The organism is Stutzerimonas tarimensis (genome assembly GCF_042648805.1).
Lineage (GTDB): Bacteria > Pseudomonadota > Gammaproteobacteria > Pseudomonadales > Pseudomonadaceae > Azomonas > Azomonas tarimensis.
Genome location: NZ_JBHRXZ010000003.1, coordinates 1 through 53696, shown reverse-complemented (window position 1 = coordinate 53696; position 53696 = coordinate 1). Strand labels below are relative to the sequence as shown.

The 53696-nt window shown below is 63.9% G+C and carries 56 protein-coding genes, 2 pseudogenes and 1 riboswitch; of the genes and pseudogenes, 22 read left to right on the top strand and 36 right to left on the bottom strand.

The window, feature by feature from the left end:
* Positions 1-119: 119 nt before the first annotated feature.
* The 3 genes from ACFOMF_RS02185 to secA form a co-directional block, all read right to left on the bottom strand.
* Complete coding sequence (locus ACFOMF_RS02185) at positions 120-1082, bottom strand: Nudix family hydrolase (RefSeq protein ID WP_386360774.1); 963 nt, start codon at positions 1080-1082, stop codon at positions 120-122.
* Positions 1063-2280 carry a bifunctional glutamate N-acetyltransferase/amino-acid acetyltransferase ArgJ gene (gene argJ / locus ACFOMF_RS02180; RefSeq protein WP_386360772.1) on the bottom strand — a complete coding sequence of 406 codons (1218 nt, stop codon included), beginning with the start codon at positions 2278-2280 and terminating at the stop codon, positions 1063-1065. Before argJ ends, ACFOMF_RS02185 begins: the two co-directional genes overlap by 20 nt.
* A 180-nt stretch (positions 2281-2460) precedes the next feature.
* Entirely contained in the window at positions 2461-5211 is a 2751-nt protein-coding gene (gene secA / locus ACFOMF_RS02175; RefSeq protein WP_386360770.1) for a preprotein translocase subunit SecA, read from the bottom strand.
* 225 nt (positions 5212-5436) lie between these two features.
* Between secA and ACFOMF_RS02170 the strand changes: the two genes are divergently transcribed.
* The 3 genes from ACFOMF_RS02170 to ACFOMF_RS02160 all read left to right on the top strand — a co-directional run bounded on the left by ACFOMF_RS02170 (position 5437) and on the right by ACFOMF_RS02160 (position 6766).
* The gene (locus tag ACFOMF_RS02170; RefSeq protein ID WP_386360768.1) at positions 5437-5901 is read left to right on the top strand and encodes a DUF721 domain-containing protein; all 465 of its coding nucleotides are present in this window, start codon (positions 5437-5439) and stop codon (positions 5899-5901) included.
* A 35-nt stretch (positions 5902-5936) separates the two neighbouring features.
* Positions 5937-6401, top strand: coding sequence for a multidrug transporter (locus ACFOMF_RS02165; RefSeq protein ID WP_386360766.1), 465 nt, complete (start codon positions 5937-5939; stop codon positions 6399-6401).
* 89 nt (positions 6402-6490) lie between these two features.
* Positions 6491-6766, top strand: a complete 276-nt coding sequence (locus tag ACFOMF_RS02160; protein WP_386360764.1) for a DUF3509 domain-containing protein — start codon at positions 6491-6493, stop codon at positions 6764-6766.
* Between the two features lie 12 nt (positions 6767-6778).
* Here the strand turns inward: ACFOMF_RS02160 and ACFOMF_RS02155 are convergent, their stop codons facing one another.
* Both ACFOMF_RS02155 and ribA read right to left on the bottom strand, forming a co-directional pair.
* On the bottom strand, positions 6779-8416 hold the full coding sequence (locus tag ACFOMF_RS02155) for a DUF1302 domain-containing protein (RefSeq protein WP_386360762.1): 1638 nt from the start codon (positions 8414-8416) through the stop codon (positions 6779-6781).
* A gap of 58 nt (positions 8417-8474) precedes the next feature.
* Entirely contained in the window at positions 8475-9092 is a 618-nt protein-coding gene (gene ribA / locus ACFOMF_RS02150; protein ID WP_386360760.1) for a GTP cyclohydrolase II, read from the bottom strand.
* Positions 9093-9313: 221 nt separating this feature from the next.
* Between ribA and ACFOMF_RS02145 the strand changes: the two genes are divergently transcribed.
* The 5 genes from ACFOMF_RS02145 to ACFOMF_RS02125 are packed head-to-tail and all read left to right on the top strand — an operon-like array spanning position 9314 to position 13395.
* On the top strand, positions 9314-9724 hold the full coding sequence (locus ACFOMF_RS02145) for a type IV pilin protein (RefSeq protein WP_386360759.1): 411 nt from the start codon (positions 9314-9316) through the stop codon (positions 9722-9724).
* Positions 9718-10149 (top strand): pilus assembly FimT family protein, encoded by a 432-nt coding sequence (locus ACFOMF_RS02140; RefSeq protein ID WP_386360757.1) that lies wholly within the window; start codon positions 9718-9720, stop codon positions 10147-10149. Before ACFOMF_RS02145 ends, ACFOMF_RS02140 begins: the two co-directional genes overlap by 7 nt.
* Entirely contained in the window at positions 10133-10534 is a 402-nt protein-coding gene (locus ACFOMF_RS02135) for a type IV pilus modification PilV family protein (protein ID WP_386360756.1), read from the top strand. Before ACFOMF_RS02140 ends, ACFOMF_RS02135 begins: the two co-directional genes overlap by 17 nt.
* Positions 10531-11232 carry a PilW family protein gene (locus ACFOMF_RS02130; protein ID WP_386360755.1) on the top strand — a complete coding sequence of 234 codons (702 nt, stop codon included), beginning with the start codon at positions 10531-10533 and terminating at the stop codon, positions 11230-11232. The genes ACFOMF_RS02135 and ACFOMF_RS02130 overlap by 4 nt, the downstream gene beginning before the upstream one ends.
* 30 nt (positions 11233-11262) lie before the next feature.
* On the top strand, positions 11263-13395 hold the full coding sequence (locus ACFOMF_RS02125) for a hypothetical protein (protein WP_386360753.1): 2133 nt from the start codon (positions 11263-11265) through the stop codon (positions 13393-13395).
* A 53-nt stretch (positions 13396-13448) separates the two neighbouring features.
* On the opposite strand, the pseudogene ACFOMF_RS02120 reads toward ACFOMF_RS02125, so the two are convergent.
* Positions 13449-13579: pseudogene (locus tag ACFOMF_RS02120) on the bottom strand (IS30 family transposase); the annotation flags it as partial.
* A gap of 56 nt (positions 13580-13635) precedes the next feature.
* Between ACFOMF_RS02120 and ACFOMF_RS02115 the strand changes: the two are divergent.
* Together ACFOMF_RS02115 and ACFOMF_RS02110 are read left to right on the top strand one after the other, a co-directional pair.
* A pseudogene (locus ACFOMF_RS02115) lies at positions 13636-13866 on the top strand (hypothetical protein); the annotation flags it as partial.
* Between the two features lie 458 nt (positions 13867-14324).
* On the top strand, positions 14325-16259 hold the full coding sequence (locus ACFOMF_RS02110; protein ID WP_386360751.1) for a methyl-accepting chemotaxis protein: 1935 nt from the start codon (positions 14325-14327) through the stop codon (positions 16257-16259).
* Positions 16260-16281: 22 nt separating this feature from the next.
* Here ACFOMF_RS02110 and thiL read toward each other — a convergent pair whose 3' ends face one another.
* From thiL to nrdR, 7 genes are all read right to left on the bottom strand, one after another.
* Positions 16282-17280: a thiamine-phosphate kinase gene (gene thiL / locus ACFOMF_RS02105; protein ID WP_386360749.1), complete on the bottom strand. Its 999-nt coding sequence runs from the start codon at positions 17278-17280 to the stop codon at positions 16282-16284.
* A gap of 11 nt (positions 17281-17291) precedes the next feature.
* Complete coding sequence (gene nusB / locus ACFOMF_RS02100; RefSeq protein ID WP_386360748.1) at positions 17292-17768, bottom strand: transcription antitermination factor NusB; 477 nt, start codon at positions 17766-17768, stop codon at positions 17292-17294.
* Positions 17765-18241 carry a 6,7-dimethyl-8-ribityllumazine synthase gene (gene ribH / locus ACFOMF_RS02095; RefSeq protein ID WP_386360746.1) on the bottom strand — a complete coding sequence of 159 codons (477 nt, stop codon included), beginning with the start codon at positions 18239-18241 and terminating at the stop codon, positions 17765-17767. The genes nusB and ribH overlap by 4 nt, the downstream gene beginning before the upstream one ends.
* Before the next feature lie 55 nt (positions 18242-18296).
* Positions 18297-19388: a bifunctional 3,4-dihydroxy-2-butanone-4-phosphate synthase/GTP cyclohydrolase II gene (gene ribBA, locus ACFOMF_RS02090; RefSeq protein ID WP_386360744.1), complete on the bottom strand. Its 1092-nt coding sequence runs from the start codon at positions 19386-19388 to the stop codon at positions 18297-18299.
* 11 nt (positions 19389-19399) lie between these two features.
* A complete protein-coding gene (locus tag ACFOMF_RS02085; protein WP_386360742.1) occupies positions 19400-20062 on the bottom strand; it encodes a riboflavin synthase in 663 nt (220 codons plus the stop codon).
* 118 nt (positions 20063-20180) lie between these two features.
* Positions 20181-20321: riboswitch (FMN riboswitch) on the bottom strand.
* Between the two features lie 69 nt (positions 20322-20390).
* Positions 20391-21494 carry a bifunctional diaminohydroxyphosphoribosylaminopyrimidine deaminase/5-amino-6-(5-phosphoribosylamino)uracil reductase RibD gene (ribD, locus tag ACFOMF_RS02080; RefSeq protein WP_386360740.1) on the bottom strand — a complete coding sequence of 368 codons (1104 nt, stop codon included), beginning with the start codon at positions 21492-21494 and terminating at the stop codon, positions 20391-20393.
* On the bottom strand, positions 21494-21958 hold the full coding sequence (gene nrdR, locus ACFOMF_RS02075; protein ID WP_386360737.1) for a transcriptional regulator NrdR: 465 nt from the start codon (positions 21956-21958) through the stop codon (positions 21494-21496). The genes ribD and nrdR overlap by 1 nt, the downstream gene beginning before the upstream one ends.
* A gap of 142 nt (positions 21959-22100) precedes the next feature.
* Between nrdR and ACFOMF_RS02070 the strand changes: the two genes are divergently transcribed.
* The 3 genes from ACFOMF_RS02070 to trxA all read left to right on the top strand — a co-directional run bounded on the left by ACFOMF_RS02070 (position 22101) and on the right by trxA (position 24036).
* Positions 22101-22535: a YbaY family lipoprotein gene (locus ACFOMF_RS02070; protein WP_386360735.1), complete on the top strand. Its 435-nt coding sequence runs from the start codon at positions 22101-22103 to the stop codon at positions 22533-22535.
* A gap of 40 nt (positions 22536-22575) precedes the next feature.
* Positions 22576-23088 (top strand): RNA 2',3'-cyclic phosphodiesterase, encoded by a 513-nt coding sequence (thpR, locus tag ACFOMF_RS02065; RefSeq protein ID WP_386360733.1) that lies wholly within the window; start codon positions 22576-22578, stop codon positions 23086-23088.
* Between the two features lie 78 nt (positions 23089-23166).
* Positions 23167-24036, top strand: a complete 870-nt coding sequence (gene trxA / locus ACFOMF_RS02060) for a thioredoxin (protein WP_386360731.1) — start codon at positions 23167-23169, stop codon at positions 24034-24036.
* Between the two features lie 32 nt (positions 24037-24068).
* Here trxA and ACFOMF_RS02055 read toward each other — a convergent pair whose 3' ends face one another.
* Genes ACFOMF_RS02055 through ACFOMF_RS02025 form a run of 7 tightly spaced genes read right to left on the bottom strand, consistent with a single transcriptional unit; the run spans position 24069 to position 29366 of the window.
* Positions 24069-24422, bottom strand: a complete 354-nt coding sequence (locus ACFOMF_RS02055; protein ID WP_386360729.1) for a hypothetical protein — start codon at positions 24420-24422, stop codon at positions 24069-24071.
* A gap of 7 nt (positions 24423-24429) precedes the next feature.
* Positions 24430-25521 carry a hypothetical protein gene (locus ACFOMF_RS02050; protein ID WP_386360727.1) on the bottom strand — a complete coding sequence of 364 codons (1092 nt, stop codon included), beginning with the start codon at positions 25519-25521 and terminating at the stop codon, positions 24430-24432.
* Between the two features lie 11 nt (positions 25522-25532).
* A complete protein-coding gene (locus tag ACFOMF_RS02045; protein WP_386360725.1) occupies positions 25533-26273 on the bottom strand; it encodes an energy transducer TonB in 741 nt (246 codons plus the stop codon).
* The gene (locus tag ACFOMF_RS02040) at positions 26273-26686 is read right to left on the bottom strand and encodes an ExbD/TolR family protein (RefSeq protein ID WP_386360723.1); all 414 of its coding nucleotides are present in this window, start codon (positions 26684-26686) and stop codon (positions 26273-26275) included. The genes ACFOMF_RS02045 and ACFOMF_RS02040 overlap by 1 nt, the downstream gene beginning before the upstream one ends.
* Positions 26687-26696: 10 nt before the next feature.
* A complete protein-coding gene (locus ACFOMF_RS02035) occupies positions 26697-27242 on the bottom strand; it encodes a MotA/TolQ/ExbB proton channel family protein (protein WP_386360721.1) in 546 nt (181 codons plus the stop codon).
* Positions 27235-28581 (bottom strand): MotA/TolQ/ExbB proton channel family protein, encoded by a 1347-nt coding sequence (locus tag ACFOMF_RS02030; protein WP_386360719.1) that lies wholly within the window; start codon positions 28579-28581, stop codon positions 27235-27237. Before ACFOMF_RS02030 ends, ACFOMF_RS02035 begins: the two co-directional genes overlap by 8 nt.
* On the bottom strand, positions 28578-29366 hold the full coding sequence (locus ACFOMF_RS02025) for a DUF3450 domain-containing protein (protein WP_386360717.1): 789 nt from the start codon (positions 29364-29366) through the stop codon (positions 28578-28580). The genes ACFOMF_RS02030 and ACFOMF_RS02025 overlap by 4 nt, the downstream gene beginning before the upstream one ends.
* 261 nt (positions 29367-29627) lie before the next feature.
* On the opposite strand from ACFOMF_RS02025, the gene ACFOMF_RS02020 reads away from it, so the two are divergent.
* On the top strand, positions 29628-30320 hold the full coding sequence (locus tag ACFOMF_RS02020) for an OmpW/AlkL family protein (RefSeq protein WP_386360715.1): 693 nt from the start codon (positions 29628-29630) through the stop codon (positions 30318-30320).
* Between the two features lie 78 nt (positions 30321-30398).
* Here the strand turns inward: ACFOMF_RS02020 and ACFOMF_RS02015 are convergent, their stop codons facing one another.
* Both ACFOMF_RS02015 and ACFOMF_RS02010 read right to left on the bottom strand, forming a co-directional pair.
* Complete coding sequence (locus ACFOMF_RS02015) at positions 30399-31334, bottom strand: NAD-dependent epimerase/dehydratase family protein (RefSeq protein ID WP_386360713.1); 936 nt, start codon at positions 31332-31334, stop codon at positions 30399-30401.
* The gene (locus ACFOMF_RS02010) at positions 31327-32211 is read right to left on the bottom strand and encodes a sugar nucleotide-binding protein (RefSeq protein ID WP_386360711.1); all 885 of its coding nucleotides are present in this window, start codon (positions 32209-32211) and stop codon (positions 31327-31329) included. Before ACFOMF_RS02010 ends, ACFOMF_RS02015 begins: the two co-directional genes overlap by 8 nt.
* Before the next feature lie 329 nt (positions 32212-32540).
* On the opposite strand from ACFOMF_RS02010, the gene wrbA reads away from it, so the two are divergent.
* From wrbA to ACFOMF_RS01995, 3 genes are all read left to right on the top strand, one after another.
* Complete coding sequence (gene wrbA, locus ACFOMF_RS02005) at positions 32541-33137, top strand: NAD(P)H:quinone oxidoreductase (RefSeq protein ID WP_386360709.1); 597 nt, start codon at positions 32541-32543, stop codon at positions 33135-33137.
* 97 nt (positions 33138-33234) lie between these two features.
* Positions 33235-34146 carry an aldo/keto reductase gene (locus tag ACFOMF_RS02000; protein ID WP_386360707.1) on the top strand — a complete coding sequence of 304 codons (912 nt, stop codon included), beginning with the start codon at positions 33235-33237 and terminating at the stop codon, positions 34144-34146.
* On the top strand, positions 34143-35468 hold the full coding sequence (locus ACFOMF_RS01995) for an NTP/NDP exchange transporter (protein ID WP_386360705.1): 1326 nt from the start codon (positions 34143-34145) through the stop codon (positions 35466-35468). Before ACFOMF_RS02000 ends, ACFOMF_RS01995 begins: the two co-directional genes overlap by 4 nt.
* 21 nt (positions 35469-35489) lie before the next feature.
* On the opposite strand, the gene ACFOMF_RS01990 is transcribed toward ACFOMF_RS01995, so the two are convergent.
* The 3 genes from ACFOMF_RS01990 to ACFOMF_RS01980 form a co-directional block, all read right to left on the bottom strand.
* Positions 35490-36287 carry an undecaprenyl-diphosphate phosphatase gene (locus ACFOMF_RS01990; protein WP_386360703.1) on the bottom strand — a complete coding sequence of 266 codons (798 nt, stop codon included), beginning with the start codon at positions 36285-36287 and terminating at the stop codon, positions 35490-35492.
* A gap of 127 nt (positions 36288-36414) precedes the next feature.
* A complete protein-coding gene (locus tag ACFOMF_RS01985; protein WP_386361010.1) occupies positions 36415-36591 on the bottom strand; it encodes a magnesium transporter in 177 nt (58 codons plus the stop codon).
* A gap of 2 nt (positions 36592-36593) precedes the next feature.
* On the bottom strand, positions 36594-36731 hold the full coding sequence (locus ACFOMF_RS01980; RefSeq protein WP_386360701.1) for a helix-turn-helix domain-containing protein: 138 nt from the start codon (positions 36729-36731) through the stop codon (positions 36594-36596).
* A 23-nt stretch (positions 36732-36754) separates the two neighbouring features.
* On the opposite strand from ACFOMF_RS01980, the gene tnpA reads away from it, so the two are divergent.
* Positions 36755-37171 carry an IS200/IS605 family transposase gene (tnpA, locus tag ACFOMF_RS01975; protein ID WP_386360699.1) on the top strand — a complete coding sequence of 139 codons (417 nt, stop codon included), beginning with the start codon at positions 36755-36757 and terminating at the stop codon, positions 37169-37171.
* A gap of 18 nt (positions 37172-37189) precedes the next feature.
* On the opposite strand, the gene ACFOMF_RS01970 is transcribed toward tnpA, so the two are convergent.
* The 5 genes from ACFOMF_RS01970 to otsB form a co-directional block, all read right to left on the bottom strand.
* Entirely contained in the window at positions 37190-37399 is a 210-nt protein-coding gene (locus tag ACFOMF_RS01970) for a hypothetical protein (RefSeq protein WP_386360697.1), read from the bottom strand.
* A 171-nt stretch (positions 37400-37570) separates the two neighbouring features.
* On the bottom strand, positions 37571-38059 hold the full coding sequence (gene ssb, locus ACFOMF_RS01965; RefSeq protein ID WP_386360696.1) for a single-stranded DNA-binding protein: 489 nt from the start codon (positions 38057-38059) through the stop codon (positions 37571-37573).
* A gap of 86 nt (positions 38060-38145) precedes the next feature.
* A complete protein-coding gene (locus ACFOMF_RS01960; RefSeq protein WP_386360694.1) occupies positions 38146-39084 on the bottom strand; it encodes a DMT family transporter in 939 nt (312 codons plus the stop codon).
* 84 nt (positions 39085-39168) lie between these two features.
* Positions 39169-40581 (bottom strand): alpha,alpha-trehalose-phosphate synthase (UDP-forming), encoded by a 1413-nt coding sequence (otsA, locus tag ACFOMF_RS01955; RefSeq protein ID WP_386360692.1) that lies wholly within the window; start codon positions 40579-40581, stop codon positions 39169-39171.
* Positions 40578-41372 (bottom strand): trehalose-phosphatase, encoded by a 795-nt coding sequence (otsB, locus tag ACFOMF_RS01950; RefSeq protein ID WP_386360691.1) that lies wholly within the window; start codon positions 41370-41372, stop codon positions 40578-40580. Before otsB ends, otsA begins: the two co-directional genes overlap by 4 nt.
* A 143-nt stretch (positions 41373-41515) precedes the next feature.
* Between otsB and ACFOMF_RS01945 the strand changes: the two genes are divergently transcribed.
* Positions 41516-42037, top strand: coding sequence for a hypothetical protein (locus ACFOMF_RS01945; RefSeq protein ID WP_386360689.1), 522 nt, complete (start codon positions 41516-41518; stop codon positions 42035-42037).
* A 6-nt stretch (positions 42038-42043) separates the two neighbouring features.
* Here the strand turns inward: ACFOMF_RS01945 and rimI are convergent, their stop codons facing one another.
* The 3 genes from rimI to ACFOMF_RS01930 are packed head-to-tail and all read right to left on the bottom strand — an operon-like array spanning position 42044 to position 44798.
* Positions 42044-42496, bottom strand: coding sequence for a ribosomal protein S18-alanine N-acetyltransferase (gene rimI, locus ACFOMF_RS01940; RefSeq protein WP_386361008.1), 453 nt, complete (start codon positions 42494-42496; stop codon positions 42044-42046).
* Entirely contained in the window at positions 42496-43257 is a 762-nt protein-coding gene (locus ACFOMF_RS01935; RefSeq protein WP_386360687.1) for an energy transducer TonB, read from the bottom strand. The genes rimI and ACFOMF_RS01935 overlap by 1 nt, the downstream gene beginning before the upstream one ends.
* Positions 43254-44798 carry a 2-isopropylmalate synthase gene (locus tag ACFOMF_RS01930; protein ID WP_386360685.1) on the bottom strand — a complete coding sequence of 515 codons (1545 nt, stop codon included), beginning with the start codon at positions 44796-44798 and terminating at the stop codon, positions 43254-43256. Before ACFOMF_RS01930 ends, ACFOMF_RS01935 begins: the two co-directional genes overlap by 4 nt.
* 151 nt (positions 44799-44949) lie before the next feature.
* Between ACFOMF_RS01930 and mksB the strand changes: the two genes are divergently transcribed.
* From mksB to mksF, 3 genes are all read left to right on the top strand, one after another.
* Positions 44950-46188 carry an Mks condensin complex protein MksB gene (gene mksB, locus ACFOMF_RS01925; protein ID WP_386360683.1) on the top strand — a complete coding sequence of 413 codons (1239 nt, stop codon included), beginning with the start codon at positions 44950-44952 and terminating at the stop codon, positions 46186-46188.
* A gap of 124 nt (positions 46189-46312) precedes the next feature.
* Positions 46313-46987, top strand: a complete 675-nt coding sequence (gene mksE, locus ACFOMF_RS01920) for an Mks condensin complex protein MksE (RefSeq protein ID WP_386360681.1) — start codon at positions 46313-46315, stop codon at positions 46985-46987.
* A complete protein-coding gene (mksF, locus tag ACFOMF_RS01915; RefSeq protein WP_386360679.1) occupies positions 46984-49842 on the top strand; it encodes an Mks condensin complex protein MksF in 2859 nt (952 codons plus the stop codon). Before mksE ends, mksF begins: the two co-directional genes overlap by 4 nt.
* 26 nt (positions 49843-49868) lie before the next feature.
* Here mksF and ACFOMF_RS01910 read toward each other — a convergent pair whose 3' ends face one another.
* Genes ACFOMF_RS01910 through ACFOMF_RS01900 form a run of 3 tightly spaced genes read right to left on the bottom strand, consistent with a single transcriptional unit; the run spans position 49869 to position 53435 of the window.
* The gene (locus ACFOMF_RS01910; RefSeq protein WP_386360678.1) at positions 49869-52169 is read right to left on the bottom strand and encodes a PqiB family protein; all 2301 of its coding nucleotides are present in this window, start codon (positions 52167-52169) and stop codon (positions 49869-49871) included.
* Positions 52166-52774 carry a paraquat-inducible protein A gene (locus tag ACFOMF_RS01905; protein ID WP_386360676.1) on the bottom strand — a complete coding sequence of 203 codons (609 nt, stop codon included), beginning with the start codon at positions 52772-52774 and terminating at the stop codon, positions 52166-52168. Before ACFOMF_RS01905 ends, ACFOMF_RS01910 begins: the two co-directional genes overlap by 4 nt.
* Positions 52761-53435 (bottom strand): paraquat-inducible protein A, encoded by a 675-nt coding sequence (locus ACFOMF_RS01900; RefSeq protein ID WP_386360674.1) that lies wholly within the window; start codon positions 53433-53435, stop codon positions 52761-52763. The genes ACFOMF_RS01905 and ACFOMF_RS01900 overlap by 14 nt, the downstream gene beginning before the upstream one ends.
* Positions 53436-53696 lie beyond the last annotated feature (261 nt).

The following is a 53696-nucleotide window of genomic DNA, read 5'->3' as shown; positions in this document are numbered from 1 at the left end:
TGACTGCGGGGAGCCGATTGAATGCTGAAATCGTTCCTATTGATTTCAGCTATCAAGAGCTAGTTCCAGCGCGCCAGGATGGCATAACTGAGCCACAGACCGAAAGCCGGAGATCAGGTTCATGCCGGCCAGAATGAGCGGATACCGGCTACGCCCTGGGCACCGGCGGCAAGGGCTCTGGAAAGCATTTGCGGGCCTAGCCCGCCAAGGAGATAGGCCGGCAGGCGGCAGCCCTGCAGCAGCGCACTGGCCTGCTCCCAGCCCAGCGCCGGGGAGCCCGGATGACTCGCCGTCGACTGCACAGGCGAAAGGGTGACGAAGTCGACCCCCGCCTCGGCCGCCAGCCTCAGCTCTTCCTCACTGTGGCAGGAGGCGGCCAGCCAGCCGCCAGGGCGCCGCTGCAGCGGCTCACGCAGTTGCCGAGCCGTCAGGTGCCAGCCCGCCTCTGGAAACTCATCCTGCCAATGGAGCGGTCCCTTCAGCATCAGCCAGGCGCGACCCTGGCAGAGCACCAGTGCTTGCCTGGCCAGCTCCCTGTAGCTCGCTTCGTCGAGCCCGGGCGCCCGCAGTTGAACGAGCCGCACACCTTGCGCCAGCGCCCGCGCCAGCCCTTCGAGCAATGCCTGCGGCGTCAAACCCTCGGGCGTGATCAGATAACGGTCCGGCAAGCGTGCGGCATTGATGATCGGCAGATTGGCCTCGGGAAAGCGATAGCCGGGCAACGCTTCGGGCATCACCCAGGCCACCGGCTGACCCTCGACTCCGTGCGCGTGCCCGGCGAAGCGGGTCACCTCCCAGACATCGAGCAACACGGACTTGTCCGGATAGTCGTGGCGGATCTTGATCAACGGCCGGGCCGCCTCCACAGTGATGCCGAGCTCTTCCAGCAGCTCGCGGGCAAGCGCCGACTCCACCGACTCGCCGGGCTCCACCTTGCCACCAGGAAATTCCCAGAGACCGCCCTGATGCTTGCCCACCGGTCGACGGGCGATCAGGATCCGCTGCTGCTCACCGCGAATCACCGCCGCCGCGACATGCACCACCAGGGTCATGCCCGCCGCCTCAGGTGCGGTACTCGGCATTGATCTTTACATACTCATGCGACAGGTCGGTGGTCCAGATCGTCTCGCTGAACTGGCCGCGTCCCAGTTCGATGCGAATGCGGATTTCCGCCTCGGCCATGACCGCCGCGCCTTGTTCTTCGGTATAGCCACTAAAGCGCCCGCCCCGGCTGGCGATGCAGACATCGCCAAGGAAGACGTCGATCTTGCTCACGTCGAGATCAGCCACGCCGGCCCGGCCGACTGCAGCGAGAATCCTTCCCCAGTTGGGATCCGACGCGAACAGGGCAGTCTTGATCAAGGGCGAATGCGCCACCGCATAGCCGACATCGAGGCATTCCTGTGCGGCAGCGCCGCCGTTGACCTCGACCGTGACGAACTTGGTCGCCCCCTCGCCGTCACGCACGATGGCCTGCGCCAGTTCCATGAACACCTCCAGAACCGCAGCCTTCAGGGCGCCGAACAACGCGCCCTCGGCCCTCTCGATTTCCGGCAGCGCGGCTTGCCCGGTGGCGATCAGCATGCAGCAATCGTTGGTCGAGGTGTCGCCGTCGATGGTGATGCGGTTGAACGACTTGTTCGCGGCGTCGCGCACCAGGTCCTGCAGGACGTTGGGTGCCACCTTCGCATCGGTGGCGATATAGCCAAGCATGGTGGCCATGTTGGGACGGATCATCCCAGCGCCCTTGCTGATACCGGTGACGGTGACCGTGACCCCGTCATGCTGGAACTGCCGGCTGGCGCCCTTGGGCAGGGTATCGGTGGTCATGATGCCGCTGGCGGCGGCCGCCCAGTTATCGGGGCTGAGATCGGCCAGCGCCGCCGGCAGCGCGGCTTCGATCTTCTCCACGGGCAACGGCTCGCCGATCACCCCGGTGGAGAAGGGCAGCACCTGCGCCTCGGCGACGCCGGCCAGTTCCGCCAGCCGCGCCGTGGTCCGGTGCGCCGCGACCAGCCCAGGCTCACCGGTGCCGGCGTTGGCGTTACCGGTATTGGTCAGCAGGTAGCGCACTGCGCCCTGCATGCGCTCGCGGGTGACGATGACCGGCGCGGCACAGAAGGCGTTGGTGGTCGTTACCCCCGCCACGTGCGAGCCTTCGGCACAGCGCATGACCACCACATCGCGTCGGCCCGGACGCTTGATGCCGGCCGAGGCAATGCCTAGTTCGAAGCCGGGTACCGGATGCAGGGTAGGAAGAGGGCCAAGACCGACTGCCATGGAGACGCTCCTGAAATAAGAAGGATGAGGTGGCTGAAAATGCCGCTAGACCTGGTGGCGCTTGGGCGGTGACGGCGACCTGCACCGCCTTGCCCGGCAAAGGACAGCCAGGAATCAGCCGCCGTAGCCAGGTTAAAGGTGAGCTCGAGCCCACCTTCCGGACCGCGAGTCAAGCGACCCTTAGCTGATCTGACCGTGGCAGTGCTTGTATTTCTTGCCCGAGCCGCACGGACAGGGCTCGTTCCGGCCGATCTTCGGCTCGGTGCGCACCGGAACGGTCGGATCGGGCACAGCGGGCGCGGCTTCATCGGCATCGGCAGACGCCAGGGCGGAAATCTCGGCGTGCTTGAACTCCATGCGCTTGGCCAGCTCCTCGGCTTCGCGGCGCAGGCGCGCCTCTTCCTCGGCTGGATCCTCGCGGCGGACCTGCACGTGCGAGAGCACCCGGATGCTGTCGCGCTTGATGTTTTCCAGCAACTCCTGGAACAGCGTGAAGGACTCGCGCTTGTATTCCTGCTTGGGGTTTTTCTGCGCATAGCCACGCAGGTGAATGCCGTGACGCAGGTGGTCCATGGTCGAGAGGTGTTCCTTCCAGAGGTCATCGAGCACCCGCAGCACGATCTGCTTCTCGAAGGTGCGCAGTGCCTCGGCACCCGCCAGCGACTCTTTCTCCGCGTAGGCGGCGTTGACCGCCTCGACGATGCGCTGGCGCAGGCCTTCCTCGTGCAGCTTGTCGTCCTCGTCGAGCCACTGCTGGAGCGGGAGGGTAACGCCGAAGTCGCTGTAGAGCACCGTTTCCAGCCCCGGGACGTCCCATTGCTCGGCCAGCGACATCGGCGGGATATGGGTGCTGATCGCGGCGCCCAAGGCCTGCTCGCGGAAGTCCACCACCGTTTCGCCGATGTCATCGGAGCCAAGGATACTGTTGCGCATGTGATAGATCACCTTGCGCTGCTCGTTGGCTACATCATCGTATTCGAGCAATTGCTTGCGGATATCGAAGTTGCGGCCCTCGACCTTGCGCTGGGCCTTCTCAATGGCATTGGTGACCATGCGGTGCTCGATCGCCTCGCCCTGCTCCATGCCCAGCGCCTTCATGAAGTTCTTTACCCGGTCGGAGGCGAAGATGCGCATCAGGCTGTCTTCCAGCGACAGGTAGAAGCGGCTCGAACCCGGATCACCCTGGCGCCCTGCCCGGCCCCGCAACTGATTGTCGATTCGCCGCGACTCGTGACGCTCGGAAGCGATCACGTGCAGGCCGCCGGCCTCGATGACCTGTTGATGACGGTTCTGCCAGTCGGTCTTGATCGCGGCGATCTGCTCCTCGCTCGGCGCCTGCCCTGCGTCGGCTTCCAGCGCCGCGACCTCGGATTCCCAGTTGCCGCCCAGAAGGATGTCGGTGCCGCGGCCGGCCATGTTGGTGGCGATGGTCACCGCACCGGGTCGACCGGCCTGGGCGATGATCTCCGCTTCCTTGTCGTGGTACTTGGCATTGAGCACCTTGTGCTCCATGCCAGCGGCCACCAGCAGGCGCGACAACTGCTCGGAACTCTCGATGGTCGCGGTGCCCACCAGTACCGGGCGGCCGTGGGCCTGGCAGTCCTTGATGTCCTCGATGATGGCGGCGAACTTCTCGTCCTGGGTCATGTAGACCAGATCGTTGAAGTCCTTGCGCGCCAGCGGCTTGTTGGTCGGGATCACGAGCACGTCGAGGTTGTAGATCTGGCGGAACTCGAAGGCTTCGGTGTCGGCGGTACCGGTCATCCCCGACAGCTTCTTGTACAGGCGGAAGTAGTTCTGGAAGGTCGTCGAGGCGAGGGTCTGGCTTTCCGGCTGGATCGGCAGGCTTTCCTTGGCCTCGATGGCCTGGTGCAGGCCTTCGGACAGTCGACGCCCGGGCATGGTCCGCCCGGTGTGTTCGTCGATCAGCAGAATCTGGTTGTTCTGCACGATGTATTCCACGTTGCGATGGAACAGCACGTGGGCGCGCAAGGCCGCATAGACATGGGTCAGCAGACCCAGGTTATGCGCCGAATACAGGCTTTCGCCTTCGGCCAGCAATCCGGCGGCCGTGAGCATCTCCTCGACGAACTGATGTCCCTGCTCGTTGAGCTCGACCTGGCGGGTCTTCTCGTCGACGCTGTAGTGCCCCTCCTGGGTAACCACACCCTGCTCTTCTTCTATATGCCGCTGGAGACGCGGGATCAGGGTGTTGATCTGGGTATACAGGCGCGAGCTGTCCTCAGCCTGCCCGGAGATGATCAGCGGGGTACGCGCCTCGTCGATGAGAATCGAGTCCACCTCGTCGATCACCGCGAAGTTGAGTTCGCGCTGGAACTTGTCCTGCAGGCTGAACGCCATGTTGTCGCGCAGGTAATCGAAGCCGAGCTCGTTATTGGTCCCATAGGTGATGTCCGAGTGATAAGCAGCACGCTTCTCCTCCGGCGCCTGGAACGGCGACACCACGCCGACGCTCATGCCGAGGAACTCGTACAGCGGGCGCATCCAGTTGGCATCGCGGCGGGCCAGGTAATCGTTGACCGTGACCACATGCACGCCCTTGCCACCCAGCGCATTGAGATACACCGCCAGGGTCGCCACCAGGGTCTTGCCCTCACCGGTACGCATCTCGGCGATCTTGCCTTCGTGCAATGTCATGCCACCGATCAGCTGCACGTCGAAGTGACGCATCCCCATCACCCGCTTGCCGGCCTCACGGCATACGGCGAAGGCTTCGGGAAGCAACTGGTCAAGGGTTTCGCCCTTTGCGACGCGCGCCCGGAACTCATCGGTCTTGCCACGCAGCTGCTCGTCGGAGAGCGCCACCATCTGCTCTTCGAGCGCATTGACGGCCTTGACCGCCTTGAGCATGCGCTTCACTTCACGCTCGTTCTTGCTTCCAAAGAGTTTTTTCAACAAAGGGGCGAACATAAGGGCAACGACTTCCATTCTGAGGATGAATGGCACGGCCGTGAGACAGGCCACGACTGCATGCGAAAGTCGTCCATTCTACTCGGAAACGTCGCGGAAAAAAGCCGAGTGTCTTCAGCTACCGGGCATAGGCAGGCGACCTATCGCACGGGCGGCGGCGCAGGGCAAGCCCAAACCGAAGCGCGTCTTTGCTACCATCAATGCAAACCCAGACAGGCCGTACCCATGACCCTTCGCCCGCCTCCGGCGCGCACTCCCTCGGCTTTGCTGCGTGAAGCCCGGCCACTGAAGGCTCTGTTCAGCGAGGCGCAGCGCCTTTCGCGCCTGCAACAGTTGCTCGAAAGCCAGCTGCCACCCGCCGCTCGCACGCATTGCCGGGTCGCCTCCTGGCGAGCTGGCACCCTGCTGCTGATCGTTACCGATGGCAACTGGGCTACCCGTCTGCGCTACGGACAGAGGCGCCTGCAGCAGGGTCTGCAGAGCCTCCCTGAATTCGCCGGCCTGGCCCGGATCGTCTTCAAGGTACGCCCGTCCGGAAAGGCCGCGGCGCCGAGCCGCCCCAGGCCGGAGCTCTCGCCTCGCGCCGCGTACAGCCTGCAGGCCACCGCCGCGGGCATTGCCGACCCGCAATTGCGGGCGGCGCTGGAGCGTCTGGCCAGCCACGCCGCCGACCAACCCCCTCGACGCTAAGGAGGCGATCAGATGACCTGCGCTGGAGTGTCCACATGCTGATTGGTGTGTTGCTGGGCGTGACCTGGCTGATCCTGTTGATCCGCTATCCCGGCCGCGCGCTGCCGATCAGCGCCGGCGCCCTGATCGCGCTTGGCCTGGTTGTGGCCTGGGTCCTCTGGCAGGACCATCGAGAGAACCAGCGCCTGTCGCGGCTGGAATTGCGCATCGAATATGCGCCCCAGCAGTGCACGGGTGACCGACCGCTGCGGGTCTTGCTGACCAACCATAGCGACCGGCCGCTGCAGAGCCTGCGCTGGCGCATCGCCGCCCACTCACCCGGCGACCGCCTTGATCTGACCCAGCGCAGTTTCAGCGAGCCACGCTACCAGGGCCCGGGCGATCTTCAGCCAGGCGAAAGCTGGAGTGCCTGCATGCCGGTACCGCCGCTGCGGCCCGGATACCGCGCCAGCACGCTCAACTTCCGCGCCGAGGGGCTCGAAGGCGACTTCGCCCGCTGAGTCCGCGGCCGATGGTGGTCACCGGTAGCGAAACTTCTAGCCCTCTGGAGAGGTCAACAGCGCAGCCCATAGTCCAGGAGGAGCGCGGCATGAGTATCAGTCCGTTCAAGATGATCAGCGATGTATTCCAGCCGCGCTACAACGTCAATTTCTGCATCGAAAAGCCTGACGGCAGCATCCTCCTGACTCTGACCGACGCCCAGGGCGTAGCGGTCAAGCGCTATATCCTCGCCGAGCAGTGGCGCGACCGCAGCAAACTGGAGCGACTGATTCAAAGCCTGTGCTTCAGCCTCGCCATCGAGCGCGGCGAAATCAACGTACTGAAGGCCGGACGGCCGGACAACACGCAGGCCTCCGCACGCTGAAGGCAACAGACCCTAGAATGCCAGCCCCAGGCTGACGCCGAGATAATCCCGATCGACCAGGATGTTATAGCGGCCGCCGAAGAAATTCACGTACTCGACGGCCAGGCTGTAGGTATCCAGGTAGCGCGCCTGCGCTCCCAGCGAGACGGCCTTGGCGCCTTCGCTGAATACTCCGTCAGGGGCGAAGCCTCGGACATCATGGCTGAACCCCAGCGACGGCAGCAGATCGATGCGCGGCCAGAGATTGCGTATCACCGAGGACGCCTGGAGCCGATAGCCCCAGGCCGAACGGGTGACCAGCCCCCCGCCTCCACCCAGGCCGAACAGCGGATCACGTCCGTAACCCTGCTCGTCCAGCCCGCCCACTCGCACGTAGCCGAACTCGGCCAACAGCTCGAGTCCATCGAAACCGCCAACCCGGTCCAGCACCTGACTGAACGAACTGACCAGTTGCGTTACCTCTTTGCGCGCGTAGCCCGGACTGGCCAGCCCCGCGTAAGCTGGATCGCCCAGCCGCCGCACCAGCTCGGCCCGGTTGATCTGCAGCGGCGCGTTGGGCCTGTAACTCAGCTCGCTCGACCAACGAATGCCGGCCGGCAGCCAGGTAGCCACGCTTACTCCGTAGAGGCGGATGTCTTCGGCGAATTCCCGCCAGTACTCGCCTCGCTCGGCCGCCTCGGCCCGCGCCTGGGGCGAGGCTTCGGCGAAAGCCGCCGAGGCGTCGGTTCGACTGGAGAACAGCCCGGAACGGCTGTGGTAGTTGAGCAGATAGAGGCCGTAGTCGGCACGGTCTCCAACGCCGTGCAGCGCCAGGCCGAACTGGCCATCATCGCGGGCCTCGCGGTCGGCGCCGCGCCTCAGCCGAACACCCTCGCCTGACGATGATTCCAGGCCCTGGCCGGGGGCGCCCATCAGGTTCGCCATCACATCCTGATCGACACAGCCCCGCGCCAGCCCGTCGGCCTGGGAGAAGAAGGTGCCGCAATTGGCCAGCACATCCGGGCGCCACGCCAGTTGATAGAAAAGATCGAGCACGAGACGGCGGTTGATCGACTGCGAGACATAGGCCAGCTCGACAGGCCGGGCCGTTTCACGCAAGGGGTGCGAAGGATTGAGCGGCCTACTGTGATCGCGCGGGTTGATGGCATCGATTCCACCGGCAATGAACTGACTCTCCCCCCAATGCACCGTCTGGCGCCCCACCCTCAGGGCGCCCGGCTGCTCGCCCAGCGCATGATGGTGGAAGTAGAAGGCTTCGAGAAACTCGGCGCCTGAAGCCTGCGCTGCCACTTGACGGCCACTGTCATCGATGGGCTTGTGACGCCGGTCGCCGTCCTTCTCGGCAAAGTCGTACCAGTAGCGTCCCGACAGCGCAACGCCATGGTCGCGGTAACGCAGTTCGAGTTCATGCAACCCTTGAAAACGTGACGAGAAGCGATCACCGCGCCGATGGTTCAACCGCCCGTCATCACCAGCCTGGGACCAGCCACGCCCACCATTGAGATTCCCTACCAGGCGGGCGTCCGGAGACGCCGTCGACCAGAGGCTATGCATGCTGAACTGGCTGTCGAACTGACCTTCGACCTCGCCGGCGTTGAACGGCAGCGCGCCCACGGCGGCACTGAATGCCAGCCCCGGCAACAGCGCCATCGCCCAGCGCCTCAGTTGAATAGATCCGGCAAGGTAGACAGATGGACGGGCATGATAGTCAGGACTGCTCCGCCTCACCCTGGTGGATCTCGCCAAGCAGATGGCCAAGCTTGCCAGCCTTGGTTTCCAGGTACTTGCGATTGTGCGGATTGAGCCCGATCTGTAGCGCCTTGCGCTTGGCGACACGAATGCCGAACCCTTCCAGCGCCTTGACCTTGCGCGGGTTGTTGGTCATCAGCTCGACCTCGGCAATACCCAGGTGGGCGAGCATGGGCTTGCAGATCGCGTAATCACGCATGTCCGGGGCGAAACCAAGACGCTCGTTGGCCTCCACGGTGTCGGCACCCTCATCCTGAAGGGCGTAGGCACGGATCTTGTTCAGCAGGCCGATACCGCGGCCTTCCTGGCGCAGGTAGAGCAGCACGCCACGGCCCTCGGCGGCGATCGCCTGCAGCGCCGCCTCCAGCTGGTAGCCACAGTCGCAGCGCATGCTGAACAGCGCGTCACCGGTGAGACACTCGGAATGCAGCCGACCCAGCACCGGCGCATCATCGTCCACCGTCCCCATGGTGAGGGCGACGTGCTCCTTGCCGGTTTGCTCATCAAGAAAACCATGCATGGTGAACACGCCGAAGGGCGTCGGCAGCAGGGAGGAGGCAACGAAGACGACGGACACCGTAGTGCTCCAATAACGAAAAGCGGGATTGTATCAGCTACCAGGCCCGATGGAGGGGTCGCGGCACGATCATCGGCGGACCGGCAGAGCACTAGAGCCGCTTGCCTGCCGCATTGACGCCGGTCATTGCGATCGGGTGCCGGCAGGATTAATCTTACTTCAACAGGCATTAACGCCAGCAACGTCATGCAGTCAAGACGAGCTTTAGGCAGGAAGTACCCATGCGCCGGAATCGAGGCTTTACCCTGATCGAAATGCTGATCGCCATTGTGATCGTCGGCATCCTCGCCGGTATTGCCCTGCCGGCATACCAGAACTACGTCAAACGAGGTCATGCCAGCGCCGCGGCTGCTGACCTCTCGGCGCTTTCGACAGCGGTGGAGAATCACTTCCAGCGCACGCTGAGTTATCCGGCCACTCAAGCCAATACGAGTGCAGTCCAGGCGGCCTTTCCTACCTGGCGTGCCGGCTCCGGAGAGTTTGGCTTCCAGTACACCAGAAACAGTGACACGACCTACACGCTCGAAGCCACTGGAACTGGCACAATGACTGGCTGCAATCTAAGCCTTACCAGCACCAACAGTCGCAGCCCCAGCAGTAGCGACAGCGCCTGCGGAGGCTTCTCATGGTAAGCCTCCAACCTTTACTCTCACGGGGCTTTAGCTTGATCGAGCTGATGATAGCCATAGCCCTGATTGGCATTCTGGCCGTGGCAGCCTCTCCTTTCACCGTGGAGTGGTCGAACAGCGCACAACGGCAAACCGCCAAGAACGACCTGGTCCTGGCCTACGGCCAGGCCAAGGCTGCCGCCATTCGCAATAGCTGCAGTACCTCCATCGAGCTGGAGTTCGGCACCAGCATCGCCGTCAAATGCGGTCACAACACGCTCTGGCAAGCCACGCCCCCATCGAGCGTGACCATCGAGCTATTCGATGCAGCATCTGACAAGATTACCTCGCCACTGACCTTCGACAACCGCGGCCTGCCCAGTTCACGCATTACATACGCGGTCAGCACGGGCGGAGCGCAAGGAGTCAAGGATGAAGGCATTCTGTAATAACCAGCGCGGCATATCCCTGATCGAGGCCATGGTCAGCATGCTTCTGGTCGTCGTCATGGGCCTGGGCCTGGCCTACGCCAGCAGCAGGGCATTGCTCGTCCAGCGCTATACCACCACACAGAATCTGGCGGTCATTCAGATGCGGGAAGTGCTGCAACGCCCACCGATCGATAGCACCGTCCCCCTTGATCTAGGCGGCGGTTCCCTCACGGCAAACTATGGTTCCGGTACGACACAAAGCATCACCGTTAGCATCACCCCAGTAAATGGTCTCCCAATCAGCACTACCGTAGAGAGCGAGGCCGTCGGGCGTTATGTCAAAACCGATAGCGACAACTGGCTCGGCGGCACGGTGGAAATCAACACAGGAACAGGCCAATGACGCCGCGTTACCATCAGCACGGTGTCTCGCTGACTTCCCTGCTGGTTGGGCTGGTCGTTTCCATGATCGTCATTCTCAGCAGCATGGCGCTGTTCAACAACACCCTGCAGAGCAACACTCGCTCCAGCCAGGATGCCCGCCTCACCGGCGAGCGCGCCACCGGCCTGCTGGTAGCCCATATGGAGCTGCAAGGTGCCGGCTTCGGAATCGACAACGCCCAGCCCGGTACCCATTTGCGCCTGATCTCTGGAGCGACCCTCACGGGAGCGCCCCCCACCAACGGCGCCCTCTCTGGCACCCCACAAAACATCGGTAGCGGCCAGCGCACGGGCAACGCCCTGATCTGGAGCCAGGCCCCCAATCTCAGTACAGGCCAAGTCACCTGTACTGGACTGTATGCGCCTGCTACAGGCGACCTTGGGCTTTACCTGCTGCGCTCGCAACCCTGCAGCGACGCGACAGAAGACCTCACCTGGGATGCCCAGCCGCTAATAACGGATGGCGAGAATCAACCCTTTCGCAAGGTCCAGGAATTTACCTTCACTGTCCGCCATCAGGATTGTCAAGGCCTGGGCGTCGCCGGACAGGGCCACCTGGAAGTCACCCTGAACACAAAGCACAGCACGGGCGCTACCAAGGCTGACAGCGATGCCATCGACCTGAGCAGCACCACCTGCCTGCTGAATTTTCCGCAGTAATCGCCTGCACGGCTCTTATGGAGAAGCGCCATGACTCCCCACACGCTCCCCCCCAGCCAACGTGGCGTGGCCACACTCCTGATCGTAGTACTGGTCGGGTTGTCACTGACTGCAGCGGTCGGTGGCGGTATTTATTACAACAGAGCTCATCAGGAACAGGCGATAACACTGCACGCACAGACTCAGGCGCAGGCTAGGGCGTGGGCAGCAGCAGAAATCATTCGAGAATTCTGGCAGGAGGCTGCCAAAAGCAAAGAGAACATTGAAAGCCTCGTAGGTGCAGAGGCACCCATAATATTTGATCAAAGTATTATGCCAGGCACCAACGCATCTCTAGTGGAAATGAAAAACATATCTGCCGATGTCTACCACGCCAAAGTAAAGATAGTCGCAACTGCAGCCAGCAACACACGTGCCGAAAGCAATTCAACCCTAGAAGCAATCTATCAGATAACCCCCTCTGGACAGTCAGTAAATCCGGAGCCCGACCTGCGAGTCATTCACTTTCAAGATGGCTTGGACATCAGCGGCGACCTCAAGGTGCATGTATCGCCAGGTCAAACCTACGAGATCGTTGTCGACGGAGACGTCAGGCTGGGCGGTTTATCCACTGGTGGTATTGATGTAATTCGCTCGACCGGGTCAATCAGGTTTGTTGGCGGCTCAGCCACCAACTTCCAGGAAATGCACGCCAACTGCGACATACTATTAAGCAACGGTAACTTTACCGTAAACAACGTCAAGGCCACTCGTAATGCCTGCCTGGCCAATACCATCAACAGCCAGTCGATCACTGCCAATGGATCGGTGGAGGTGACCGGAGGTAAGCACGGAGATATCCGTGCCTTGTCCAACAAGCCGGCAGGTACTGCGCAATGTGCAACTGGAGCGGCACAGCTGTGCACTATAAGCCCGACCTCCGGAGTGAAGACTAACCCTACACCCACCATCGACAACATCTACTCTAAGGGAAATGTTGAAATCAATAGCAGCGTAAACGCTGGTCATATTCAAGCAGAAGGTGATCTGAGGATCGTTGGTTGTGCGCCTAATTGGTCCTCAGCTGTCTATGGGGGAAGCTTTTTCGACAACCCTAACTGTAGCCGAAGCGCAACGCGCTCCAGCCAGCCAGTGGTACTGGTCCCCGTACCGCCTGTAGAAGTGGAAGCCGAGGTATTCGATGCCAACACCCTCCGAGATCTAGCCAACTACATCTACTCCTATAAGAACGGCGCAGTGAGAGTAAAAATTCAAGGCGTGGATGGAGTTCGCAACTCTGCTAATGAAGAAAATCCACAGGAGGTGCGTGATAATGGCTACTACTACCGCAGGGCCAATATCATCGACCCAACCAATACAGGCTGGACCAATAGGACTGTCGACGGTTACGCATGCATCAATAACAACACCCCATCGCGAAAGGATGAGACTGACGGCCATTGTTTAGTACAACTGGGCATCGCGAATAACATTACCACTCCTTTGCCGGCGTACGTCAACAAATGGGATTTTACAGGCTGGGAGTTCAATGGAAAAAACCATGCCCCTGGAGTTATTCTTGCGGACGGTGATATCAGCATCGAGAACGGAGTCTACACCAACACTTTTATCTCCACTGGCAATCTTCGTGTAACCAGTGCCGGCGGGGCGGTATTTTCGTTGAACTATGCCGGCCCTGACGGCATTACTGCCGGCGGACATACTGCCCTAGGCGTCTGCAACAACAGTATTTACTCGTTGCGACCGACTGAGTTTTGCAAGAACGGCTACACTCCCAAAGCACATGGCGGCATAGGCAACTATGCACTGCTTGCTGGCAGCTGTCCGCCTGGCAGCGCCAATGGATGTAGCAAAAGTGAATATCTCGGAGGAGATATTAAGGTAGACAAATCGGTATTCGGCGCGATCAAGGCTGGCAACCTATTTACCGGTTCGAGTTCAGTTTCGGTACACGGCTATATATCAGCCTTAGCGCAGCGCAGTAACGGAACTACTGTCAACAAAATCACTGGTGGAGCCACTATTGATCTTCGTGTGCCGGCAGAGGCGCAAGATCGTTACAACCCTGCCGGCAGTTCGACAACTTCTGACAGCGGCAGTGGCGGGCCAGGCGATGGATCTAGTGGTGCTGCTGTCAACATACTCTGGAGCCGCTATATCTAATCGCCAAGATCAATGGTCTCTGAGGGTGCGGTAGAGACGATGGTTACCCACCCAGGGCTGTGCGGATCGCAGAAGTAGATCGCCATACCGGTCTTCTGGGTGACTTTGGCGCGCCGCGCCATCTCCATTCCTGGCCGTACGTCATGCTCTTGCGCATCGCCAGCGGCGTCATCCGAAGCTGAGCGTCCGATTCCCTTCTGGAGCTCCCCGGCATGATGACAAGGTCGAAAAGTCTACCTCTACCCCAAGCCTGTCGACTTCCGAAAATCCATCGACGGCCTGACCGCCTTGGTCGAGCTGAATATCAAGGTCGCGGTGTTCGACCCGGTGCCATTCGTCTTCGAAACGGGCAGGCGCCCACTCGATTGCCGGCATGAGTGTAGCCGAGACGAGGCATCGCCAGCGCCTGGCCGTGCGCAGCCAAGATCACGAAGCGCCCCGCCATGGCCAAGCAGTTACCTGCTCCCCTGATCGCAGATGGCTTTCCCAAACCCGGGTGCCCATCGACTCTCGATTTCCTCGGGACGATGACGAATGCCCTTCCCGGCTGGATAGCGGTCATACGCCGAACATGATCAAGCTCGAAGCCACTTGCCAGATGAAGTCGAGGCCTACGCTTCGCAAGCACCTCACCTGGCAGAAACCCCACGTAGACGTGAGGTGCATCGACTGCACCTGCAGTTATCCATAACTGATCGACAACGCAGCATCACGCACCCCATTGATGCATTCAGGCAAATCCAGGCACGTAACTAGCGACCATTTGCACCGATCTGGTGCCCAAAATACAGCTTGTCACTTTTGGCTTGAAGGTCAGGATTTTGCCCTCCAGAATCGCCACCCGGTTGGCTCCAAGGCTCTATCACAGGCCTCGTAGCTGGAATCTTGCGTGCTGCCCGGCAGACGCGCGGCAGAAAGGTGAGGTCGGTATGACGTCTTGGCGAAGCAGTATCCAAACGAAGTTGATCGTGAGCATGGGAACCGCGTTGCTGCTCAGTGTGCTTACCGTGATCGGCCTGTATGCGCTGGCGATGAACAGGCAGACCGAGGACAACCTGGTGGGCCAGGTACTTCCCGAGCGAGTGAACGCCATTCGCAACGACCTGGAGCGCACCCTGGCAGGGCCGGTGGTGGCCATCGGCAGCATCGCGAACAACCCGCTGGCGCAGAACTGGCTGGCCGACGGCGAGGCCCCGCAGCGGATCGACGAATTCGTGGACTACCTGGAGGCCGTCAGGCTCGACCAGCAGGCGTTGACCACCTCGATCGTTTCGCTGGAAAGCGGGCGCTATTACTCGGACAAGGGGCTCACCCGGACGGTGAACCGCAGCAATCCACAGGAGGGCTGGTTCTACAGCCTGGTCGACAGCGCGGAGAACCTGCGCTTCGAAATCGATATCGACAAGGCGACCGGCAGGATCACCCTCTTCATCAACCAACGCATCAGCCGCGGCGGCGAGACGCTCGGGGTCGCGGGCCTGGGCTTCAGCCTGGACAGCATGTCGCAGCGGATCGCCGACGCCCGCTTCGGGAAACGCGGAGAAATCTATCTGGTGCGCCCATCCGACCAGAAGGTGAAGATCCACCCGGACGCCTCGTTCAACGACACCAAGCTGCTCGCCGAGCTCGTCGGGCAGGAAGCCTCGGCCCGCCTGCTGGAGAACCCGAGCGGCGCTACCCGCTTCGAGCGCGACGGCGAGACCTTCCTGTCGGTCGCCCAGCCGCTCGACACCCTGGGCTGGGTGCTGATCGCGGAAATCCCCGAGGACGAGATCTTCGCCGAGGCGCGCCAGGCGATGTGGACCACCAGCGCCGTCGGCCTGGCCATCGCGCTCGGCTTCCTCATCTTCGTCGCCCTGCTCGCGCGCGGGCTGGTGCGTCCAATCCGGACGGTCACCACGGCCCTGACCGAGATCGGCAGCGGTGGCGGCGACCTGACCCGCCGCCTGGACGATACCCGGGACGACGAGCTGGGCGACCTGGCGCGAGGCTTCAACCGCTTCGTGGAAAGCCAGCACCATCTGATCAGCCAGGTGCGCGAGACCAGCCAGACACTGCGCAGCGCCGTGACCCAGGTCGCCCTGGTCGTCGAGAACACGGCGGAGCGGGCCGACCGGCAGCAGCAGATGACCGACATGGTAGCCACCGCGGTCAATGAAATGGGCCTGACGGTTCAGGAGATCGCGCGCAACGCCAGCGACGCCGCCGGCGCCTCCCAGTCCGCACGCGGCGAGGCGTCCGAGGCCAGCCAGCAGGTGAGCGAATCCACCGCGCTCATCGAGCAGATGTCCGGCGAGATCGGCGGCGCGGCGAAGGCGGTCATGCAACTGGCCGACGAGGTCGCGTCGATCGACCAAGTGCTGGCGGTGATCCGCGGCATTTCCGATCAGACCAACCTGCTGGCCCTGAACGCGGCGATCGAGGCGGCCCGCGCCGGCGAAGCGGGTCGCGGCTTCGCGGTGGTGGCCGACGAGGTTCGCACCCTGGCCTCGAAAACCCGGGCGTCCACCGAGGATATCCAGAACATGATCGGCCGGCTGAAGGCAGGCGCCGATACCGCGGTGGCCTCGATGCAGACCGGCCAGGCCGCCACCGGGACCGGTGTCGAATCGAGCCAGCGCACCGGCACCTCGCTCACCCGCATCACGGGTCAGATCGAGCGGATCAGCGACATGAACATCCAGGTGGCGACCGCGACGGAGGAGCAGTCGTCGGTGACCGAGGAGATCAACCGCAACGTTCAGGGTATCGCCACCCTCGCCGCCGACACGGCGACCGACGCCACGGCCTGCCGCAGCGACTGCCGCACCCTGCAGGCGCTGGCGGATGACCTCTCGAAGCAGATGAGCAACTTCCGGCTATAGCCAGCTGGCGCGGCCCCGGGCGCTACGCGTTGCGCCTGGGCGCTGCCGGACGCTCGGCCGACGGCTCCGCGAAATGGTTGTACCCGCCCTGGCTGATTGCGATCTCGTCGCCGTCAGGCCCTAGCAGGCACAGGCCGGCGCCCTCCTCCACGCGCCCGATGACCGAGACGGGCCAGACCTCCCGGGCAAGCTCGGCGACATGCTCGGGCGCCAGGGTGAAGGCGAGCCGGTAATCGTCGCCGCCCGAGCAGGCACAGGCGAGCGCCCGCTCGGCGCCAAGGAAGGTCTTCGCAGGTGCAGGACAGGGCACCCGCGCTTGCTCGATCACCAGGCGGACGCCGGAGGCGGCGGCGATGTGCCCGCAATCGGCGAGCAGCCCGTCGGAGATATCGAGCGCCGCCCCGGCACGCTCCCTCAGCCAGCGCCCCAGCGCCAGCTGCGGCCTGGGCGTCCAGTACTCGGCGAGCAGCGGGGCGGCGACCTCGGGCGCGGCGCTCGACGTACCGAGCACCAATGGCAAGGCCGCCGCTGCCGCGCCGAGCGGCCCGCCCACGCACAACAGCTCGCCCGGCCGCGCGCCGGCGCGTGTCAGGGCCTGGCCGGCTGGCACCCGGCCGAGCACGGTGAGGGTCAGACACAGCGGCCCCCGCGTGGTGTCGCCACCGGCCAGGCGGATGCCACAGTGCGCGGCCACGCGTTCCAGGCCCCGGGCGAAGTCCTCGAGCCAGGCCGGCTCCGCCTGCGGCAGGGTCAGCGCCAGGGTGAAGGCAAGAGGGTCCGCGCCCATCGCGGCGAGATCGCTGACCGAGACGGCCAGGGCTCGCTGCGCCAGCAGGAAGGGATCGCAGGGATCGGGAAAGTGCACTCCGGCCACCAGGGTGTCGGTGGACACCGCCAGGTGCTCGCCGGGTGGCAGCGCGAGCAGGGCGCAGTCGTCGCCGATCCCCTGCAGCAATTCGCCGCCAACACGCGCACAGGCGGCAGCGGCGAAATAGCGGCCGATCAGCTCGAATTCGCCCATGCCCGGCCGGGTCAGCGCTTGCGCGTCTCGGCGCTGCGCAGGCTCGGCGCCAGCTTGTCGAGCACGCCGTTGACGAACTTGTGGCTCTCGGTGGCACCGAACACCTTCGCCAGTTCGATACCTTCATTGATGACGACCCGGTAAGGCACGTCGATCCGCTGCATCAGTTCGTAGGTCGACAATCTGAGGATGGCCAGCTCCACCGGATCCAGCTCATCCAGGGCGCGATCCAGGTGAGGGGTGATCGCCCCGTCGACTTCGGTGCGCTGGCGGGCGACGCCGGTGAGCAACTCATGGAAATAGACGCCATCGACATGATTGAAGTCGTTATCCACGCGGAACTGGGCTTCGATCTCGTTGAGTGACTGGCCTGCCATGTGCCACTGGTACAGTGCCTGCATCGCCAGGCTGCGGGCAGCCTTGCGCGTCGCGATCTTCCCTTTCGCCGGCTTCGGCGCTTGGCCGTCGTCGTCGCGGTTCAAGCTCACTTGGCCTCCAGCTGCGCCAGCAGACTCACCATTTCCAGGGCCGACAGCGCCGCTTCGGCGCCCTTGTTGCCGGCCTTGGTGCCGGAGCGCTCGATGGCCTGCTCGATGGAGTCGACGGTCAGGACGCCAAAGGCGACCGGCACGTTGAACTGCATGGACACCTGGGCCAGGCCCTTGGTGCACTCACCGGCCACGTACTCGAAGTGCGGCGTACCGCCGCGGATCACTGCGCCGAGGGCGATGATGGCGTCGAACTGCCCAAGTCCTGCCACCCGCTGGGCCACCAGCGGCAGCTCGAAAGCGCCGGGTGCGCGGATGATGGTGATGGCGTCTTCGCTGACACCGTGGCGAACCAGCGCATCGACAGCACCGGAGACCAGGCTCTCGACGACAAAGCTGTTGAAACGGCCGACCACCAGGGCGAACTTTCCTTTGGGGGCGATGAAGGTACCTTCGATGGTCTTCAGGGGCATAGCGGATCTCATCTCATTTAAAGAGCGAAGGCGCTGCACGGGGCAGCGCCAGGCATCATTCGGCGGGCAGGTATTCTACAACTTCCAGATCAAAGCCGGATATGGCGTTGAACTTCATCGGCGAACTCATCAGGCGCATCTGACGAACGCCCAGATCGCGCAGGATCTGAGAGCCGGCGCCGACCGTGCTGTAGGTGCCGGGCGGCTTGCCGGCCTGACCCACTGTACCTTCGCGAACATGCGCCAGCAGGTCCTCCTGATCCACAGGATTGCCCAGCAGCAAAACCACGCCGCTGCCCACCTCGGCCACCTTGGCCATGGCCGCCCGCAGGCTCCAGCGCCCGGCCTGGCGAACCATCAGCAGATCGCGCAGAGGATCCATGGTATGCACCCGCACCAGGGTCGGCTGGTCCGGCGAAATGGACCCTAGGGTCAGGGCCATGTGCACGTCGCCCTCGACCGAGTCGCGATAGGTCACCAGGTTGAACGGGCCCTGCTCAGTATCCAGGGGCTGCTCGGCGATCCGCTCGATGGTGCGTTCGTGCAGCAGCCGATAGTGGATCAGATCGGCGATGGTGCCGATGCGGATGCCGTGCTGCTCGGCGAAGGCTTCGAGTTCAGGGCGGCGGGCCATGGTGCCGTCGTCGTTCATGACTTCGCAGATCACCCCGCTCGACTCGAAGCCGGCCATGCGCGCCAGGTCACAGGCGGCCTCGGTATGCCCGGCCCGTGCCAGTACGCCGCCCGGCTGAGCCATCAGCGGAAAAATGTGGCCCGGGCTGACGATGTCTTCGGCGCGGGCGCTGCGCGCCGCCGCGGCCTGCACCGTGCGCGCGCGGTCTGCCGCGGAAATTCCGGTGGTCACGCCTTCGGCGGCCTCGATGGATACGGTGAACTTGGTGCCGAAGCCCGAGCCGTTGCGCGGCGCCATCAAGGGCAGCTTGAGCACCTCGCAGCGCTCGCGGCTCATGGGCATGCAGATCAGGCCACGGGCGAAGCGCGCCATGAAGTTGATGTGCTCGGCCTGTACGCACTCGGCGGCCATGATCAGGTCGCCTTCGTTCTCGCGGTCTTCGTCATCCATCAGGATGACCATCTTGCCGGCCCGAATGTCTTCGATCAGCTCGGCGATACTGTTAAGAGCCATGCGGCTACCCCTTAATGCTTGAGAAAGCCGTTTTCGGCGAGAAAACCTTCGGTAATGCCGGACGACTGCGGCTCGGCGGCCTTTTCGCCAAGCAGCAGTCGCTCCAGATAACGGGCCAGCAGGTCCACCTCGAGATTCACCCGACGCCCGGGCCGGTAGTCGGCCATGATGGTTTCGCTCAGGGTATGCGGAACGATGGTCAACTCGAACTGCGCACCGTTCACCGAGTTGACCGTGAGGCTGGTGCCGTCCACGGTGATCGAGCCCTTCAGCGCGATGTACCTGGCCAGCTCCGCCGGGGCACGCACGACGAACTGGACCGCCCGGGCATTGTCCTGGCGCGAGACGATCTCACCGACGCCGTCCACATGTCCGCTCACCAGATGACCGCCGAGGCGGCTGGTGGGGGTCAGAGCCTTTTCCAGGTTGACCGGACTGCCGGCCTTGAGATCGTTGAACCCAGTGCGGGTCAGGGTTTCGCGGCTGACGTCGGCCCAGAAGCCGTTGCCGGGCAGCTCCACGGCCGTCAGGCATACGCCGTTGACGGCGATGCTGTCGCCAAGCTTGACGTCACCCAGATCGAGCTTGCCGGTTTCCACCAGGACCCGCACGTCGCCCCCCTTGGGAGTCAATGCGCGAATGGTGCCTATTGCTTCGATTATGCCGGTGAACATGGCTGCACCCCGGCGCAAGGAATGGTTCGATACATGAAGAAGACTCCTGTTTTTCAAGAAAACAGGGCTTGCGGATCGATAGGGATTGCGCACGACCCCGCGAAGGGCGTGTCGGAGATCCCGCTCTCTCTCATCCGGACTCTGACCGTCGGCCCCGGGATCTCACCGGGTCTGCTGACCTTGCCGAGGCAAGCGCTCGCGGGCTAGGCAGGGTGCCATTACCGCCGGTGGGGAATTTCACCCCGCCCTGAGAACGTAACCGGCCGCGACGCGACCAGCGGCAGGTTTGTAGCACAATCGGACGACAGCGGAAAGCAGGGATGGCAGCTCAGAGGGGGCAGGCGGTGATGCACAGGTCCATGCCGAAGGAGCGGACGTCGATAATGCTCAGCTCGCGCGCCTCGCTCATGCGCTCCAGCGGCATCTCCAGCAGCGGACGGGCGATGGAGCCGAGCAGCTTGGGCGCCATGAATATCCGATATTCGTCCACCAGCCCGAGCCGGGCGAAGGCACCGGCCAGGCGCGGCCCCGCCTCGACCAGCACCTCGTTGGCACCGCGCCGGGCCAGCTCGCCAAGCAGGGCCTGCAGATCCACCTGGCCAGGCCCGCCGGGCTGGGTCAACACATCCAGCCCCGCGGCCCGGTAGGTATCGGGCGGATCAAGACGGGTCGCCACGAGTGCGGGGCCAGCCTGGAAAAAAGGCGCGTCGAGTGGCACCCGCAAACGGCCATCGATCAGGACCCGCAGCGGCGGGCGCGCCAGGGCCAGGGCTGTCTGCTCGGCGTCGAGCCCCAGCTCCTCGCCACGGACGGTGAGCCGCGCGGCATCGGCCAGCAGCGTGTCGGCACCGGTGAGCACTACGCTGGACCCTGCCCGCAAACGCTGCACCTCCGCCCGCGCCGCCGGACCGGTGATCCACTGGCTCTCGCCGCTGGCCATGGCGGTGCGCCCGTCAAGGCTCATGGCCAGCTTGACCCGCACGTAGGGCAATCCGGTCTTCATTCGCTTGACGAAGCCGGCATTCAACGCCAGCGCCTCGCCTTCCAGCACGCCACAGGTGACCTCGATCCCCGCCTCGCGCAGCCGCTGCAATCCTCGCCCCGCCACCAGCGGGTTGGGATCCTGCATCGCAGTGACGACGCGGCCGACCCTGGCCTGCACCAGCGCTTCGGCGCAGGGTGGCGTGCGGCCGTAATGGCTGCATGGCTCCAGGGTCACGTACGCCGTTGCTCCGCGTGCGCGCTCACCGGCCTGGCGCAGTGCATGAACTTCGGCGTGCGGCTCGCCGGCGCGCACATGCCAGCCCTCGCCCACCACCTCACCCTGAGCCACCACTACGCAGCCGACCCGGGGGTTGGGATGGGTGGAATAGAGACCCTGGCGCGCCAGCTGCAAGGCCTGCGCCATGAAGGCGTGGTCGAGCGGGTGCATCAGCTCTTGCCCGGCTCGCGGGAGAGCCGATCGATTTCGTCGCGGAACTCGCTCAGATCCTGGAACCGGCGATACACCGAGGCAAAGCGAATGTAGGCGACCTCGTCGAGCTTCTGTAGCTCGGCCATCACCAGTTCGCCCAGCACACGCGACTTGACCTCCCGCTCTCCAGTGGCCCGCAACCGATGTTTGATATGGGCGATTGCCGCCTCCAGACGCTCGACGCTGACCGGCCGCTTTTCCAGTGCGCGCTGCATGCCGCCGCGCAGCTTCTCTTCATCGAATGGCTGCCGGCTGCCGTCCTGCTTGATCAGCCGGGGCAGGACCAGCTCGGCAGTCTCGAAGGTCGTGAAGCGTTCGCCGCAGGCGACGCATTCACGCCGCCGGCGTACCTGGTCGCCCTCGGCGACCAGGCGCGAATCGATCACCTTGGTATCGTTGGCAGCGCAGAATGGACAGTGCATGCTGGAAGCGATCCTTGTAGAGATCGCCATCTTAGCGCATCCACTTCTGCCATGGGCGATCACCTGCCGCCGAGCGGCGCGAGACAGGCGCACGGCTTGCTGCTATACAAAACGCCCCTGCCCACTGGTCGAGAGGTCTGCCGTGCCCCTGCGTTTCGCTCTTTTCCCTGCCTTGCTCATACTCCTTGCCGGCTGCACGACGCCGACCGACGAGGCGATCACCGCTGCGCCCGCCACCGTGACCGGCCCTGTCGGCCAGGACCCCCAGGCTGCCAGCCTGAACGCCATCAGTGGCAGCCTGCTGGGTGTCCCGGCAGGCGCCGAGGTGGAATTGGCCCTGCTGCAGGTGGGTCAGGGCCGTCGCCCGGAGCGCTTGCTGGCCAACCTGCGGCTGCAGGGTGACGGCGACGAGTTGCCGTTTCTCCTGCAGTTCAATCCGGATAGCTTTGCCGCCGACCGCCCCGTGGAACTGCGCGGACGGGTGACCCAGCGCGGCCAATTGATCCTTCAGCTGCCGCCCCGTAGCCTCGCCAGCTCGGCGAGCCAATCGATCGGCCAGTTGCGCGTGCAGCCATGATCGAGCGCGGTCGCTGGGCGAGCGTCGAGGCGCAGCCTGCATGACTGACGGGCTGCGCCTGTTCTTCGCCTTGCCCTGCCCACCGGCCGAGGCCGAGCGGATAACGGCCTGGCGAAACAGTCTGGCGAGGCAGCCAGGTCGATCGGTGGCGCAGGACAACCTGCACGTCACCCTCGCCTTTCTTGGCCGCCAACCCGCCGCACGCCTGGCGTCCCTGCGCACCCTTGCCGGAGCGCTCCGGACCGAACCCTTCGAGCTGCGCCTGGAGCGACTGGGGCTCACCGCCGGTGGCGTGCTCTGGCTCGAGCCGAGCGATGCGCCGGCCGCTCTCCTGCAACTGGCCACCGGGCTGCGGGAAGCGCTGGCGGAGGCCGGGGTGGACTACGATCGCCAGGAATTTCGCCCCCACCTGACGCTCTATCGCCAGGCCGATGCGAGACCCGAAGGCGCTTCGCCAGTGCTGGCATGGCAAGTCGATCGCTTCGCCCTCTATCACTCGCAGGACACCGCTGCAGGAGTTCGTTACCGCTCTCTGGCAGACTGGCCGATATAGCTCCGCGCGCCCTTGCTTCCCGACAGCGGCGCCCCCACTTACCATGGACATCACCTACCGATCCGGTGCCGATTACCGATGAGCCAGTCTTCCTTCATCTATGACGTCAACGATGCCAACTTCGAACAGCTGGTCATCGAGAATTCCTTCCACAAGCCCGTGCTGGTCGACTTCTGGGCGGAATGGTGCGCGCCCTGCAAGGCGCTGATGCCCCTGCTCGCCAGGATTGCCGAGGAGTATCAGGGCGAGCTGCTGCTCGCCAAGGTCAATTGCGATCTGGAACAGGACGTGGTGATGCGTTTTGGCATCCGCAGCCTGCCGACCGTGGTGCTGTTTCGTGACGGCCAGCCGGTGGACGGCTTCGCTGGCGCGCAACCTGAATCGGCGATTCGCGCCCTGCTCGAGCCACATGTCCAATTACCTGCATCCGCAGCGGGCGACCCGCTTGAAAGTGCCCAGGCGCTGTTTGACGCAGCTCGCTTTGGCGAAGCGGAACAGCTGCTCAAGGACATCCTGACCGAAAACAATGAACACGCCGGGGCCCTGTTGCTCTACGCCCGCTGCCTGGCCGAACGCGGCGAGCTGGGCGAGGCGGAACTGGTGCTCGACGCGATAAAGGGCGACGAGCACAAGCAGACCTTGGCGGGGGCGCGTGCGCAGCTGACATTCCTGCGCCAGGCCGGCGACTTGCCTGAGGTTGCCCTGCTCAAATCACGCGTCGCGCAAGACCCCGAAGACGACGAGGCTGCCTATCAGCTGGCCATCCAGCAACTGGCGCGACAGCAACACGAAGCGGCGCTGGATGCCTTGCTGAAGCTCTTCGTGCGCAACCGGAGCTACGGCGACGGGCTACCACACAAGACGCTATTGCAGGTATTCGATCTGCTGGGCAACGATCACCCACTGGTCACCAGCTACCGTCGCAGGTTGTACCAGGCCATCTATTGAAGACCTGCCGCTGGCCAGTAAGGTGGTGGCGCTCATCCTGTCCAGCGGTACAGCGGCGTCTCCCCGTCTTGCTGGATCCGCACCTGCGGGCAATGCCGCAGACGCACCAGCAGGCGCTTGGCGGCCGCCATGTTGCCCGTCAGCGGCTCGAATTGCTCGAGCAAGGCCGGGCCGCTGAGTTCGCCGGCCTCGCGAAGAAGATCCTGCGCAGCCTGCCAGAGCGGGTCGTTACCCGGACTCGACCGGGGCGCAGCGGTCGCGTCCGCCTCGGTTGGCCCAGCTTCGACCGCTGAGAGGTCCTTGCCCAGCTGCGCCCAGTCACTGGCGTCCAGGTCGACTTCCAGATCGACCGGCCAATTGCCGATCCGTCCTCGAATACGAATCATGATCGGCTCACGGACGTTGAGCGAACTGGGGCAGTTTGTCCATGCCCATCTCGCTTTCGGCCCACTGGCGCCAGTCGCGCACCGTCTGGTGATCAGCCCCGGCCCGCTCCGCCTGTCCCAATGCATCAAGACCGGCCCGCCAGTTGGCTTGCTCCAGCTCCAGCTGGGCGACGTTCATCCAGTGCCCCGCCTGCCCGGTCCTGCCGGCCAGCTCACGATAGGCGCTGGCGGCCCGGGCACGTTCGCGTGCCTGCCACCAGAGCACACCCAGGCGCTCCTGGCGAGCCGGGGACAGCTGCAGCAGGCCTTCGGCGATCATGCCTTCGAGCAACCGCGCGCCCTGCCAGGGTTGCTCGGCCGCACTGGCCATCAGCACCAGATTGTCCAGCTCGCCTTCGGTGAAGTTCAGTCCCTTGGTCCTTGCCGTACGCAGGGTAGCCAGGGCGCGCTGCTCTTCGCCAGCCATCTGTTGCAGCCCGGCGAGCTGCCACCAGGCCCTGGTCTGATCAGGCGTGCGCAGCAGCAACTGACGCTGCCAGCGCTCCGCCTCCGCATAGCGCTTGAGACTGGCATTGCCCGCCACCAGCAACTGCAGCCAGGTGTCTTCGGCATTGGGGTTGGCTCGCACATAGCGCTCGGCCAGCGGCAACGCCCGGTCATGCTGTGCGAGCCCCTGATAGGCCTGAACGAGCATTTTCAGCTGTTCCTCCGGGGCTTTCTCCGGCAGCGGCGAGAGCAGCTTGACCACCCGCCGATAACGACCCTCGACCAGATTCAGGCGGGCCAGGTTGAGGCGCTCCTCGGCCTGCGCCTGGTCGTCCAGCTTGCCGGTGGCATAGGACTTCTCCAGCCACTCCAGCGCGCGCCGATTATCGCCCTCGGCCCAGGCCAGGTAGCCACGGCTGCGGCAGATCAGCGCGTCCTCGAGGCTACCCTCACGCGGCGAAGTCTTCTCCAGCGAGCGGCGCGCCGCGCCATAATCGCCCTTCTGCTGCGCGCGCTGCGCCTCCTGCAGCGCCTGGAACACGACCGGATCGATACTCTGCGCGGCCTGCAGCGGCCCCGCGGCAAGGAGTAACACCAGCAGCATGCGCCTCATTCTCAGGATCCTCATTGCAAACGGAATTGCAGGGTCTTGACCGCTTCGCGCGCCACCGGCTGGCCGTTCTCGGTACGCGGCGCGAAACGCCAGCGGGCCGCCGCCCGCCGCGCTTCACGGTCGAAGGTATTGGGCGGCGACGCCTCGATCACCCGGATGTTTTCCACGCGGCCTTCAGGGGTGATGGTGAAGGCCAGCTTGATATGCCCCTCGATCCCCCGCTGCTGGGCTCTCACCGGATATTGCGGACGCACGTCGTTGAGTGGCACCACCTCGTGCTCGGGACCGCCTGGCGCGCCGCCGGCCGGCGCGGCCTCGGCCACGCTGGGCGCTGCTGCCGGTGCGCTGGGCGCTGGCGCGGAAGACGGGGCCACCTGAGCGGTCAGGCCGGAGAGGCTGGGGGTCGGCGCAGCCGCCACCGAGATGTTGGCGTCGATGCTTGGCAATTGCATATCGAGCTGCGGCAGATTTGCCTGGGGCGCGGCCGCGGTCGGCATTGGCGGTGTGGGCGGCTGCGGGGTCTGCTGTTGAGGCGGTTGTGGCGCCTGCTGCCTGCTGCGCGTCGCGGCGCTCTCCTGGCGACCGTCCATGCGCACGAAGTTGGCCACCGCAAGAGGATCCTCGGGAGCCTTGGCTCTCGGCGGCATGACCATCGCCAGCATCAGCACGAACAGGCCCAGGGCCGTCGCGCAGGCGGCCAGAAACGACAGCCCCAGGCGGACCGGCCGCAAGCCAGCCTGCGCCGTGCTCATCAGCGCCCGCCTGCGGTGGCCGCCAGGGCCACGTCACGAACACCCGCCAATCGGGCCTGATCCATCACCTGGACCACCAGGCCGGTGCGCGCATCCTCGTCGGCCTGGACGACCACTGCACCGTCGGGCTGGTCGACCCGCAAACGCTCGACGTGTGCCCGCACGCTGCGAGCGTCGACGGCCTGCTTGTCGATCCAGATCTGGCCATCGGCCGTGACCGCGATGAAAATGTTGCCTGCGTCCTGGGCGCTGGCGGTGTCCGCCTGGGGACGCTGGACCTCGACTCCGGCCTCGCGCATGAAGGTACTGGTGACGATAAAGAAGATCAGCATGATGAACACCACGTCGAGCATCGGCGTGAGATCGATTCCGGTTTCTTCTTCCTGCTGAAGACTGTGACGGCGCATGCGCATGGGCTATTCCTCAATCATGACGCAGCTGGTCAGCCAGCCGCTCGAGAGACCGATGAGCGATCCGCTCGAGATGGGCCAGGCTGAAGAGGCCGCTGATAGCCAGCACCATCCCGGCCATGGTCGGCAGGGTGGCCTGCCACACGCCAGCGGCCATGCCCCTGGGATTTCCCGTGCCGCTCAAGGACAGCACGTCGAACACGGCAATCATTCCGGTCACGGTGCCGAGCAGGCCGAACAGCGGGTAAAGCGTTACCAGCGCCTTGCCAAAACGCAGTGGCGCGGCCAGTTGCTGGCGTGCCTCGGCCAGCCAGAGGCTGCGCACCGAACGCTGCCAGCCTCCGGAAAGCGGGTGCAGCCGCTCCCAGGTCTGGCGACGCGCGGCTGCCCAGCGGGGAAAGACCCGGCGCATGAACCAGAGCCGCTCGAACACCAGCGTCCAGTAGGCCACGCAGAGCACCGCCAGTGCCCACATCACCACGCCCCCGGCAGCCATGAAGTCGAGCAGCGCATAGCCGCCATCGACCAGGACCAGGCCAAAGGCGCGCAAGTCAGTCACGACGGGACGTTCCTGACAGATGCAGCGCCATCAGCCCGGCACTCTGTTGCTCCAGCAGCTGGATCAGCGCCTTGCTGCGGCTGGCCAGGAGGCTGTGCAGGAACAGCAGCGGTATTGCCACGACCAGGCCGAGCACTGTGGTGACCAGCGCCTGCGAGATGCCATCGGCCATCAATCGCGAATCGCCCCCGCCCGCCTGGGTGATCGCCTGGAAGGTGACGATCATGCCGGTCACGGTACCCAGCAGGCCAAGCAGCGGCGCCACCGCCGCGAGCAGCTTGAGCAGCCCTTGGCCGCGCTCCAGCGGCGGGGTTTCCTGCAGGATCGCTTCGTCGAGCTTGAGTTCGAGAGTTTCCAGGTCCGACAACTGAGGCTGCGGACCGAGCACACCGATCACCCGGCCGAGCGGGTTGTCATCGCGCGGAGTCGCCAACGCTTGCGCCTGGCTGGAAACCTTGCGCTGGACACCGGCCAGATAGACCAGCCGCACGACGGCCAGGGCCAGACCGACGAACCCCAGGGCGAGAATTACCCACCCCACCAGCCCCCCTTGCTGGATGCGATCCCAGAGCATGGGCTGACGCTGCAACTGCGCCAGCAGGGTACCGCGGGTGGGATCCATCGGCAGGGCGGCAAGGGCCGCGCTGCTGCGCCGGTAGTCCTCGACCTGACCGGCACCGCCCGGCTGCCGGGGCGGCGCCAGGAGCTCGCCGGTGTCGGCGTCGTAGCGCAGGAAGGTATTGCCGGCGAAGGCAGAAAAGGCCCCGACCCGCAACACCGGGGTTTCGGTGCGGCGACCGTCGCTGGCCACCACCGGCAGCGTGACCTGCTCGACACGGCCACTGGCGGCCAGGTCTTCGAGCAGGGTCATCCAGAAATCGTCGAGGTTCTCTGCCGATGGCAAGGCCCGGCTTTCCGCCAGCGCGGTGAGCCGTTGCAGGCGCTCGCGATACTGCACGTTCAGCAGACTGTCGCGCCATTGACCGGCGATGTCACCGGCGCTCTGGCGGACCACCCCGAACAGCTCACCCAGATGGCCTACCCGCTGGGCGAGTAGTTGTTCCTGCTCGCCCAGCTCGCTTTCCTGCCGGTCGAACTCAGCCTTGAGCCGCTCGGATTCAGCCTGCTGGGTGGCCAGCGCCTGCCTGGCTTCGGCCAGCAGCCGGGCCTGTTCGCTGTGGTTCTGCAAGAACGCCTGTTCGCGCTCGGCCATGGCCGAGACTTCGGCAGCGCGCTCGCTGCGGATGCGTTGCAGCAACTGGTCGGGCGTCAGGGGTTCGGCCGCCTGGGCGAGTGCCGGCAGCAGTCCGAGCAGGACAAGACACGTCAGCCGGATCATTGGTCACGCTCCTGCTGGGCAAGGGTCTTGACTGGAAGGTTCAGCAACACGGGCGCCTGTTGCTGGCGAGCGATGGCAATCGCCTGGGTGATGGGGCGACGCGCTGAGCCGTCGAGCACTTGCCAGCTCTGGGACTGGGGATTCCACCAGCCGCTTTCATGGGCATCGAGGGTCTGGTAATAGAGCATGACGCGGCCCAGTCGCAGGAACTCGACGCTGCGCGCGCCCTCCTCTCCCTCGAGCTGGCCGCGCCAGGCTTCGAGCGTACGCCCGTAATCGCTTTCGATCTGATACGCCTCGAGGATACGCCTGTACTTCTCCGCCAGGCTGACGTCCGCACGGGGCAGCAACTCCTGCAGGGTCAACAGACGATCACCGCGCTCGTGCGGCAGGAACGGCAGGTCAGCCGCGATGAATTCCTCCAGCACCTCCACCATCCGCCCCATGAGCGGGGCCACCGCTTCCTGGGTCCGCTCGATGCCGTCGAGCTGGCGCTGATAACCCTCGAGCTCCTTGCGCTGGGCCTCGGTCAACTGGCGCAGTTGCTCGTTGTAGGCCTTGAGCGCCTCGCTCTGCTGAATCGCACTGCGGTACTCCTCGAGCATCCGGCGCGCTTCGTCGTCGAGTTGCTCGACGCGAGCCTGAGAGGATCTGGCCTGCTCGGCCAGGCGCTGGCTTTCGCTCAAGGCCTCGTCAAGCGGAGCGGCATGCAGCGATAGCGTAAAGGCCAGCGCGCTGCTCGAAAGCGCCGCGCCAAACAACGCCCGCGGGGTGAAAAGGGCCATGAAGGAATCCTTTCGGCAACAACGATATGTTTAACGAGAAACATTATCAACAGCATCTTGATACAAAAGCAACCCTGTCGCGGCGACATCACGCTGACTGCCGGAAAATTTGCGCTGGATCAAAACCCCAAGCCAGACCGGTTTCGTTTATTGAGCCAAGTCAAGATCGTCCGGCCGAAGCTCCCTAAGATCGCAGCTGTCACATTCAGTACAACGTCGATCTGCAACGTCGCATTTCGAACGCATCGATGGAGCATCATTATGCGCAAGACCCTGTTCAATGCTTCCCTGCTGACCTTGGCTCTGGCCGCCCCCTTCGCCCAGGCTCACCAGGCGGGCGACCTCATCCTTCGCGCCGGTGCGATTACCGTCGATCCCCGCGAGAGCACCTCTGGCGTCCTGGTCGACCGCGGCGCACTGGCAGGCGTCAACCTGGGCGGCAAGGCGACACTGGACAGCGACACCCAGCTGGGCCTGAACTTCGCGTACATGGTGACTGACCACGTCGGTATCGAGCTGCTGGCCGCCACCCCGTTCAGCCATAGCGTTGGCATCAAGAACGCTGCCCTTGGGGCCGCCAACGGTAAGCTGGGCTCGCTGAAACACCTGCCGCCAACCCTGAGCGCCGTGTACTACCCCATGCAGAGCGGATCGGCCTTCCAACCCTATGTGGGCGCCGGCATCAACTACACCTGGTTCTTCGACGAGAGCGTCAGCAGCGGCGCCCGCGACGCTGGCTTCAGCAATTTCCGTGTCAAGAACTCCTGGGGCTGGGCCGCCCAGGTGGGCATGGACTACATGCTGACCGACCAGATCATGCTCAACGCCCAGGTTCGCTACATCGATATCGACACCCAGGCTTACGTCGATCATGACGGTCTGGGCGTACGTGCCCGGGTAGACGTAGACGTCAAGCCATGGGTCTACATGGTCGGTCTGGGCTACAAGTTCTGATCGAACCGCCCGCGCGGAAAAAAGGCGCCTCCTCAGCGCCTTTTTTTCATGCCTGCGATTTGTCCTGAAACGGACAATTCACGGTCCCGACAGCGCCATCAGACGCGCAAGCCCCTCTTTCATCGGCATCGGCGCTGCGAGTTGGAAGCGCTGCAGCAGTCGCCGGTTGTCCGCGCGCGAATGCCTGATATCGCCAGCTCGCGCCGCCAGGTAAGTTACAGGCGGAAGGGGTCCCAACAGCTCGCCCACAGCCGACAGCAACTGGTTCAGGCTGACGGACTGCCCGAGCCCCAGATTCACCGGCCCCGCTTCCAGGGTTGGCGCTTCCAGGGCCTGGACCAGCACTGCAACCAGATCAGCCACGAAAACGAAGTCCCGGGTCTGCTCGCCATCGCCGAATACGGTGATCGGCAAGCCGCTGCGGGCCCGTTCGGCGAAGATACTGATCACGCCTGAATATGGCGAAGAAGGATCCTGGCGCGGCCCATAGATGTTGAAGAAGCGGAACACCGCCGGCTCCAGGCCATGCTGGCGGCGGTAGAAATCCAGATAGTGCTCGCTGGCCAGCTTGTCCACCGCATAAGGCGTCAGGGGCGCAGCAGGTGTGTTTTCGCCGACGGCTCGGCCCTCGCCATTGTTGCCGTAGACTGCGGCACTGGAGGCGAACACCACCCGCTTCACTCCCTCATTGCGCATGGCTTCGCACAGGTTCAGGGTGCCTATCAGGTTGCTCCGGTGGGTACCCAGCGGGTCCTCCACCGACGCCTGGACCGAGGCGACCGCGGCGAGATGGACCACTGCACGGCAGCCCCGTACCGCCTCGCGCGCGAGCTCGCTATCGGCCACGTCGCCGACGCGCAATTCCAGCCGCGGATGCTCAGGCAGGTTGGCGCGCTTGCCTGTCGACAGATTGTCCAGCACGCGCACCGCGCAGCCGCGCGCCAGCAGCGCGTCGACCAGAGTGGAGCCGATGAAGCCGGCGCCACCGGTGACAAGGATCGGGGAATCAGGCATGTCGGTAGTATCGATCCAGGAGACTTGGCAATCCGGCACGCCAGGCGCGCGGCTTGATGCCGAAGGTATTGAAGATCTTCTTGCAAGCCAGCACACCGTGCTGCGGCTCGCTGGCGGCATCGGCCAGCGCGGCGTGGCCACGCGCCACCAGCGTCTGAGTCAGGGGCCGGCGGAAATGTTGCGCCTCGCTGAGAATTGCCTGCCCGACCACCAGCGGTGTGGCCGCCTCATGTCCACCGTAATGGTAGGTACCCCATAGAGGCGCCTGACAATCGAGCTGCTTCAGCACCGACAGAATCACCCGCGCCGCATCGTCCACCAACGTCGGGTTGCTGCGCCGGTCGTCCGCCAGCACCAGTTCGTCCTCGCCCTCGAGCCGCTGCAGGAAACGACCAAGCAGACCATCGGCACTGTCATCGAGCAACCAGCCGAAACGCAGCATGACATGGCGGGGACAACGAGCGCGCACGCTCTGCTCGGTACGCCAGAGCAGCTGGCCACGCAGGTCGAGTGGCGCCGTTTCGTCCTTTTCACTGTAGGCCGTGGTGCGGCTGCCATCGAACACGCGGTAGCTCGAGGGTTGCAGGAGGATCAGACCATAGTGCTGGCAGAGCTCCGCAAGGCGCTCCACTGCCAGCTCCTGGCTCGCCAGCCGCACCGGGTCCGCGCGCCCGGCCTGGAACCAATCGTAATAATAGGCCAGGTTGATCACCACATCGGGACGCTGCTCGTCCAGCAACTGGGTCAGACTGGGCACGTCCCAGCCCTGCGTCGGGGGGCGCGGCGCGAGAAACCCGATGTCTTCCTCGGCTCCGAGGCGAATCAGCGCCTGACCCAGGGCATTACCACCACCCAACAGCATCAGGCGCATACGCATCGCTGGAAAGGTCCTTGAGGTTCTGCGGCTGCATGTCTTGTGGCCCGCCGCGATCGGCCAAGTGCCGCAGTGTAAGAAGAAAGCCCGCCGGACTACAACCGTACACCGCAAGCGCCACCCGCTGCCGCTGCCGCACAGGCTTCACCCGCACCGCCTCGAGACATCTATCGAGGCGACCGATCGGTGCCTTCGGATAATTGGTTCGCTTCATCGAGAAAATGGAACCAGCATGTCGCCGTCGAGGGTCACAAGACATCGTCGACTGGCCACAGGGCCAGACCAGTGCATCGACGTTCATCGAATCCGCGCATCTTCAACAGGAGGACCCTATGGTCAAGATACTCGTGCTGTTCCACTCCATGTATGGCCACATCGAAACCATGGCCGAGACGGTAGCCGCAGGCGCCCGCGAAGTCGAAGGCGTCGAGGTGACCGTCAAACGCGTTCCAGAGACGATGCCTGAAGAAGCCTTCAAGGCCGCCGGAGGCAAGGCACTGACCGCGCCGGTCGCGACCCCGGCGGAACTGGCCGACTATGACGGCATCATCATCGGCACGCCGACCCGCTTCGGCAACATGTCCGGCCAGATGCGCAATTTCCTCGACCAGACCGGCGGGCTCTGGGTCAAGGGCGCTCTCTCCGGCAAGGTTGCCAGCGTGTTCACCTCGACCGGCACCGGGGGAGGTCAGGAAATGACCATCACCACCAGCTGGACCACCCTCGCCCACCACGGAATGATCATCGTGCCCCTGGGCTATGGCACGCCGGAGTTCTTTGATATCTCCAGCAACAGCGGCGGCACGCCTTACGGGGCCTCGACCATCGCCGGTGGCGACGGCTCGCGCCAGCCTGACGATCGCGAACTGGCCATTGCCCGTTATCAGGGCAGGCATGTGGCCCAGGTCACGCTCAAGCTCAAGGGCTGACCGGGAGCAGAACCCGAGAGCCCGGAGCGATCGCCGGGCATCTCGTCGACAAGCTGTCATACTCAGGGCTGGCTTTCAGGCAGCATCAGGAGGATTCATGCAGACGCGTCGACAGTTTCTCCAGCACATGGCCACGCTGGCAGCCATGGCCTCGCTCTATCCGGCCACCGGCTGGGGCGCCGAACAGGACTTGCTCCAGCGACCGATTCCATCAACCGGGGAACAGCTTCCGGTTATAGGGCTGGGAACCTCTCGGACCTTCAACGTCCCCCTGACCGACGAACCCCTGCAACCCCTGCTGCAGGTCATGCGTCACTTCACCGAAGGTGGTGCTTCGCTGATCGACACCTCGCCGAGCTACGGCAATGCCGAGCGGGTCACCGGCGAGCTGGCCAGGAGGCTCGAGGTCGGCGAGCAGATCTTTTACGCGACCAAGATTTCCACCATGGGCCAGGCTGCGGGCCAGAAGCAGGTGGAGACGAGCTTCGAGGTACTTGGCACCGACCAGATCGACCTGATCCAGGTACACAACCTGCAGGACACCGCCAATCATCTCGCCTATCTGCGCGAACTCAAGCAGGAAGGCCGGATACGCTATGTCGGCGTTACCCATTACCTCGACTCGGCCCACGGCGCCCTACTCGAGGTGCTGAAGGAAGAGCCGGTGGACTTTGTCCAGTTCAATTACTCGGTGGCCTCGCGCAACGCAGAAAAGCAACTGCTTCCCTACTGCCGCGACAACGGGATCGCCACCCTGATCAATCGCCCCTTCCTGCGCGGTGAGTTGTTCGACAAGGTGCGCGACGAGCCCTTGCCCGGCTTCGCCGAGGAGCTGGGCGCCACATCCTGGGCGCAACTGATGCTGAAATTCATCCTGGCCGAGCCGGCGGTCACGGCGATCATTCCCGCTACGTCGAATCCCCGCTATATGCTCGACAATCTCATGGCAGGGCGTGGCCCCTTGCCTGACGCAGCCCAGCGCGAGCAGATCGACCGGATGTTCCGTTGATCCCAGGTGGATCCACGCGATCCACGCATCTGGCGGGCCTGATCAACGCCAGGCCAGGTGAAGTGGCCGCCGCGCTGTCCGGCTTCGGTTTGTTTTTCTGTCTGTTCGCCGGCTATTTCATGCTGCGACCGATCCGCGAGTCGATGGGCATCGCCGCGGGGGTGGAGAATCTTCAGTGGCTGTTTACCGGCACCTTCGTGGTCATGCTGCTGGCGGTGCCGCTGTTTGCCTGGCTCAGCTCGAGGGTGGCGCGGGCACATTTCGTGGACTGGGTGTACGGTTTCTTCTGCCTCAACCTCTTGTTGTTTTCTGCACTTTTTGTTGCCCAAGGCGACAATCCCTGGCTTGCCCGCGTCTTCTATATCTGGATCTCGGTCTACAACCTGTTCGTGGTGTCGGTGGCCTGGAGCCTGATGGCGGATGTGTTCGATTCGCGCCAGGCCAAACGGCTGTTCGCTTTTATCGCTGCTGGGGCGAGTGTCGGTGGCCTGACCGGCCCGGCGTTGAGCGCGCTGCTGGTGGAGTTGGTGAGCGAGGCCGGGCTGATATTGCTGGCCGCGGCGTTGTTGGGCGCTGCGCTATTGCTCAAGCGCCACCTGATGAGCTGGCGAGCGCTGGGGGGCGCCGGCCGGCCAGGCGCGCCGCCCAGCGAACCCACGCACAAGCCTGTGCCAGGCAACCCGTTCAGTGGGCTGACCCGGGTGCTAGGGTCGCGATATCTGATGGGCATCACCGCTTTTGTCATTCTGCTGGCGACCGTCAGTACCTTCCTCTATTTCGAGCAGGCGCGCCTGGTGGCCGAACTGTTTCCTGACCGGGCACAGCAGATCCGGGTGTTTGGCACCATCGACTTCGTGGTACAGGCCGGCGCGCTGCTGTCACAACTCTTCCTGACCGGTCGTGTGGCCCAGCATCTGGGTATTCGTCCCCTTTTGGCCGTTGTGCCCATTCTCATGTGCGTCGGCTTCATCGGGCTGGCACTGGTTCCGACCTTCGCGGTGCTGGCCGGACTGATGATCGTCCGCCGCATCGGTGAGTACGCCTTCGTCCGCCCAGGCCGGGAGATGCTCTTCGCGCCACTGGATGCCGAAAGCAAGTACAAGGCAAAGAACTTCATCGATACCGTGGTCTATCGCGGCGGTGACGCGCTCAGCGGCTGGGCCAAAGCGCTGCTCGATATGCTCGGGCATGGCGCCTGGCTGCCCGCCCTGGTGGGCGCGGCCTGTGCCGCGCTATGGGGCGTGCTGGGCTGGCACCTCGGTGGCAGGGCCGATGGGCAACAACGCCCTGCTGGCAGCGAACCGGACGACCGGCATTGCTGAGGCCGGCCTGTCAGGTCAGGTCTAGTAGAAAATCCACAGCAAGGCGATGCCCAGGATGATTCGGTAGATCACGAACGGCTGCATGCCGATGCGCTTGATGAACACCAGAAAGTAATGGATGCACAGGTAGGCACTGATGCCCGAGAGCACCACGCCGGCAATCATCGCGCCCCAGTCAACCGCTTCCTCGGCACGCGCCAGGCCATAGCTCTCCAGCGCGCAGGCGAGGACGATCACCGGGATCGACAGCAGGAAGGAAAAGCGCGCCGAGGCTTCTCGGGACAGGCCAAGCATCAGCGCCGCGGTCATGGTCACCCCCGAACGCGAAACCCCGGGGAACAGGGCCAACGCCTGGGCCAGACCGATCAGCATAATGTCCTTCCAATTCATCCCCTGGACCTCGCGAGCGCCGCGGTGGCGCCAGTCGGCCCAGCCCAGCAGCAGGCCAAAGATGATCAGGCCCATCGAAATCCAGACGGGCGAACGCAGGACGGTTTCGATCACATCCCTGAACAGCAGCGCGGCCAGGCCCACCGGGATGGTCGCCAGGATCACTCCCCAGGCGAGCCGGGCGTCTGCGTCAAGCTGACGCGTGGTCACAGAACGCACCCAACTGCCGGTCATGTTGAAAATGTCATGACGGAAATAGATCAGGACAGCGGCAAGGCTGCCGAGGTGCAGCGCCACATCGAAGGCCAGACCCTGGTCGTCCCAGTCGGTGAGCACAGGAACGAGGATGAGGTGGGCGGAGCTCGAGACGGGAAGAAATTCGGTGACGCCCTGGACGATCGCCAGTACAACTATCTGCAGCCAATCCATCGGTGGATATCCATTACAGGTTGATACGTCGGCCCGGACGATTCAGAGCAAGCGAAACCGCTGCGACCGGACCGCTCCAATTGACCGTTTCAGACACTGTTCGTTCGTCTGCACGAGCACGGCACGATCATACCGGTAGTCCAAGCACAGCGGTGGCAATCCCGAAATACACCAGCACCCCGCAGGCATCGGCCATGGAGGTCACCACCGGCGCTGAGGCGGTGGCAGGGTCCAGCTTCAGGCGACTAAGCAGGAACGGCAGGCACATGCCGATGAGGCTACCGGCGATCACCACGATGACCATGCTCAACGCCACCACCAGGGCGAGTCCGCCCCGCCCCGAACGGCCCCATTGAATACGAACCGGCACGAGCCGGCGAAGCGGCGCATCTGCTGCTCGCCGGTCGGCATCAGTTCGTATTTGAAGGCTTGGAGTCGCTGCATGCCCAGCACTATACTCTTGGTCTATGAGCCTTGAAAACGATATCAGACGCGGTAGACACTGCGTCTTCCTGATGCATGTCCACTTGGTCTTCGTGACGAAATATCGGCGCGAGGTCTTCACCCAAGCCATTCTCGACGACCTTCGCGTCGTCTTCGCCAGCGTATGCGCCGACTTTGAAGCGGAACTGGTTGAGTTCGATGGCGAGGATGACCATGTGCACCTGCTGGTGAACTATCCGCCGAAGGTGGCCATCTCCAACCTCGTGAACAGCCTGAAAGGCGTCTCCAGTCGCATGATCCGCAGGAAAAATTACCCCAGCATCCGCAAAAAGCTGTGGGGCGGCGCGCTGTGGTCGCCCAGCTACTTCGCCGGCAGCTGCGGAGGTGCGCCCATCGAAGTCATCCGCCAGTACATCGAACAGCAGCAGACGCCTCATTAAAGGCAAAACCGGGGACGGCTACGCCGTCCGCGCTATCCTTCCCCGCCCTGAGGGGCGAGGTTTACCGCGCACTGGATCAAGCAGCTCGAGGATGCCCTGCCCCGAGAGCCCATCGTGGTGCACATAGTCGGCCAGATCGGCCGGGCGCAACTCGTTGACGGCCAGCCGTACGGCCTGGTCGTCCTGCTGGGAAAGCGCGTCACGCAGGGATTCGCTGGAGGAACCCATTGGCATACTCCTTTAGCCAGGCGCCAAGGGGCCGCAGCGGCCCGGGGACCCGTGAAACGGCTGCTGACGGTCAGACCGACTCCGCCCCGGTTCTATCCATGAAAAACCCCGGCGCTCTTTCGAGGCCGGGGTCGGTGGGCAGCGATGCAACCTCGCCCGAAGGCGTTCGACCTAGAACGGGATGTCGTCGTCGAAGCTGTCGTAGTCCGGTGCAGGCTGTTGCGCCGCCGGCTGCTGGCGTGGAGGCTGCTGGCGCGGCTCACGCTGCGGACGCGGCTGCTGGCTCTGGCGCGGCGCATCATCGCTGCCGCCACGCCCGCCGAGCAGCTGCATGCTGCCACCCATATCCACCACGATCTCGGTGGTATAGCGGTCCTGGCCACCTTGGTCCTGCCACTTGCGGGTCTGCAGCCGGCCCTCGACGTACACTTGGGAACCCTTGCGCAGGTACTCGCCAGCGATCTCCGCGACCTTGCCAAAAAACACCACGCGGTGCCATTCGGTGCGTTCCTGCAACTGCCCGGTCTGCTTGTCCTTCCAGCTGTCTGAAGTGGCGAGGGTGATGTTCGTCACCGCATTGCCGTTGGGCAGGTAGCGGGTTTCCGGATCGCCGCCGACATTGCCGAGCAGGATGACTTTGTTCACCCCTCTACTGGCCATGGGTAACTCCTTTTGTCAGAGATAGATTGGCGCGCATGTTAACGCAGTCGCCCAAGGCGGGCCAACGACGCGATCACCCTGCCGCGCTATCGTCCAGCCAATTTCGAGGTTAGCAACAATCCCAGCAGGATGAAGCCACCACCGATCCAATGGAACGCCTGCAGTGACTCCTCCAGCAGCATCCAGCCAAGAATGGCCGTGAACAATGGCATCAGGTAATTGGTCATCGAGGCCTTTGCAGCACCGACTGCCCGCACGCCTCGATTCCAGCCAAGATAAGCCAGCAACGAGGCGAAAACCGCCGTGTAGGCGATGGCTCCGAGATTGGCCGGACTGGTCTCGAAGCCGCCGGTGCGCGCCAATTCCAGAAGGTACAGCGGCAGCAGGAACGGCAGACCCAGCGCGATCAGCACGCACAGCAGCGCAAGGGTCGGCATTTCCAGGTAACCGTGCCAGCGCCTCAGCAGCACGGTGTACAAGGCCCAGAGGCTGATCGCCAACAGCATGATCAGGTCGCCGGCGAAGAATTGCAGCGAGGCGAGCCGCGCCCAACTGCCCTGGCTGATCAGGTACAGCAAGCCAACTGCCGCCACCAGCAGGCCCAGCCAGGCCCGCCGTGCAGGCCATTCGCCGAGCAGTACCCCGGTACCGATGAACGCCACCAGCGGCAGACAGGTGTTGAGCAATGAAATATTGATGGCTTCGGTACTTTGCGCAGCCAGGTACAGCAGCGTGTTGAAACTGGTGATGGCGAACAGCGCAAGCACCAGCAACCGCCATCCGGCACGACGAAACGCAGCGCGGTGGCGCCAGACATTGACGCCGGCGAGGGGAAGCAGGATCACCAGCGCCAGGCTCCAGCGCCAGAAAGCCAGGGCGAATGGCGGAATGGCTTCGTGAAAGGCCCTCGCGACCAGCGCATTGCCGCTCCAGCAGAGCACGGCAGTCAGCAGGCCGGCCCAGGCCAGCCAGGGAAATGCCCGGGCCGGAGCGGGCTGCGCAACGCATATGTCAGGATTGTTCAAGAGGCGTCTCGGTCTGGGCGAAGCGAAGTGCCGTCGCCCGGCAGGCGGGCGCCGGCGAAAGCGGCGCCCGAAGCATAATGCAGATCAGGAAGAAGCAAAAACGCGGTCAGGCTTTACCATTTTCGGTCGGGAACTGAACGCCTTGAGATCCCGCAGGAAGTTATCCCGCCAGGCATCCAGATCGCAACGTCGGATAGCTCGCATCATGTGCTCGTAGCGGTCCTTGCGCTCGGCCAGCGGCATGCGCAGGGCTCGGTCCAGCGCCTCGGCCATGCCGACACAATCGTATGGGTTGACGATCAGCGCCGAGGTCAGCTCGCTGGCAGCGCCAGCGAAACGGGACAACACCAGCACGCCGGGATTGTCGGGGTCCTGGGCGGCCACATATTCCTTGGCAACCAGGTTCATGCCATCGCGCAACGGAGTGACGAAGCCCACCTCCGCGCGATGGAACAACCCCATCAGTACACGACGGTCATGGCTCTTGTTCAGATAGTGCAGCGGCGTCCAGTCAAGATCGGCCAGGCGGCCGTTGATATGCCCCGCCTCGCTCTCCAACTGGTGACGAATGGCCTGATAGGTCTTTACATCCGAGCGCGAGGTGGGCGCGATCTGGATGAACTCGACGTTGCGCCGATGCTCGGGAAAGCGGTCCAGAAACTGCTCGTAGGCATGAAAACGCTCGACCAGCCCCTTGGAGTAGTCCAGACGGTCGACGCTGATGATGGTCTTGCGAAGATCACCCGCGCGGTTGCGACCCACTAGCTGGCGCCGCATCTTATAGGATTCGGCGACGTGGCGAATCTCGTCCGGCACCACGCCAATCGGGTACACCCCGGCACGGAAGTTCTGCCCGTAGGCGGTCAGGCTGCCGTCACGTTCTATGACTCCGCGCACCTCACGGGTGATGTAGTCCTGGAACGCCAGTTTGTCGGTTTCGGTCTGAAATCCTATCAGGTCGTAATAGCACAGCGTCTTGAGCAGGTCGTTATGCGGCGGGATCGCGGTCAGGATCTCGGGCGCCGGAAACGGAATATGCAGAAAAAATCCGATCCGGTTGCGAATGCCCTGCATCCTGCAGGCCTCAGCGAAGGGAATCAGGTGATAGTCGTGAATCCAGACAATGTCATCGGGTTTCAGCAGCGGTTTGAGCTGTTCGGCCAGCATGGCATTCACGCGCCGGTATCCCTCGTACTCCTCCCGGCTGTAGCGAGCCAAGTCGATGCGGTAATGGAATATCGGCCAGAGCGTCGCGTTGGAAAAGCCCCGGTAATACTGATCGTAATCAAGCTTCGTCAGGGCAAGGGTGACATAGGTGATATTCCCGACCGTTTCGCTACGCACCTGTGGATGCGCGTTCACCTCCCCGTTCCAGCCAAACCAGATTCCACCGGCCTGGCGCAACGCATCATAGACACCCACGGCCAGACCACCTGCCGCGACCTTACCCTCTTTGATGGGGGCGACTCGATTAGAAACCACAACTAGACGGCTCATGGCGATCCCTTCGATTCTTGTAAGAAGTGAGAAGCGGGCGGGGGATCGAAAAGCGCCGTGAGCACTTCGGCCAACCAACGATGGACATCCTTGACGGAGTCCAGACGCCAATTGGCCAAAGTATCGCCCTGGCCTACCTTGATCGACAGGCCGCCCAACCGGTTGACTACCCCAAACCCGGCCTCGTCGGTGAGGTCGTCACCGATGAAGACAGGTAGCCGTCCGGCAAAGGGCGGCTCCTCCAAGAACGCGCTGATCGCCTCTCCCTTGCTAGCACCGCGCGGTTTGAGTTCATACACGCACTTGCCCGGCTGCAGCACCAGGGCCTCTTCGTAGCGCGTCGCAAATTCCTGCGCGAGGGCACTGGCGTTCGGCTGCAGCTCAGGCGCTTCACGATAGTGCAGCGCAAAGGCAATGCCCTTGTTCTCGAGGCGCAGGCCGGGAAAACGCGAACACTGATCGGCCAGCTCATGGCGGATCTGCGCCATCAGCTCGAGATCGACGTTCAGGAGGCTGGTCTGTCCATCGATGTGACGGCGCTCGGCTCCGTGCACTCCTGCCGCTGGCAACTGAAGCGGCGACAGCAACTGATCAAGCTGCTCTATCGGACGCCCCGACACTACCGCAACGGGAACTCCGGCGGCCTGCAGTTGGCCAAGGGCGTCAATGGCGGACGCGGGAATAAACACCTGCTCTGGACGGGGCTGCAGCTCAGCCAGCGTTCCGTCGACATCGAAGAAAAAACTGCAGCGCCGAGCGTCGGGCGCGTGGGGAGCGTGTTGATCGGTCATGTCTGGTCAGACTCCCTAAGACCCACCGAGGTTCTGCTTTTTTACGGTGCGTCTGTCAGTTGGGTAGCCCCGGAACAGGGCTGAATCTTCACGAAAGGGCCAGGTCACAGCCTGTACGAGTGTAGTTACTTTCGAGGTGCACAATGACTGACCGCCCCCGCCGCACACCGACCGAAATCGACGACACCGAGGACCGTATGGGCTCGGTGCATCCGCTGGATTTCGACGAGAGCCAGGATGAACGCAGCGGCCGCGTCGGCGACCCCTTGCCCGAGGATGAAGTCGAAGATCTTTTTCCCACCGAACGTGCCGAGCGCGCTGGAATGTCAGCCGGGGAAACGCCCGATGGCGAGCCCGGCATGGACGATCTTGCACCGGAGGTGCTGATACCCGAGGACGGCGCCCGCTCCCCTAGCGAGCGCGGACATGGCGAGCCAGCCGACCAGTTGCTCAGCGAAGTGGACGAAGCGGATGCCGGGCTGAGCTCCGGGCTTGACGAAGCCGAGCAGGCGCGCATCGATCCGCTGGATGGCCAGCCTTGGGATGGCGCCGAGGAGCCCGCCGAAAGTGATGCCCTGGAAGAGGACGATACCCTGCTGTCTGACGAAGAGCTGGAAGGCGATGCTCCGCTGGACTCGGCGCGTTACCGCAAGCCGGACGCCTGAACTGGATTACTCTTCCAGCGAGCAGGCCATTACCAGGGCATCTTCGCGACCACCGACACCGGGATAATAGTCCCGGCGCCGGCCGATCTCGTTGAATCCATAGCGTTCGTAGAGCCGGTAAGCACCGACGTTGCTGGCTCTCACCTCAAGAAAGCATTCCCGCGCATTGCGTGCCCGAGCACGCTGCATCAGGAAATCCAGCAATTGAAAACCCAACCCGCGCCCCTGGCTCGGCGGTGTGACGGTGATGTTCAGCAGGTGCGCCTCATCGAGCACCACCTGGAGCACGCCGTGGCCTACCTGCTGCTCGCCCACGCAGAGGACCCAGCATTCATAGCTCTTGAGACTGTCGAGAAAGATCCCTCGGGTCCAGGGGTGACTGAAGGCAGCAAACTCGATCTTCAGTACCTGATCGAGGTTCGCCTCGCTCATCGGGTGAAAACTCAGCGCTGATTCCATCAAGGCGTCATCCATCGCGAAAGGCTCCTGCGCAAGGCCCGCCAGAGTTCGGCCTTCAGCTCGGGCTGCTCCATCAACAGCTCGAGTCCCGGCAGCGCCAAGGCAGCCCCGAACGGCTCGACACGCACCTCGCGGTTATGGGCATCGGCCGCCAACTCGGCGGCGAACTGGAGCGCCGGGGAACCGATGAGCCAGAGGCAGGCGAAATCCGCCTCCTCGCGCGCCGCGGCAATCACCCCTTGCACATAGTCCCTTGCTGCTTCACTACCCTGCTCCAGATTGCCCCGGTTGAGCAATGGCCAGCGGATCGGCTCACCGTCGCCGACCTGCTGCGGCTTGTCGGGCAGCCGGGCGGCGCGCAACAGATCCTTGAGCAGCAGATAAGCCGGGTCCCGGCTCTGGAAGGCATCGCCGGTCGGCAGTTCGACCACCAGCAGGCAGGCACCGGCGCGCAGCAACTGCAGCGCGAAACGCGGCACCTTCTGGGGCGCAGGCGCAGCGGTCGACTCCTCTCGCCGAGCGGGCTCCTCGGTCTTGCCCGCCGCCGCGAGCGCGATCCTTGGCCGGAGCGCGACCTGTGCTGCGGCAGGCCTGGCCACCCGTGCCTCGACTTCCGCTACCGGTGGGGGCTCCGGCTCATCAGGCTCGGGAGCCACCCAGGGCGCCCGAGCAGGCGCGGCAAAGGGCAGCTCACCGCGCGGCAACCAGCAGTCGACCTGCATCGCGCCCAGATAGGCGCGACGCCGTTCCTCGCTGATCACACCCCGTCGACCTGGGGATTGGCCTTGGCACTGACCTGCATCAGGTTGAGCGCGTTGACATAAGCCTTCGCCGACGCCACCAAAATGTCGGTATCCGCCCCGTTGCCGTTGACGATGCGTCCGCCACGCTCCAGCCGGACCGTGACCTCGCCCTGTGAGTCGGTGCCCTGGGTGATCGCATTGACCGAATAGAGCAACAGGGTTGCCCCGGAATCCACTACCCGCTCGATGGCCTTGAAGGTCGCATCGACCGGACCAGACCCCTCGGCCGAAGTCTCCAGGGTCTGGCCATCGATACTGAGCGACAGTCTTGCCTGGGGCGCGACGCCGGTGCGGCTGGAGACCTCCATGCCGAGCAGCTTGAAGTGCTCCGGTGCCTCTTCGGCGAGGGTATCGGTCACCAGTGCCTGCAGGTCTTCATCAAAGATCTCGTGCTTCTTGTCGGCCAGGTCCTTGAAGCGGGCAAAGGCAGCGTTGAGTTCCTCTGCACCGAGCAGAATGCCCAGTTCCTCGAGCCGCGAGCGGAAGGCGTTGCGTCCGGACAACTTGCCCAGCGAGAGCTTGTTGGTATGCCAGCCGACGTCCTGTGCCCGCATGATCTCGTAGGTTTCCCGGTGCTTGAGCACCCCGTCCTGGTGGATCCCGGACTCATGGGCAAAGGCATTGGCACCGACGATCGCCTTGTTTGGCTGCACCGGAAAGCCGGTAATGCCCGACACCAGCCGCGACGCCGCCAGGATATGCGGCGTGTCGATGTTGGTGTGCAGCTGCAGCAGGTCCTGGCGGGTCTTGATCGCCATGACGATCTCTTCCAGCGAGGCATTGCCGGCTCGCTCGCCAAGCCCGTTGATGGTGCACTCCACCTGCCGGGCGCCAGCCACCACCGCCGCCAGCGAGTTGGCCACGGCCAGGCCGAGGTCATTGTGGCAATGCACCGAGAACACCGCCTTGTCGGCGTTGGGGATGCGCTGGAGCAAGGCCGCGATGGTCTCGCCGAACTGATGCGGGATGGCGTAGCCGACCGTGTCCGGAATGTTGATCGTGCGGGCACCCGCATCGATGGCCGCCTCGATGATCCGGCAGAGAAAGTCGATTTCCGAGCGGCCGGCGTCCTCGCAGGAGAACTCCACGTCGCCGCACAGGCTGCGGGCTTTCCTGACAGCCTTGACCGCCTGCTCGATCACCTGGTCGGGCTGCATGCGCAGCTTGTGCTGCATGTGGATCGGGCTGGTGGCGATAAAGGTATGGATGCGCCCGGAATTGGCCCCGGCCAGCGCCTCGGCGGCGCGCTCGATATCAGCGTCCAGTGCGCGCGACAGGCTGCACACGGTGCTGTCCTTGATATGGTCGGCAATCGCCTTCACCGCGGCAAAATCACCAGGACTGGCAATGGCGAAGCCCGCCTCGATCACATCCACCTTGAGGCGCTCGAGCGCCTTGGCAATGCGCAGCTTTTCCTCGCCGGTCATCGAGGCGCCGGGGCTTTGCTCACCATCGCGCAAGGTGGTATCGAAAATGATGACGCGGTCACTGCTGCTCATGTCTGGCGCTCCAGCTATCAGGGCGGAATAGTGGAATTGTGGCAGGGAAAGCGGCTGAGCGGGAAGTCGCGTGCTGCGCCGGCAATCGTTTCGGCCTGATGGCCACCGGCTGCCTTGGGGTACAATTCGCCTTTTTTCCAGCGCCCCTCTGATGATTGATCCCAAACGCGTCCTGCGTGCCCTGGCCGAACACTGGTCCTTTCTCGAGCCGCTCTGCGAACGCTTCGATAGCGGCACCCTGAGTTTGATCGAACTGCGCGCTCAGGTCGCCGGCGCGATGCCAGGCAGCAGCCCGACCGAGGTGACTGCACTGCTCGACCTGTGGATCCGGCTGGACATCCTGGTGCCGGTCGCCAAGAGCCCCAACCGTTTCGAGCTCAACGCACAGATCCATGATTTCCTTGCCTATCTGCGCCGTGAGCATCGCCTCGGTCTGTGTCTCGAAATCGAGGCTTATTTGCGCCACCTGGAACGTCTGGCCGGACACATACAGGACGCTTTCGAGATCCGCGACAGCCAGGATCTGGCGCGCCAGCTGCGCTTGCTGGACATGCGCGTACGTGACGTCTTGAAGAAGCTCGACAATGATGAGCAGGCCCTGCTCAGGGTCGCCGAGCGGGCCAAGACCAGCGATCGCCAGATCCCGCTGCGCCAGCGCTACGCCGAGGTGCTGGCGACCTGGGACGAATATGTCGAGCCGATGATTGCGCTGGTCGCGGCCGAAGGTGCCTTCGAGCAGGGCGTGCGCCGGGTCGAACAGGTCTTGCTCAGGTTGTTGAATGAGCAATCGCGACTTGGCCAGCTCGTCGACGACGACCTGCTCCTGCGTACCCATGCGCGCATTCTGGAGATGCAGACTACTGCCCAGCTGACCCTGCGCGGGGCCCGCGAACTGCTGCTGCCACTGCGAGAAGAAGCGCGCCGGCACAACGCCGTGACCCGTGGTGCCGCGCTGGCGCTGTCGGCCATCCGCAAGCGTGGACTGGACGCCGTGCCGCAGGCCTCGCTGCCATTGTTCACCCGCCCACAAGGCACCTTTCTTGGCAGCGCCTCGCAGGTCGAGGCCTATGTATACGCCCTTGCCCGCTTCGAATCCAAGCCTGCTCAGTTTCCCACGGCAGAAGGCAAGCGCACGGGGCAATCAAGCGTGGCGCCCCGTACCGCCCGCGAAATGCTGTCGCGCTGCGAGCAGGCACTGCCTCTACCGGACCTGATGGCCTGGCTGCTGGAGCAGGAGCCGGAGGGTGCCACCGACGAACTGCTCTACTGGTTTTCGCGGCTGTCGCGTGACGGCCGCTTCCAGCGCGAACGACTCGAACGCCGCGAATACCTGACCCGGGAGCACCGGGTCGACCTCGCCTCCTACGCGCTGGCGGGCCGGCCCGAATGAGTGACCCGACAGGGTGGCAACGCTTCGCTTGTCCACCCCTGGCCACACCGAATCACTCGGCGGGAAAGTTCGCCGTTTTCCGCGGGGCGGCCATCCGCCCTACGACTGCCTGTGAGCTACACGCATGAACATAGACCTCAAGGAAATGCCCCAGCTTGCGTCCATCTTCCGCGAGCTTTTGAAGGGTTTCCACGTCAGTCGCCGTGATCCGGAACTCTACGCCCAGCTGTCCAACCTGCAGGACGCGTATCGAGCGCTGTTCAAGGCGCTGGGCTTCGAACTGGTCTGCGACACCCGCGGCTTCTACTACTTTGTCCCTGAACAGATGGGGGCGCAGGTGAACAAGACCGCCCAGCGCCTGGCGCTGTTCACCTTCATCCTTGTCGAGCACCTGGCCGACCAGGGCCGCGACCCGCTGGCGGTGCTCGATGGCGGCAGCCTGGGACGTGACGAGCTGCCGGCGCTCCTGGACAAGTACCGAGACCTGTTCCTGCAGGCCGAGGTGGAAAGCCAGGAGGAGCTGGAGGAGAAGATCCTGCGCCGCCTGACCCAGCTCGGTTTTGCCGCCGAGGAAGCCGGCGTCTACCGCTTCCTGCCGCCGATGCACCGTTTCCTCGATGTCTGCCTCTCGGTGCAGCAGGACCGTGACCTCGCCGCCGCGCTGCACAGCGATCTGCCCTTGCCGGCGCCGGTGCTGGCCGACGAGCCGGAGGAGATCCGACCCTCGGTTGTCCAGGATGAATCCGAGGAACAGGCCCTGGCCCGCGCCATCGCCGAAGAACAGGAGCTTGACGCATGACCCGGGAACGCTACGGCATCCGCCGCTTCGCGCTGCTCAACACCGCCGGCTACAGCCTGGGCCTGTTCCCGCTGGAGACGCCGCTATCGGTCTATGGTGCCAACAACCTCGGCAAGTCGGCGTCTATCAATGCGCTGCAGTTTCCGATACTGGCGCGCATGTCCGACATGAGCTTTGGCAAGTACAGCCTGGAACAATCGCGGCGTTTCTACTTCGCCAGCGACACCAGTTACATCCTGGTGGAACTGGCGCTCGCCCATGGCCCCCATGTCATCGGCGTGGCGGGCCGTGGACCGGGCGGCGGCTTTGGCCATCAGTTCTTTGCCTATCGCGGCAAGCTGGACCTTGACCATTACCAGCGCGGAGGCAGTTGCCTGCGCCAGCGCGAGCTGTTCGCCAATCTCGAGCGCCAGGGCATCAAGGCCCATGAAGTGAAACCCGAGGAACTGAGGCGCCTGCTGATGGGCGGGCACACCGCCATCCCGCTGGACCTGACCCTGATTCCCCTGCGATCCACCAGTGAGCAGAGTCTCAAGACCTTTCGCGCCCTCTTCATCAACCTGCTGCACATGCGGGAAATCACCGCTGCGAAGCTCAAGCAATTGTTTCTCGACGCCTTCGAGCACAGCCTGCGCTCAGGAAGCGTCGACTACATTGCCGCTACCGAGGAAGCCTTTCGTGACGTCAGGCGCATGGAGCAGGACTACCAGGCCCTGGTCGCCGCCGGCCCGCTGATCGAGGCGCTGGCCTCAGGGGTCGCCCAGCGCGACCTGCTGCGCGGTAAACTGCATCGCCTTTCGCCACTGCTCGACGCCCTGCTCGGCGCCTGGCAGGACTATGCCGGCGCGCGCAGGGAGGAGCTGGTGATCCAGGCCGAGCATTACCGCCGCGAGCAGGACGGCCTGCAGCAGGAACAGCGCAGCTCGACCTCCGAGCTGATGCGCCTGGAGCGGGAGATCAGCGAAACCCAGCGCTGGCTGGGCGAACTGGCGGTGCTGAAGAATCGTTTTGCACTGGTCGACGACGTACAGGTGCTGGAGCAGCAGCTGCTGGCAGCCAAGGACGTCCACGACGAGCTGGCCGGTGCGCTGGCTCAGTCCCGGCAGTTCTCCAGCGGGGACCTGGACGAGCGCGTGCGTGACCTGGAACAGCGGCTGAAATCGGTCAAGCAGCAGCTCGACCACGCCGACAACAATAGCTACTCCCGCCTGCGCGAAGCGTTTTCCCAGCAGGATGTCGATCGCCTGATGCGGCTGTTCAACGGCCAGCTGTTCAGCCTGCCCCTGGTCGACAAGAGCGGCGAAAAAGGCATCCAGGCCGAGGGCGACAACTGGGTAGGTGCAGTCGAGGCCGTACTCAGTAGATTCAAAGGTGACCGCTTCGAGGTGCCGGGACTGTCCGTCGACCTGTCCGGCATCGAACCACCGGAGCCGCAGGCGCTGGCCGACCGCACCGCCCTGCTCGACCAGAAGGATCGCCTCGACCGCGAGCTCAAGCAGCTCAAGGCCCAGCAGGCGGTGACCGCCGACCGCGCGGCCAGCAAGACCCAGGCCGAGGCGTTCTACCGACAGGTGCTCGATGCACAGAAGGCTCTGGAAGACTTCCGCCGCTGCCAGACCCTGGCCGCCCAGGAAGCCGCCAGGCTGGAGCAACTGGCCGAAGCCGAAGCCGCGCAGGACGAACTGAAGCGCGCCAGCGACGCCTTTACCGAGCGCGTGCAGCAGATCTCCGCCAAGCTGCAACTGGTGGGCCGCCAACTGGCCGACCTCGAAGCCAAGGAGCGCACCCTGGAAGACGCCCTGCGCCGTCGCCAGTTGCTGCCTGCCAGCCTGCCCTTCGGCACCCCGTGCATGGACCCGATGGACGACTCGCTGGACAACCTCCTGCCGCTGCTCAACGACTATCAGGACACTTGGCAGGCGCTGCAGCGCATGGACGGGCAGATCGAGGCGCTCTATGCCCAGGTGCGCCTGAAAGGGGTGGCCAAATTCGACAATGAGGACGACCCCGAGCGGCGCGCGCAGCTGTTGGTCAACGCCTACGCCCACCGCCAGGACGAAGCCCTGACCCTGGCCAAGGCGCGTCGCGCGGCGGTCACCGACATCGCCCGCACATTGCGCAACATTCGCAACGACTACGACAGCCTCGAGCATCAACTGGCGATGTTCAATCGCGAGATCAACAAGCGCCAGGTATCCAACCTGCAAAGCTTCCGCATCGCCCTGTCACCCAATCGCGAGGCGCTCAAGCATATCGACCAGATCATCCACAGCGCAGGTCAGTACGAACAGGGCGAGACCCTGTCGGTGTTCGATTTCGGCCAGAGCGACGACCGTGACGCCCGCAACGAACAGGCCAAGGAATACCTGGCCCGCCTGGTCGCGGCCAACAATAACCAGCTTGGCTTGCGCGATCTTTTCGAGCTGGCCTTTGAACTCACCAAGGTGGGCGGCCAACCGGTGATCCATACCGACATCGACGGTGCCGCCTCCAATGGCACCACCATGACCATCAAGGCGCTGACCAACATGTACCTGCTGCTGCATCTGATGGATCGAGAGCAGGCCGGACGCATCCGCCTGCCCTACTATCTGGACGAGGCGGCCGACATCGACGAGCGCAACCAGCAGGCCCTGATCGAGACCAGCCTGCAGCTCGGCTTCGTGCCGATTCTCGCCTCGGTGAAGCCCCAGGTGTCCGCCGAAGTCGCCATCGATCTGGAGGGGGGCAGCGGCCCTGACGGGATCTACATCGACGAGGCGGACTGGAAATTCATCCGTCGTCGGCAGGCGCCAGCCGAGCCCGGCTCTGGCGAGCAACACAGCGAGCCAGCAGTCACCCCGGTCATGTCTTGAAGGAGTGGGTCCCGTTCGCGGCGGGACTACTCGCCATTCCCCACCCGGATCTTCGGGGCCCAGTCGAGCCACTCGTCCCTGGCCTCGCGAAACAGCGCGAAGGTCTGCCCCGATAGCGCGCGATTACCCATCTGATCCCCCTCCGGGGTCGCAAAGGCGATACCGCCTTCGATCAGGGATTCCAGCGACTCGGTGCGCAGCCGAGCGCCCTTGAGCAGGCTGATGTCGACACCGATGCCACTGGTTTCCCAGAAACGGCTCCCCGTGTGCACCAGCGTGGCATAAGCCGGCTCAATCAGAGCGCGAATGAGCACCCGGTCGCCATTGGGGCCGAGCGCATGGCCCACCACCCGGCCAACCACCACCCCGCGATAGGTCACCGAATTCCCAACCTTGATCGAACCCAGACGGGCGGCACTGAGGGTCAGTCTCAAGCCCTCGCCCTCTGGCTCCACAGGCGCCTGTGCAAGGCCGGTGAAGTCCTTCGCGGCCGTCGCGCCAGGCTTTCCAGGCCGGACTTCCAGATAAGGCCCAGTCACCAGGGTGTCGAGATTGGCGGTTCGCATAAGGCCCAGCTCGGGGCGCACCACCCAGAACTGGCTGTCCGCACGGGTGACCGCCTCCACCGCCTCGCTGATACGCACCCCCAGCGTCACCGCCTGCAAGTCCTCGGTGAGCGCCACGCTCTCCACCTTGCCCACCTCGATGCCGCGGAAACGAATGGGCGTGCCAACTGACAGGCCATCACCGCGTGCGACCCGAATGCTGATAGGCTCGCCCTGACGCAACGCTGCATCGCGGTCCCGATGCAGGGTGTAACGCTCGACGCGCCGTCCCTCTCCAGCCAGCGGGTCGGGCGTCTCGAAGGCGATGCCGCCTGCCAGCAAGCTCTGCAAGGATTCACTGCGCACTTCGATTCCGGACAGCCCTCCGGAAACCGACACCCCGCTGGCATTCCAGAAGCGTGTCGAGCTGTTGACCAAGCTCTCGTAGGGCGGCTCGATATGCACGCCCACTACTACACGCTGTTGATCGCGTGAAAACTGATAGCTCTGCACAGAACCTACCCTGATCTGCCGATGCAGTACGGGACTCCCGACGTCGAGAGAGCCCAGGCTGTCGGTCAGGAGCACCAGATGCTTGCCCGGGGCCCGAATATCCAAAGGCGGAGCCTTGGTCCTGGCGTCAAAATCGCGCTTGCTGGGCGCATCGCGCTCGCCAGGCCGGATCGCAATGAAGTTGCCCTTGACCAAGGCTTCGAGACCATTGATCCCAGCCAGCGATACCGAAGGCTTTACCACCCAGAAGTCGGTACCTTCCACGAGCGACCCTTCCATCATCGGGTCCATGGTGAGCTCCGCCGTGGCGCCCGCGAGGTCCGGATCGACACCTAAGGTCTTGAGGGTTCCCACCTGCATGCCCTTGTACATCACGGGCGTGCGCCCTGCCTGCAGACCTTCGAAGTCGGTCAGGCGTACCAGCGTCTTGATCCCGGTCTGGGCCGCCTCGAAATCCTCGTACAGCCGGAAGGGGAACACCGGATCGGTGGGCGGACTATCCTTGCGATGCTCGGGAGTGGCAAAGGCGATGCCACCCGCAACGATGCTGGAGAGCGATTCGGTACGGATCTTCAGCCCGGACAAGCCGGCGTCTACCGTGATACCGGAGGCGTTCCAGAAGCGGGTGTGCTTGCGCACCAGTGATGCGTAAGCCGGCTCGACGACGATCTTGACCTCGATGGTGCGCTGATCCTCGCCAAGGAGGTACTGCTTCACCTGGCCAACCTGAATCTGCTTGTAAAAGACCGGACTTCCACGGCTCAGTGAACCGAGTCGATCAGCCTTGAGCGTGAGGTGAAGGCCCGGGGTACGATCGGACAGGGGCGGCTCCTCGGCCAGCGCTGTGAACTCCCGCGCCGGCTCGCCGTCTCCCGGACTGACGCCGATGTAGTTTCCGGAAACCAGCGTTTCCAGGCCACTGATACCCGCAAGGGTAACGCTCGGCCGGACCAGCCAGAAGCGCGTGTTCTCCCGCAGATACGCCTCCGTTTCCCGGTTCATCTGGAGCGTTGCCACTACCCCGCCCGCCGGCCCGTCATCCAGCGCAAGGTCACGTACCGCGCCGATCGACATGCCCTTGTAGACGACCTGGGTCTTGCCGACCTCGATTCCTTCGCCGCTTTCGAAGTGCAACTGGATCTGGATACCCCGCTCGGCATAGGCCTGCCATGCCAGCCAGGCGCCGATCAGCAGGGCAATGAGCGGAAGCACCCAGATGGCGGACCAGTTGGAGGAAGGACGCGTGTCGGCGACCGGCAGATCACTCATGGGGACTCCGTGTTGTCCCAGATCAGTCTGGGATCGAAAGTGAGGGCGGCGAGCATTGTCAGGATCACCACGGCGGCAAAGGCCACAGCGCCGAAGCCTGCCTCGACGCTTGCGATACTGCCGAAGTTGACGACGGCAACAAGAATGGCGATCACGAAGATATCGAGCATCGACCACCTGCCGATCCACTCGATGAAGCGAAACATGAGTATCCGCTGCCGAGGAGACAGGCGCTGACGGCGCTGGACCGATACCAGCAGCAGGGCGATCCCCACGAGCTTGAAGGTCGGCACCAGGATACTGGCGATAAACACCACCGCAGCGATCGGCAGCATGCCGTGCTGAGCCAGCGCCACGACGCCCGTGATGATGGTGTCCGGGCTACCTCGACCGAACGAGCGGAGGGTCATGATCGGCAGGAGGTTTGCGGGCAGGTAGAGCAGCACGGCTGTGATCAGCAACGCCCAGGTCTTGGCGATACTGGCAGGCCTGCGGGGATGGATATGCGCGCCGCAACGAAGACAACGCTGCCCCTGTGGACGCACGAGACGATTGAGCTGATGACACTCATGGCAGAGGACCAGACCTGCATCAAGCGCGCGCATGGGGATCCGACAACGCTTCCCAGATCTGTTGAGGAGACATGATCACCTCCAGCCACAGCTGGACCAACAGCAACGCCACAAAGCAGAGCAGACCAAACCCGAGGCCCAGCTCGGCCATACCCTTGAGCTTGATGATGGAGACCAGGATGCCCAGGAGATAGACCTCCAGCATCCCCCAGACCCGCATATGGTGGTAGCTACGATAAAGGAACAGCCCGTACCGCCTGCCTTGGCCGGTGCGGATACTCAACAGTACAGCGAGCTGGCACAGCAGTTTCAGCAAAGGCACCGCCATGCTGCAGAGAAAAACGATCAGCGCTATGCCCCGCATATTGCTCTGGTAAAGGCTGATCACCCCACTCCACACCGTTTCATAGGTCGTTCGACCCAGCAGGCTGAGCTGCATGATCGGCAGAAAATTGGCTGGAATGAACAACAAGAGTGCCGCAATCACCAGAGCCAGGCTGCGCTCGACAATCCGGGAATGCGCCGCGAACAGTTGATAGCCACAGCGCGGACATTGCGCCTTCTGGCCGGGACTCAGCATGGGCTTGGCCATCAGCAAATCGCACTCGGGGCAGGCTGCGAGCTGCTCAAGAGGCGGTAGTGGCGAAAGCACAGGGGGATTGGGGGCGGGGCCGGACCCGGCATTGCATTGCATCGGAACTGTTCAAGCCAAAACGCTAGTGTAGACGAGTTGGCATTAATTCTCCGCGCCGTTCGCCGGATCACGGTTTCATGTGGTCGCACCCGTTAGAAGAAGGGGGGGCTCCAAGAATTCGATCAGGCAACCGGCTCAGTGCTTGGCTATGCGTGAATCGTCGACGGGACTGGAATTTGGTGCGGCGCAGCCCTGTTTTCCCCTGCTTGGCCGTAGGGGAGCACTGGCGGCATCGGCAGCATCTGTTTTTCCGAGCCCAAA

What these genes read in the sequence shown, in the direction of transcription:
- ACFOMF_RS02110 (WP_386360751.1), top strand. Translation starts at nt 14,325, where the DNA reads ATGACGTCTTGGCGAAGCAGTATCCAAACGAAGTTGATCGTGAGCATG.
- ACFOMF_RS02155 (WP_386360762.1), bottom strand. Translation starts at nt 8,416, where the DNA reads ATGGCGCTGTTGCCGGGGCTGGCATTCAGTGCCGCCGTGGGCGCGCTG.
- ACFOMF_RS01990 (WP_386360703.1), bottom strand. Translation starts at nt 36,287, where the DNA reads ATGGATTGGCTGCAGATAGTTGTACTGGCGATCGTCCAGGGCGTCACC.
- ACFOMF_RS02085 (WP_386360742.1), bottom strand. Translation starts at nt 20,062, where the DNA reads ATGTTCACCGGCATAATCGAAGCAATAGGCACCATTCGCGCATTGACT.
- ACFOMF_RS02050 (WP_386360727.1), bottom strand. Translation starts at nt 25,521, where the DNA reads ATGAGGCGCATGCTGCTGGTGTTACTCCTTGCCGCGGGGCCGCTGCAG.
- otsA (WP_386360692.1), bottom strand. Translation starts at nt 40,581, where the DNA reads ATGAGCCGTCTAGTTGTGGTTTCTAATCGAGTCGCCCCCATCAAAGAG.
- ACFOMF_RS01980 (WP_386360701.1), bottom strand. Translation starts at nt 36,731, where the DNA reads ATGCAGCGACTCCAAGCCTTCAAATACGAACTGATGCCGACCGGCGAG.
- secA (WP_386360770.1), bottom strand. Translation starts at nt 5,211, where the DNA reads ATGTTCGCCCCTTTGTTGAAAAAACTCTTTGGAAGCAAGAACGAGCGT.
- mksB (WP_386360683.1), top strand. Translation starts at nt 44,950, where the DNA reads ATGATTGATCCCAAACGCGTCCTGCGTGCCCTGGCCGAACACTGGTCC.
- tnpA (WP_386360699.1), top strand. Translation starts at nt 36,755, where the DNA reads ATGAGCCTTGAAAACGATATCAGACGCGGTAGACACTGCGTCTTCCTG.
- ACFOMF_RS02160 (WP_386360764.1), top strand. Translation starts at nt 6,491, where the DNA reads ATGAGTATCAGTCCGTTCAAGATGATCAGCGATGTATTCCAGCCGCGC.
- ACFOMF_RS02170 (WP_386360768.1), top strand. Translation starts at nt 5,437, where the DNA reads ATGACCCTTCGCCCGCCTCCGGCGCGCACTCCCTCGGCTTTGCTGCGT.
- ACFOMF_RS02140 (WP_386360757.1), top strand. Translation starts at nt 9,718, where the DNA reads ATGGTAAGCCTCCAACCTTTACTCTCACGGGGCTTTAGCTTGATCGAG.
- thiL (WP_386360749.1), bottom strand. Translation starts at nt 17,280, where the DNA reads ATGGGCGAATTCGAGCTGATCGGCCGCTATTTCGCCGCTGCCGCCTGT.
- nrdR (WP_386360737.1), bottom strand. Translation starts at nt 21,958, where the DNA reads ATGCACTGTCCATTCTGCGCTGCCAACGATACCAAGGTGATCGATTCG.
- ribH (WP_386360746.1), bottom strand. Translation starts at nt 18,241, where the DNA reads ATGCCCCTGAAGACCATCGAAGGTACCTTCATCGCCCCCAAAGGAAAG.
- mksF (WP_386360679.1), top strand. Translation starts at nt 46,984, where the DNA reads ATGACCCGGGAACGCTACGGCATCCGCCGCTTCGCGCTGCTCAACACC.
- ACFOMF_RS02020 (WP_386360715.1), top strand. Translation starts at nt 29,628, where the DNA reads ATGCGCAAGACCCTGTTCAATGCTTCCCTGCTGACCTTGGCTCTGGCC.
- ACFOMF_RS01910 (WP_386360678.1), bottom strand. Translation starts at nt 52,169, where the DNA reads ATGAGTGATCTGCCGGTCGCCGACACGCGTCCTTCCTCCAACTGGTCC.
- ACFOMF_RS01900 (WP_386360674.1), bottom strand. Translation starts at nt 53,435, where the DNA reads ATGCAATGCAATGCCGGGTCCGGCCCCGCCCCCAATCCCCCTGTGCTT.
- ACFOMF_RS02030 (WP_386360719.1), bottom strand. Translation starts at nt 28,581, where the DNA reads ATGATCCGGCTGACGTGTCTTGTCCTGCTCGGACTGCTGCCGGCACTC.
- ACFOMF_RS01905 (WP_386360676.1), bottom strand. Translation starts at nt 52,774, where the DNA reads ATGCGCGCGCTTGATGCAGGTCTGGTCCTCTGCCATGAGTGTCATCAG.
- argJ (WP_386360772.1), bottom strand. Translation starts at nt 2,280, where the DNA reads ATGGCAGTCGGTCTTGGCCCTCTTCCTACCCTGCATCCGGTACCCGGC.
- ACFOMF_RS01930 (WP_386360685.1), bottom strand. Translation starts at nt 44,798, where the DNA reads ATGAGCAGCAGTGACCGCGTCATCATTTTCGATACCACCTTGCGCGAT.
- ACFOMF_RS02135 (WP_386360756.1), top strand. Translation starts at nt 10,133, where the DNA reads ATGAAGGCATTCTGTAATAACCAGCGCGGCATATCCCTGATCGAGGCC.
- ACFOMF_RS02165 (WP_386360766.1), top strand. Translation starts at nt 5,937, where the DNA reads ATGCTGATTGGTGTGTTGCTGGGCGTGACCTGGCTGATCCTGTTGATC.
- ACFOMF_RS02010 (WP_386360711.1), bottom strand. Translation starts at nt 32,211, where the DNA reads ATGCGTATGCGCCTGATGCTGTTGGGTGGTGGTAATGCCCTGGGTCAG.
- ACFOMF_RS02185 (WP_386360774.1), bottom strand. Translation starts at nt 1,082, where the DNA reads ATGCCGAGTACCGCACCTGAGGCGGCGGGCATGACCCTGGTGGTGCAT.
- rimI (WP_386361008.1), bottom strand. Translation starts at nt 42,496, where the DNA reads ATGGAATCAGCGCTGAGTTTTCACCCGATGAGCGAGGCGAACCTCGAT.
- ACFOMF_RS02025 (WP_386360717.1), bottom strand. Translation starts at nt 29,366, where the DNA reads ATGGCCCTTTTCACCCCGCGGGCGTTGTTTGGCGCGGCGCTTTCGAGC.
- ACFOMF_RS02040 (WP_386360723.1), bottom strand. Translation starts at nt 26,686, where the DNA reads ATGCGCATGCGCCGTCACAGTCTTCAGCAGGAAGAAGAAACCGGAATC.
- trxA (WP_386360731.1), top strand. Translation starts at nt 23,167, where the DNA reads ATGAGCCAGTCTTCCTTCATCTATGACGTCAACGATGCCAACTTCGAA.
- ACFOMF_RS02145 (WP_386360759.1), top strand. Translation starts at nt 9,314, where the DNA reads ATGCGCCGGAATCGAGGCTTTACCCTGATCGAAATGCTGATCGCCATT.
- ACFOMF_RS01945 (WP_386360689.1), top strand. Translation starts at nt 41,516, where the DNA reads ATGACTGACCGCCCCCGCCGCACACCGACCGAAATCGACGACACCGAG.
- ACFOMF_RS02000 (WP_386360707.1), top strand. Translation starts at nt 33,235, where the DNA reads ATGCAGACGCGTCGACAGTTTCTCCAGCACATGGCCACGCTGGCAGCC.
- wrbA (WP_386360709.1), top strand. Translation starts at nt 32,541, where the DNA reads ATGGTCAAGATACTCGTGCTGTTCCACTCCATGTATGGCCACATCGAA.
- ACFOMF_RS02055 (WP_386360729.1), bottom strand. Translation starts at nt 24,422, where the DNA reads ATGATTCGTATTCGAGGACGGATCGGCAATTGGCCGGTCGATCTGGAA.
- mksE (WP_386360681.1), top strand. Translation starts at nt 46,313, where the DNA reads ATGAACATAGACCTCAAGGAAATGCCCCAGCTTGCGTCCATCTTCCGC.
- otsB (WP_386360691.1), bottom strand. Translation starts at nt 41,372, where the DNA reads ATGACCGATCAACACGCTCCCCACGCGCCCGACGCTCGGCGCTGCAGT.
- ribD (WP_386360740.1), bottom strand. Translation starts at nt 21,494, where the DNA reads ATGCACCCGCTCGACCACGCCTTCATGGCGCAGGCCTTGCAGCTGGCG.
- ACFOMF_RS01970 (WP_386360697.1), bottom strand. Translation starts at nt 37,399, where the DNA reads ATGGGTTCCTCCAGCGAATCCCTGCGTGACGCGCTTTCCCAGCAGGAC.
- ACFOMF_RS02130 (WP_386360755.1), top strand. Translation starts at nt 10,531, where the DNA reads ATGACGCCGCGTTACCATCAGCACGGTGTCTCGCTGACTTCCCTGCTG.
- ACFOMF_RS01985 (WP_386361010.1), bottom strand. Translation starts at nt 36,591, where the DNA reads ATGGTCATCGTGGTGATCGCCGGTAGCCTCATCGGCATGTGCCTGCCG.
- thpR (WP_386360733.1), top strand. Translation starts at nt 22,576, where the DNA reads ATGACTGACGGGCTGCGCCTGTTCTTCGCCTTGCCCTGCCCACCGGCC.
- ribBA (WP_386360744.1), bottom strand. Translation starts at nt 19,388, where the DNA reads ATGGCTCTTAACAGTATCGCCGAGCTGATCGAAGACATTCGGGCCGGC.
- ACFOMF_RS02125 (WP_386360753.1), top strand. Translation starts at nt 11,263, where the DNA reads ATGACTCCCCACACGCTCCCCCCCAGCCAACGTGGCGTGGCCACACTC.
- ssb (WP_386360696.1), bottom strand. Translation starts at nt 38,059, where the DNA reads ATGGCCAGTAGAGGGGTGAACAAAGTCATCCTGCTCGGCAATGTCGGC.
- ACFOMF_RS02015 (WP_386360713.1), bottom strand. Translation starts at nt 31,334, where the DNA reads ATGCCTGATTCCCCGATCCTTGTCACCGGTGGCGCCGGCTTCATCGGC.
- ACFOMF_RS02045 (WP_386360725.1), bottom strand. Translation starts at nt 26,273, where the DNA reads ATGAGCACGGCGCAGGCTGGCTTGCGGCCGGTCCGCCTGGGGCTGTCG.